This window comes from Parabacteroides sp. AF17-3 (genome assembly GCF_003635445.1).
GTDB classification, from domain to species: Bacteria; Bacteroidota; Bacteroidia; order Bacteroidales; family Tannerellaceae; genus Parabacteroides; species Parabacteroides goldsteinii.
Window position 1 is genome coordinate 173,356 of sequence record NZ_QTMM01000005.1, and the last position, 57,671, is coordinate 231,026.

The following is a 57,671-nucleotide window of genomic DNA, read 5'->3' on the forward strand; positions in this document are numbered from 1 at the left end:
GAACGAGTTTTCCTAATAAAAGTCCGGTTAATACAGGTTATTTCTCCTTTTATGCTGGAAAACAGCCGGATATATATGGTGACTTCAACAACTTCTTCATTTATTTATCTGTTATAAAATAGGAGTGAATACCACTAAATTATTTACCAGATGAAGATACACGAATATCAGGCGAAAAAATTCTTTTCAGACTATGCGATTCCAGTGGAACGGCACATTCTGTGTAACACGGCGCAAGAGGTTACGGCTGCTTTCAGTCAGCTGGGGAATGAAAAGGTTGCAATCAAGGCACAAGTATTGACCGGAGGAAGGGGAAAGGCAGGAGGTGTTAAACTGGCAGGCAATGCGGAAGAAGCATTGCAGCACGCCGAAGCGATTCTGGGCATGACGATTAAAGATTTCCCTGTCACCCGTGTGATTGTGAGCGAGGCGGTGAATATCCATCTTGAATATTATGTCAGTTTTGTTATCGACCGCAATTCCCGTTCAGTTGTCCTGATGATGAGTGCGGAAGGAGGGATGGATATTGAGGAAGTGGCTCGCCGGAGTCCCGAAAAGATATTTCATTTCCGGATCGACCCGCTTATCGGGATTCCGGATTATCTGGCACGCCGTTATGCCTTTACCTTGTTCGATAAGATAGCTCAGGTGAACCAGATGGCTGCGATTATCCGGAATATGTACCGGCTTTTTATCGAGAAAGATGCTTCTCTGGTTGAAATCAATCCGTTGGTTATGACGAAGGACGGGGTCTTGATGGCTATCGATGCCAAGATGACGTTCGATGACAACGCGTTATATCGTCAGCCTCGTGTTTTGGCCCTGTTTGAACCGACAGAGGAAGAAAGGACGGAGGCGCAGGCGAAGGAAAAAGGTTTTAGTTATGTGCATCTGGGTGGCGAGATTGGTTGCATGGTGAACGGTGCCGGACTGGCGATGGCTACGATGGATATGATTAAATTGTATGGCGGAAACCCGGCTAATTTTCTGGATATAGGAGGAAGTTCGAATCCGGCAAAAGTGATTGAGGCAATGAAGCTACTTTTAAAAGACCCACAGGTAAAGGTTGTGCTGATAAATATTTTCGGAGGTATTACGCGTTGCGATGATGTTGCCTACGGGCTGCTGAAGGCTTTTGAGCAAATTGATACCGATATCCCTGTCGTTGTCCGTTTGACAGGCACAAATGAGAAGGAGGGGCGCGATTTGTTGCGCAACACTCGTTTCAAAGTTGCCGAAACAATGGGAGAAGCCACCCTGATGGCTGTTGAAGCATCACATAAACAATAAAAGAAAAGTTACCATGAGCATATTGATAAATAAATCGACCCGGCTGGTCGTGCAGGGAATAACCGGACGCGACGGCCTCTTCCACGCACTGAAAATGAAAGAATACGGAACCAATGTCGTAGGTGGTACCTCACCGGGCAAAGGCGGTACGGAAATCGAGCATATCCCGGTTTTCAATACGATGTACGATGCCGTACAGCAAACACAGGCTAACACTTCGATAATATTCGTCCCTGCCCGTTTTGCGGCAGACGCCATTATGGAAGCGGCCGATGCCGGGATTGAGCTGATTATCTGTATCACTGAAGGAATCCCGACCGTCGATGTCATAAAAGCCTATCGCTTTGTCCAACTGAAAGGGGCAAAGTTGATTGGGCCAAACTGTCCCGGATTGATTTCTCCGGGTGAAAGTCTGGTCGGAATCCTGCCGGGAAGGGTTTTCACGAAAGGTCATACAGGTGTGCTCAGCCGTAGTGGGACATTGACCTATGAGGTCGTTTATCATTTGACGGCCAACGGTATGGGGCAGTCTACCGCAGTAGGAATGGGAGGCGACCCTGTTGTCGGCCTCTATTTCCGCGAACTGCTGGAGATGTTCGAGAAGGATTCGGAAACGCATTCAATCGTGATAATCGGAGAGATTGGAGGAAATGCCGAGGAACTGGCTGCCGATTATATCCGTAAGCATGTCACCAAGCCGGTGGTCGGCTTTATTGCCGGCCAGTCTGCACCGCCGGGTAAACAGATGGGACATGCCGGCGCTATTATTTCCGGAGGGGCCGGCACCGCAGTCGAAAAGATACGTGCTCTGGAAGAAGCAGGAATAAGGGTTGCCAGCGAACCAGCTGAAATACCGCAACTTTTACGTTACAAATGAAACTTTATCCTTATCTTTGCACCTTCGTAAGAATGAGTAAATGAATAAGGAAGATAATTTCGGCAGGTTGCTGATGCTGTTACTTATAACGCTTTGCATCTGCCTGGGACTATATTATCTGCCGGACAACATGTTCGGCCAGAAAATAAAAAAGGTTGACTTACTTTCGGATTTACGGGTGAAAACGCAATCGTTGTCGATGGACTCGCTGCGTAAACAGCTCGAACAACCGGATACGTTGGAAATAGATTCAGTAGCATTGCGCGATTCGATTATCCGTTCGACGGGGATTGATTCGACGGCATTGGTGTTACGCGATTCCCTGTATAATATAATGTATTCTGTCCAGGGGGCGGATTCGCTCGGTACGCATATCGAAGATTATTCGGTAGGCCATATCGGGTTGAAGCGTTTCTTTACAGCCTTGAAAAACCGGGAGACAATGAACCGACCGGTGCGTGTCGCTTTTCTGGGTGACTCGTTTATTGAGGGGGATATTGTCGTTGCCGACCTGCGTTCTGCCTTGCAGAAAGAGTTTGGCGGGCGTGGAGTGGGCTTTGTTCCTATTGCTTCCGTGGCAGCACAGTTCCGTCCGACTATCGAACAGCGCTCGGAAGGATGGCACACCTGGTCAATGCTGACCGACCATGAACATGGGTATACGCTTTCCGGAATGATGTTTGAACCGAAAGGTGAAAAGGTATCCGTATCTGTCAAGACAACAAACCGTTATCCGGAGTTACAATCGGCTTCTTCACTGAAATTCCTATATGAACAGAATGCCCGAACCCGGATGAAACTGCATTATAACAATCAGCCGGATACAATCAATGAGTTATTGCCTGTCGTTTCGAAAATAACACAATATGAGCGGAAAGGGACATTTACAGAAGCTACTTTCTCTTTTACGAAGACAGAAGGTTTCCGTGCGTTGGGTGTCGCCCTGGAGGATAATTCAGGTGTTGTCGTTGATAATTACTCCCTGCGTGGTAATTCCGGTATGATATTGAACCGTCTGGATAGTTCGCTTTGCCGGAATCTGACCGAAGTCCGGCCATACGACCTGATTATTCTTCAGTATGGTTTGAATGTGGTAAGCGACAGCGTTTTACATTACGGCTGGTATAGCAAACGCATGGAAGAAGCGGTTCGCCATGTACAGGTTTGTTTCCCGGAGGCGGATATCTTGCTGTTAGGTGTTTCAGACCGTAGCCATCAGGAAGAGGGTGAGTTTGAAACGATGCCTGCCGTGCTTGCCCTGCTTCATACACAAAGGCAGATTGCCCGTAAAACAGGTATTCCGTTCTGGAATACGTTCGGTGCGATGGGGGGCGAGAACAGCATGGTCCGTTATGTTGAGAACAATTGGGCAAGCAAAGATTATACACATCTGAGTTTCAGAGGCGGGCGCGAAATAGCGACGGCTCTTTTTAATGCATTATTATTGGAAAAGGAGTTTTATGATGAAGCAGACAAAGTGGTTAATTAATTTGTCGGTTTTGTTGGCATTGCTCGCGATTACCGTAGGGGCGAAGAATCTTTCGCCTTCCCGCTCATCGTTTCAGGATGCAGGGGATGTGTTGTCCGATACGTTGACTGTGCCGGATACGATTGCCTTGCCTTTTGCTTCTTATCTTATGGGAGCCGTTGTCGACTCGATTCAGTTGCCGGCCTCCGACAGTTGCGTAAATGAATATGCTCCGTTGCATCATTTCTTTGCTGGACTCGATTCCTTGCGTGCGGGAAAAGATACGGTTATCACGATTGTGCAGCTGGGCGATTCGCATATACAGGCAGGACATTATAGCGGGCGCATGATGCGTCTCCTTCAACAGCAGTTCGGCAATGCCGGGCGTGGTTGGATTGCTCCCTTCAAACTGAGCAAGACGAACGAACCGGACGATTATTTCATTTCATCCGTAGCGAAGGAATGGATTGCCGGACGTTGTATCCAGAACAACCGGAAATGTCCGATTGGGCCGGGTGGTATCGGTATCCAGTCCGCGTCGCCATCCATCAATTTCGATATCAGCATAGCACCTAATAACGGTGCCGGATATTCTTTTAACCAGGCAGTCATTTACCGTGGGGAGAAGTCCATGCCGATGCTGCCGGCCGGAAAAATGAAAGATTCTGTCAGGACGGTATTAAGTACGGCGCCGTGTGCGCCGGGAGTGATTGCCGATACGTTCCGCATCTCTTGTCTCGTCGATACGTTGCAGCTGCACAGTACGCGAAGGAAACAGGGGACGGATAACTTGCTTCCGGCTTCTTCTTTTAAGAACCTTTATTATGGTTTCAATCTGACCAACGAGCAACCGGGTATTTTGTATCATTCGATCGGTGTGAACGGTGCCATGTATGTAAATTATACAGACGAGAACTATGTCCGCCAGTTGGCTTTGCTGAATCCGTCACTGTTGATTATTTCTTTAGGAACGAACGAGACTTTCGGCCGGCGCTTTACCCGTAATGAATTTGCCGGGCAGATTGAAGATTTTATATCCTTAGTGAAAAAACAAATGCCGCATACGGCCATCTTGCTGACAACTCCTCCCGAATGTTATAAACGGGTGTATGTGAACAAGAAACGTACGTATGTGCGCAATGAAAATACAGAACGTGCAGCAAAGGCGATTGTCGAAGTGGCACGTCGCGAAGGTCTGGCATGCTGGGATTTGTTTGCTTCGACAGGAGGGAAAAACTCTTCTGCCAGATGGCGCAAGACTGGTTTAATGGGAAGAGACCGTGTTCATTTTACGAAAGAAGGCTATCAGGAGCAAGGCATTTTATTGTATCGTGCCCTGATGCAAACCTATAACCGATATATAGCAGATAACGATGTTCGATAATATAGATTTATCCAAGTTGGGAGAGGTGCTCACCTATCAACACCTGTCGCCGATACTGTTCAGTAGCGGGTTGTTCTTTTTCCTGTTTATAGGATTCCTGATTATTTATATGTCACTCAGGAAACATTTGCTGGCCCGTATTATATATGTAACGCTGTTTTCTATCTATTTTTATTATAAGAGTAGCGGACTCTGGTTTTTCCTGCTGTTATTTACTGCCACGTCAGATTTTTGTATTGCGCAGGGAATATTCCATACTACAACCCAATGGAAGCGTAAACTGTGGGTTGTTCTTAGTTTATGTATAAACCTCGGGATGCTGGGATATTTTAAGTATTTCAATTTCCTGTTGGATATGATTGCTTCGGTAACAAGGATGTTTGGTTACCAGTTTGGAAATACGGCCATGCAAAGCGTTACGTATCAGCCGATGGATATATTTCTGCCGGTCGGTATTTCTTTTTTCACGTTCCAGACAATCAGTTATGTCATTGATGTATACCGGGGGAAGATTACGCCGCTGACACGCTGGATAGATTATGTGTTTTATGTATCGTTCTTTCCGCAGTTAGTGGCAGGGCCTATCGTCCGTGCCCGTGACTTTATTCCGCAAATCTATAAGGAACCGACCGTCACCCGTTCCGAATTTGGCGAAGGATTGTTTCTGGTACTCTGTGGTTTGTTTAAGAAAACGGTGATTTCCGATTATATCAGCCTGAACTTTGTAGACCGTATTTTTGATGCGCCTTTGCTTTATACCGGTGTGGAAAATCTGCTGGGCGTTTATGGTTATGCTTTGCAGATTTATTGCGACTTTTCCGGTTATTCGGATATGGCGATTGGTATTGCTTTGCTTTTAGGTTTCCGGTTTAATGTAAACTTCGATTCACCTTACCAGTCGGCGACCATTACCGAATTCTGGCGGCGCTGGCATATATCTCTGTCTTCATGGCTGAAAGATTATCTGTATATTTCGTTGGGTGGGAACCGGAAAGGGAAAATCCGTACGTATATAAACCTGCTGATTACAATGTTGCTGGGTGGTCTCTGGCATGGTGCTTCGATGAGTTTTATCATTTGGGGAGCCATTCATGGAGTGGCGCTGGCGATTCATAAGTTTATAATGAGCCGGTTCAGCAGTTTCAAGCAACTAGGGTCTGAAATGAAGCCCTGGCGCAGGGTTTTGGGCATATTGATTACGTTTCATTTGGTTTGTTTCGGATGGATATTCTTCCGTGCCGATTCGATACAAACGGTGAAGGAGATGCTTTCGCAAATCTTTACAAACTTCCATCCGGAAGTATTTACACAATTTGTAGCGGGTTATAAAGGTGTTTTTATCCTGATGGTGATTGGTTATGTGCTTCACTTCATGCCTAAGTCGGCAGAGAATGCGGTGCAGGGAGTCGTAACCCGTTCTCCTTTGTTGGTGCAGGCTGTTATTCTGGCGGTTATGATTTTTGTTGTAGTGCAGTTCAAGAGTGCCGGTGTGCAGCCGTTTATTTATTTCCAGTTCTGATGTAAAGTAAATGTATGTGGTATGAAAGTTAGCCTGTTACAATTTTTACTTTTGTCTGTTTTCCTGCTGGGGAACATGGACGCGAAAGCACAACTGAATAATAATCTGACAGCAGATGAACTGCGTATAAAGCAGGAAGTGAAACCTTTTCTGGATAGCTTGATTATTGAGGAACCGAAGATTACCGATAAAGATATTTCCCTGTTCCGCCTGGAAGCTGTTTTTCCGGCAAAATCATTTACCCGTTTCGGTACGAATGAGGGTGAATTTACAGCCTTTACGCCTGATAATCCCAAAAGCCAGGGACTTGTAAGCGAGCCGATTCCTTTGCTGGGTGGTGCCCGAATCAGCCTTATCTATTCTTTTATAGATGATTACAAGAGCAACGTCCCTATTGCGGGGAAGTATCGTTTCGAGAGTATCAGGGAGAAAGATGCTTTAGGAGAAGAAATGGTTCGCCAGTCTTTGTATCTCCATGTTTTGAACGATTTGCGGTTTTCCAGGATAAAAGTCGGATTGATGGAGGTTGTGATGTTGCCTCCTGATAATGAGGGAAAAAATATCAATAACTTGCCATCGTTTGGATATCGTTCCATGAGTTTCAGCCGGATGGAGGACAATCAGTATATGTTGACGTATTTGTTGCGCAGCAGTGAAGGGGTTTATAGTCCTATCCTTCGTTCTGAAGGTTCTGACCGTACTTTCCCGGAATACACAGGTGGTTCGGCAGCACAGTTCTGGTTTATCCGGCAGAATATGCAATATCCCGAGAAGGCCGCCGAAGAGGAGGTGAGTGGGACGATCCTTGTTTCCTGCACGGTAGAGCCGGATGGCTCGGTTACCGAACCGCATGTCTTTTTAGGTTCGGAGCCGTTGCTGAATGATGAAGCGATTCGCCTGGTTGCCCTGACAAGCGGAAAATGGATACCCGCTACCCGTAACGGAGAGAATATCGCAGATGAAAAGGTAATCCCCATCACATTCAGGCTTGATGACGACATGCTGAAGACAATCCAAGTGGCGAAGAAACCGGGTAAGAAATTGCCGGTTAAGACTTATCTGTTCTTTTTCGCATTGGCAGTCATATTGATTTTCTATTTGCGAAACAAATTCTTTAAAAAAGACAGGCGTCCTGATCCGGCTTTGCGTCCGAATGTTTCCGTCAGTAACGACAAAATGGTGATTGTTGCAGGAGTTGATGAAACACAAATGGCTTTAATGTTGCGTACGTTTACGGAAATATATAATGCCCGCAGTTACGAAGCTATTATCCGGATGCATACGATGAGTACCCAGGTATTTGCCCTCACTTTTCCGTATGACATAAGCTGGGATATTTTCTTGGAATTGCTTGACCATCTGATATATTTTGACGAAAGTGAACATAAAGCACAAACTAGGGCATGGCTGACTTTGCCGGAACAATGCAAACCGGTCGCAGGCGAACATGCTATGTTCTTCACCAAAGAGGATGATAAGGATTTTGACCCTGTCCGGCTCACTACCCAGCATAACCATGGCTGGAAAGTCGATTATGAAACCGAACAGTTAGTAGCAACGGAGGTCCTGGAAGAATATGTTAAACCTCCGTTTGCTTATTATGAGGTGATACAAAAGAATTTTGTCGAATTTGATTGAGTCTGGATCAAATATCTTTTAAATTTGTTGATTCTATCCTCAAATGACGTAAGTCTGAACCTGATACGCCCTGGAACACCTGTAAACCGAATTCCGGAATGACAGCCAGGATATGGTCGAACACATCGGCCTGGATGTCTTCATATGGAATCCAGTCTGTGGTGGATGCGAAGAAGTATAGCTCCATGGGAATACCCTGTTCTGTCGGTTGCAGTTGGCGAACCATGCAGGTCATGTTCTGGCTTACATTGGGATTGCTTTTCAGATAATTCACCAGATAAGCGCGGAAGACACCTATATTTGTCTGGCGTCGTCCGTTTACCCAAATAGAAGCGTCGATGCTGTGTTCTTTATTATAGGCCTCCAACTCTTCCTGCTTCGTATCGATATAATCGGTGAGTAATGATATTTTACGGAATTTAGCCAACATTTCCGGTGTACAGAAATGTACGCTGTTCATGTCGATATTGATGGAACGCTTCACACGGCGCCCTCCCGATTCTTTCATCCCCCGCCAGTTCTGGAAAGAATCGCTGACCAGTGCATAAGGCGGTATGGTGGTAATTGTGTTATCGAAATTGCGAACTTTAATAGCATTCAGCGTCACTTCAATCACTGTTCCGTCAGCCCCGTATTTTGACATTGTTATCCAGTCGCCCGGACGTAGCATATCATTGGCTGATAGCTGAATACCGGCCACAAAGCCAAGTATCGTATCCTTGAACACCAGCATTAGGATGGCAGCCGAAGCACCCAGTCCGGCAAATAACGTAGCGGGCGATTTACCGATCAGGATACTGATAATGATTATTCCACCGACAAAGAACACAATTACCTGAATGATTTGTACAAACCCTTTCAACGGTTTGTTCTTCATCGATTCTTTCCGGTTGTATATCTCTAATAATAAGTTCAGTGAAGCGTTGATGAATCGTAGTACAACGGCCACAATGTAAACACTGCATACCATCTGAAGGACACCGAGCAAAGTAGGCATTTCCTCTTTGGGTAGTGCCAGCGGAAGCATGATATAAACCAGGATCGCGGGGATCAGGTGCATCAGCTTATTGATGATCTTCCGTTCTACGATCAGATCGTCCCACTGGTTTTTGGTTTTTTGAGCAAAACGCTTAAATAATTCGAGGAAGATATAGCGGCAAGTGTAATCGATACCGACAGTTATCACTATTAGAAGCAGCAATACGACCAGGTTGTCCCAAATATTTGCAGAGTCGTGTACTAATCCCCATTTAATCAGGTAACTGTTAATCCATTGTTGTAATTCACTCATATATTTGTATTTAAAGTTGTGAACACAAATGTAGGGAAAAAATCATTGCTGCCCAAGTTTACATTAATCAGAGTATTGATACACTTTTAGTTCAAACAGAGGGATCATCGCAAAGAAATGATCGAATATATCCGACTGGATGCGTTCGTATTCTTTCCATACTTTATTGCGGGAAAAGAAATAGATCTGGATAGGCACACCGTATTCTGTCGATTGCAACTGGCTGATGATCAGGTCGAGGTCGGTGTTTACAACCGGCAGACTGGTCAGGTAACGCTCTACATAGACACGAAACATCTGCGAGTTAGTCGGTGTCACACCTTCGTCCGGCTTATAGTCGGCCAGCAGGGGAATCTCTTTCCGCATGTTATCCAGCATTTCAGGTGTACAGAATTTGATTGTGTTCAGGTCGAGAAAGATGGATTTCATGACACGCCGCCCGCCCGATTCAACCATTCCCCGCCAGTTCTGGAAAGAGTTGTTGACCAGTGTATAGGGTGGGATAGTGGAGATTGTATTGTCGAAGTTCTGTATTTTAACGGTGTTCAAAGTGATTTCCTGTACAATCCCGTTTGCGTTGGACCCCGGGACTGTAATCCAGTCGCCCGGGCGTAACATATCATTGGCTGATAACTGTATGCCCGCAACGAATCCGAGTATCGTATCTTTGAATACCAACATCAGGATGGCGGCCGAAGCGCCCAGTCCGGCAAACAATGTGGCTGGTGATTTGTTGACAAGAATGGCAATAATCACAATCCCTCCAATGAAAAAAGCCAGCACCTGAAGTACCTGCACGAATCCTTTTATCGAACGGTTCTTACTGACCTCCCTATGATTATATATATCCATTGCCACCAGGATAAATCCGTTGATGGCCAGCAACAGAACAAATACAATATAAACGGCGCAAACTTTTTGCGAAATCAACAACAATTCTTTTCCCCGGATAAAAGCCATCGGCAATAAAGTATAGACCAAAATTCCGGGAATGGCATGCACCAGATTATGTATAACTCTCCTCTTAATCAACAAAGTATCCCAGAAATAATGACTTTTCTCCGATAACTTCCGTACACTGCCGACAAAAATGTACTGACATAAGTAATCGACTCCTACAGCTACCGCGATCAGTAGTACGGCAATAATCATTTCATCGAATGTATTTGCGATTTTCGCATCCACGCCCCAGCCGACGAGGATTTTGTTCATCCAGCTACCTAAATTTACCATGTTGTTATCTCTCTTTTATAATGATAACATTTACAACTGCATTTGGTTTAAATAATAAAAAAGTCTAATCAACCCCTGATAACAAAAAGGAATCCGGTATCTTTGTAGACCATAATACAAAGATGTATGGTAATATATCCATGAAAACATTATTAATGATGATGTTATTTGCAAGTTGTTCGAATCTGTTTGCGGCTCAGAATACAAAAGCGCTGGAAGTAAAAGAACATAAACTAAAAAACGGATTGACAGTCTGGCTGAATGAAGACCATAGCCAGCCGAAAGTATTCGGTGCCGTTGTCGTAAAGGCAGGAGCGAAGGATTGTCCGGATACCGGAATTGCCCATTATTTTGAACATATGATGTTCAAAGGAACCGACAAAATCGGAACCGTCGATTACGATGCGGAGAAAACGTTGCTGGATTCTATCGCACTGAAATATGACGAACTGGCGGCTACGGAAGATGAAGCGGCCCGCTCCCAGATACAGAAAGAGATAAACGAATTAAGCATCCGTTCTTCCGACTATGTAATTCCCAATGAGTTCAACCGTTTGATTTTCAAATATGGCGGTTCGGGTTTGAATGCCGCAACGTCTTATGATGCAACTATCTATTTCAATACCTTTTCCCCGCAATATATGTCCCAGTGGGCGGAAATCAACAGCGAACGCCTGCTGAATCCGGTCTTCCGCCTGTTCCAGAGCGAACTGGAAACTGTTTATGAAGAGAAAAACATGTATGGCGATTTCATCGGCGGGCCTGTTATGGACCGGTTGCTTGCCCGTTATTTTGCCCCGCATCCGTATGCTTATCCGATAATCGGCAGTACGAAGAACCTGAAGAACCCACGCCTGACAGAGATGCGGAAGTTCTTTGAAGAATATTATGTGGCCTCCAACATGGGGCTGATATTAAGCGGTGATTTTGATACGGAGGCTGTATTGCCGGTTCTGGAAAAAACTTTTTCCCGTATCCGTCCGGGAGAAGCTCCCAAACACGATATTGTGGCCCTTCCGCCCTTTAAAGGAAAGGAGAAAATGAAAATAAAATTCCCCGTACCTCTAGTGAAAGCGATGGGAATGGGGTTCCGTGGCGTTCCGGCCAATCATGAAGACCAGGTGGCGTTGGCTGTGGCGGTTAATATGCTGAACAATGCGAACGGGACCGGTTTTCTGGATAAACTGATGGTAGACCGGAAGATTATGGCGTCGATGGCTATGAATGAAAGTATGAATGAAGCCGGGATACTGGCCGTTGCCGTTATCCCCAAGTTGATGTTCCAGACTTATGGCGGAGCCGAAAAACTGGTTTGGAAAGAAATCAACCGGGTGAAAGAAGGGGATTTCAGTGACGAGATATTCAATAGCCTGAAGCAGGAACAACGCCGCCAATATGCCTCAAACCTGGAGAATATAGATTCGCGTGCCCGGATTATGATGTCTTTGTATTCGCAAGGTAAAAGCTGGGAAGATTATTTGCAGGAAGTTTCCGGTATCGATGCTTTGACAAAAGAAGACGTAGTCCGTGTGGCCCGTAAATATTTCAGTGAAAACTATTTATGCGTTACAAAGACGACAGGCAAATATCCGAAGGATAATTTGACGAAACCGGATTTCAGTCCGATTGTACCCAAAAACTCGGAAGCCTCTTCCGAATATGCAAAACAGTTGGAACAACTGCCGGTACAAGAGGTGAAGCCGCGTTTCATTGATTTTCAGAAAGATGTAGAAACGGTGAGTCTGACTCCGTTAGCCACTTTATATGCAACGGCAAATCCTGTTACGGATATATTTACCCTTAACCTGGTTTATCAGGTTGGAACGTTGGAGCAACCCAAACTGATGCATCTGGCTAATTACCTTCAGTTTTTGGGAACGGACTCTCTGTCGTTCCATGAATTCCGTACGCGGTTGCAGGTCCTGGGCAGTACGATTTCTTTCGATGCCACCGACAAGCAGTTTTTCATGCGGATTACCGGCTTCGACAAACATTTTAAGGAAACGGTTCAGCTGGCCGGCGATTTTATCAGGCACGTAAAAGCTGATGATAAACAAATCCGTCAGGTAATAAATGATGCGAAAGTCACCGAGAAGGCTTTCTTCGAATCGAGTGATAACATCGCAAATGCGTTGCTCGAGAAAGTGAAATATGGCGAACAATCCCGGTTTCTTACTAAGTTATCCCTCTCTGAAGTCAAGAAACTAAAAGGGAAGGAACTTTTGGATGCATTTGTTCAGGTCCGTCAGACGGAATGCGATTTGCTTTATTGCGGAACATTGCCCGTCGCCCAGGTCAGGGAAGAGATAGAAGCCTCCCTTCCGTTGAAAGAGATAACCGTAGCGGTTAATGCTCCCTATCATCGGGATGCAAAGAAATATGACAAGCCGACCGTTTACTTTATGGATATGCCGACAGCCTCGCAGAGTATTGTTTACGGCTATGCAAAAGGAGAGGTGACAGACGATGCATGGTCGCGCCATGCCGCCCGGTTATTCTCCGTTTATTTCGGAGGCGATATGTCATCGCTGATGTTTCAGGAAATAAGGGAATTTCGTTCGCTGGCTTACCGGGTGAGCGGCCGGTATATATTGCCGCCTCATAACCTGGAAGGAAAAGCCGGTGAGTTTGTCACTATGCTTTCCACACAGAGCGACAAGACGCTGGATGCTTTGGGGATAATGAATTCCCTGATTCACGAAATGCCGGAGAAAGAGGAAAGGATTTCTACCGTAAAGCAATCTATCGTTAACCAGGTCAATAATGATTTTCCTTCCTTCCGGGAAGTGCCGGAAAAGGTTGCCGGTTTTCGAAGGAATGGCTTTGACAACGACCCGAGCGAAGCCTTATTGTCTGGTATCTCGGATATGGATATGAAAGATATTATCCGTTTCTACCGGCATAATGTCCGCTTGAAACCGGTTGTTTATGTCATTGTAGGCAATTCCCGGCGTATCGATATGAAGCAACTGGAAACCTATGGCAATGTGATAAGATTGAGAAAGAAAGATATATATAAATAATGTATAGTAAAGACGAATTAAAGAACCTGAAACTGGAGTTTTGGGAGAGTTTCGCCGCTTATTGTGAAGTGCAGCCTTATTTGCGGGGACGTAAAAAGATGTGGACTTTGTATGATACCAAAGTGAAAGGAGTAGAATTGAAGTTCGATATCAGCCGCAACGGTGCTTATGTGATTCTTGAAGTGAATCACCGGAGTGAAGAGCTTCGGCTTGAAATGTACGAACGCCTGACCTGGTATAAGGAAATGCTGGAACAGGACTTTCCCGGAGGTCTGACCTGGGATATTTGTTTTGTAAGGGATACGGGGAAAGAAGTAGCCCGTATTTATACCGCCAGGGAAGGACTAGACTTTCACCGCCGGCAAGATTGGGGAGAGTTCTTTACTTTTATGGCGTCGCAGATGTATCTGTTGGAACGTAATTTTATGTCGATAGCTGAATATTTGAGAGAGTAAAAAAGATGGCACATTCAAATCATATGATTTATCAGGTGGCTGGCATTGCGGCGGTAAGTCTGTTGACAGCCTGTTCGACGCAACAGCAAGATGTTAACTTGCAGGAAGTCGGAGTCAGTCATGAATTGGCCCGTTTCAGAAAAGAGCATTTCGGTCAAGTCAGATATAACCTGTTTTTCTCCATTCCTGAATCCAGGCAGGAGCCGGTCAGGGGCAAGGCTGTCATACAACTGTCGCTGAAAGAAAAACTGCCGCTTATTATTGATTTCAGGGGAGATGCTTCACAGGTCGCTTCTGTCTTGCTGAATGGTGGGGAAGTGCCTTATGAGGTAAAAAATGAACATATCATCATCCCGGCAGAACGGAGCGTCGTCGGAGAGAATAAAGTATCTGTAGAATTTACTCCTGCCGACCAGTCTTTGAACAGGAGGGACGAGTTTCTTTATACTTTGCTGGTTCCTGACCGGGCGCGGACTGCGTTTCCCTGTTTCGACCAGCCGGATATGAAGTCGTTATTTACGCTGACGCTGGAAGTTCCGGAAGCATGGCAAGCCGTTACGAACGGTGCCATAGAGAAAACAGATACCCTATCCGTTCCCGGACGCAAGTTGATTTCATTCAGGGAAACAGAACCGCTGAGTACTTATTTGTTCGCCTTTACTGCCGGAAAATTTATTCGCGAAACATACACCCGGGATGGAAGGGAAATCTCCTTGTACCACAGGGAAACAGACCCGAAGAAAGTCGCCCAATGTCCCGAGATCGCATCGGAAGTCTTTGACGCTTTAACATGGCTGGAAGATTATACCGCCATTCCGTATCCTTTTGCCAAGTATGATTTGATAATCCTTCCCGGTTTCCAGTTCGGGGGAATGGAGCACACCGGGGCAACGTTCTATACCGACCGCCGTATGTTCCTGAATGAGAACCCGACATTGAACGAGCAGTTGAGCCGCAGTGCCCTGATTGCTCACGAAACGGCCCATATGTGGTTTGGCGATTATGTGACCATGCAATGGTTTGACGATGTCTGGACGAAGGAAGTGTTTGCCAATTATTTTGCTTCGCAGATTGTCGAACCGCTATATCCGGGTGTAAACCATGCTTTGAATTTCATGCAGGATTATATTCCTCCCGCTTATGCGGAAGACCGTACTGTCGGAGCAAATCCAATCAAACAGGAATTGGATAATCTTCGTAATGCCGGCCTGGTCTACGGTAACATCATCTATGATAAATCTCCCGTCGTCCTGGAAATGCTGATTAAAAAGATGGGTAAGGAATCTTTCCGGAAAGGCATTCAGGAATATCTGAAAACATATGCTTATGGAAATGCCTCTTGGGAGGGCCTGATTAGTATTCTGGATACATATACGGATGACGATTTGTCCGGCTGGAGTCATATTTGGGTAAATGAAAAAGGCATGCCTGAGATTGCCGCTTCCATTGTCGGCGATAGCTTGGTCGTTTCGCAGAAAGACCCTTTTGGTAGGGGATTGAACTGGCCGCAGGACCTCACTTATCTGATTGTTCCCAAAACAGGGGAACCGGAAGAAATTTCAGTTTCTTTCGGGAGAAATTCAAATTCCATCCGGAAGAAATTGAAAACGGTCCCGGAAGAGGGGAGTTTCATTATTCCGAATACGGATGGAAAAGGGTATGGCTTTTTCCGGTTGAACGAAGCGGATGCCAAGGCTTGTGCCGCCTATCTTTCGGTTTGTGAAAATGAATTGCTGAGAGGTTCCCTGTTAATCACATTGTATGAAAATCTGTTGAACCGGACGATTTCGCCCGAATCATATATGGAGGCTATGTTGAATTATCTGCCGAAAGAAGATAATTCGTTGTTATTCTCGGCCGCTTTAGGGTATATCGGTAATTGTCAGCGTTTATTTCCGGCGGATACAGCGCTTCTGGAAAAAACATTAGGACAGATTGTGGCGACCTCTTCCGTTCCTCAACATCGTTTGCAGGCGTTCCGTTCGTATCGTTCCATAGCAGAGTCGCCGGAAGCAATCGCCGCATTATATGACTTGTGGAAGAAGCAGCAAGCTCCCGCCGGCTGTTCGTTAAGTGAAAACGATTATATCAGCTTATCTTATACGTTGGCCCTTCATTTGCCGAAGCAGGCGGATGAGATTATAAACAGCCAGCAATCGCGTATAACTAATCCTGACCGGAAACGGGAGTATGCCTTTATTTCTCCTTCCGTCTCACCGCATAAAGAAGTGTGCGACAGTGTTTTTGCCTCTTTGCTGGTAGCTGAAAACCGTCGGGTAGAACCCTGGGCATCTGCTGCTTTGGCGAATCTGAATCATCCGTCACGGCAGAAAGAAGCGGTAGCCTATATCCGTCCGGCACTGGAAGCGATGCAGGAAGTGCAGCGGACAGGAGATATATTTTTCCCGACAGCCTGGGTTCGTGCCTTGCTGTCAGGCCATACGTCGCCGGAGGCAAGGGCAGAGGTTGATGCTTTTTTTGCCTCTCACCTGGATTATCCGCCGATGCTGGCAAACAAAATACGGCAACAGGCGAATCATTTATATATAATTGAACACTAAGCATAAAACAGTCGTGTAGAAAAAAAGTGTGCGTACCTGCTAATCTTTTGATAGTTTTATTTGCATTTTCAATTATTATTGTAACTTTGTGGCATCAATAAAATAACAAATGAGAAGAAAAGTATCACATCACCATCATCATCATTACAACGGGCAGTAGTTCGGTGGGCTGATTGGTGTGCAGATACGCATAATATAATTAGATAAGGCTTGCCGTTATACGGTAAGCCTTATTTTGTTTTCGGAAAGCATATAATTATTAAAACAAAAATAAACATGTTACGAATTGCAGTACAATCAAAAGGTCGTTTATACGATGAAACAATGCTATTATTAGAAGAAGCGGGTATCAAACTGAACAGAGGAAAGCGCATTTTGCTGTTATCGGCAAAAGGGTTTCCGGTAGAAGTTCTGTTCCTGCGTGATGATGATATTCCTCAGTCTGTCGCCAATGGCGTTGCCGATATAGGTATTGTCGGTGAGAATGAATACGTTGAAAAAGGGGGAGAAGCACGTTTGGTTAAACGATTGGGATTCAGTAAATGCCGTTTGTCACTGGCTATTCCTAAAGATGAAGACTACAAGGGAGTAGAATGGTTTGAAGGCAAAACAATCGCTACTTCTTATCCTGGCATCCTGAATACTTATCTGAAAGAAAAAGGTGTAAAAGCCGATATGCATGTCATCAGCGGTTCTGTTGAAATAGCTCCGGGTATTGGTCTGGCAGATGCAATTTTCGATATTGTTAGTTCCGGTAGTACGCTGGTCAGCAATCGCCTGAAAGAGGTGGAAGTGGTTATGCAAAGCGAAGCGCTTCTGATTGCGAACAACAATCTGTCGGAAGAAAAGCTGGCGATACTCGACGAACTGTTATTCCGCTTCGAAGCTATCCAGGTTGCTGAAGGCAAGAAATATGTATTGCTGAACGCACCGAAAGATAAGTTGGATGAAATCATAGAAGTATTACCCGGTATGAAGAGTCCGACGGTGACGCCTTTGGCTAACGGTGATTGGGTATCCGTCCAGTCTGTCATAGCCGAGAAACATTTCTGGGAAATTATAGGTAAACTGAAATCACTCGGGGCCGAAGGTATCCTCGTTATCCCGATTGAGAAAATGATACTTTAATGTCGAGTCAGTTTCCTGAGCACGGAATTACGAGGAAACTGTAATTAGCTGACAATTAATAAATAAGGTCTTTTTCGTTTGTTCCTGATAATTTGTATCTCACATGGTTATCCATGTCTCATTTCTGACAATAATATAAACAAAACAACAATATGGAAGTAATTAAATATCCCTCAAAAGCAGACTGGCCTTCTTTGGTGAAGCGTCCGGCTTTGGATGTTACTACTTTATTCGATACGGTCCGGACTGTATTGAATGAAGTGCGTAGTGAAGGGGATACCGCCGTTAAGCGTTACGAAGAGAAGTTTGACAAGGTCACGCTATCCGGTCTTCAGGTGTCGGAAGAAGAAATAAAAGAAGCTCGCGAACTTGTTTCCGAAGATTTAAAACAAGCTATTCGCACAGCAAAGGCAAATATTGAAAAGTTTCATGCCTCCCAGCGTTTTACCGGACAAAAGGTGGAAACGACCTCCGGAGTAACCTGCTGGCAGAAAGCAGTTGCCATAGAAAAGGTCGGCCTGTATATTCCGGGAGGAACGGCCCCTTTGTTCTCAACCGTATTAATGTTGGCGGTTCCTGCACATATCGCCGGATGTAAGGAGATTGTATTATGTACTCCTCCGAACCGGGAAGGAAAAGTGCATCCGGCCATCCTGTTTGCCGCAGAAACGGCAGGTGTCAGCAAGATATTCAAAGCCGGAGGAATACAGGCTATTGCGGCCATGGCATACGGCACGGAATCTGTCCCCAAAGTCTATAAGATATTCGGCCCCGGAAATCAGTACGTGACAGCAGCCAAACAGCTTGTCAGCTTGAAAGACGTTGCCATCGACATGCCCGCAGGCCCTTCCGAAGTGGAAGTCATTGCCGACGGAACAGCAAATCCGGACTTTATTGCCGCCGATTTCCTTTCACAGGCAGAGCATGGAGCAGATAGCCAGGCTATGCTGGTTACATCGGCAGAAAGTATCGTATCTCCTGTAGTTGATGCCATCCAACAGCAATTATCTGAACTGTCCCGTAAGGATATTACTGCAAAAGCATTGGAACATAGCCGTATAATCGTCCTGAAAGACGAACAGGAAGTAATCGCTTTCACGAATATGTATGCCCCGGAACATCTGATTATACAAACGGAGAACTACGCTCATATCGCTGAACAGATAGAGAATGCGGGAAGTGTCTTTATGGGACCCTACACTCCTGAAAGTGCCGGTGATTATGCTTCGGGCACGAATCATACGCTTCCGACCAATGGCTATGCCAAGGCTTACAGCGGTGTAAACCTGGACAGCTTTATCAAAAAGATAACCTTCCAGGAAATCACTGCCGAAGGTATTAAGAATTTAGGCGGCACAATCCAGACGATGGCCGGTAACGAGCAACTGGATGCACACCGCAATGCAGTAACAATAAGATTGAAAACAATATGATGGATTTAAAAGACCTGGTAAGACCTAATATTTGGGCGTTGAAACCCTATTCCTCTGCAAGAGACGAGTTTCACGGAAGTGCATCTGTTTTCCTGGATGCAAATGAGAATCCTTATAACGAGCCTTATAACCGTTATCCCGACCCCTTACAGTGGGAGTTGAAAGAACGGATTGCCGAACTGAAAGATGTTGACCGTAATTCCATCTTTCTGGGTAATGGCAGCGATGAGCCGATAGACCTTGTTATCCGTGCATTCTGTGACCCGGGAATCGATACGATTGTCAGTATCGCCCCTTCTTACGGTATGTATGAAGTTGCTTCCAACGTTAACAACGTGGAGTTCAGGAAAGTGACTTTAACTCCTGATTTCGAACTGGATGCAGAAGCATTACTGGAGGAAGTGGACGAATGGGTGAAAGTAATCTTTCTTTGCTCGCCGAACAACCCGACGGGAAACAGCCTGAACCGGGATGAAATATATAAGATACTGAAGAACTTTGAAGGAATAGTCGTACTGGACGAAGCCTATATCGACTTTTCGGCAGAACCTTCTTTCCTTCCCGAACTGAAGAAATTCCCGAATCTGATAGTTCTGCAAACATTATCCAAAGCATGGGGAGCCGCAGGCCTCCGGTTGGGCATGGCTTTTGCTTCTCCGGAAATTATTGCGATACTGAACAAGATTAAGTATCCTTACAACGTCAATGTGCTTACACAGAAACAGGCGTTGGACTTGTTGAATAATGAAGGCCAGATGTTGGAACAGTTGCGCCGTATCATGTCCGAACGTATCCGGTTGCAGGCTGCTTTGCCGGAACTGCCGATTGTCCATAAAATGTATCCGACCGATGCAAACTTTATCCTGGTAAATGTGGGTAAAGCTGATTCCGTATATAATAAACTGGTGAAGAAAGGCGTTATTGTACGTAACCGGAATAATGTGACATTGTGTAACGGCTGTCTGCGTATCACTGTCGGCACACCGGAAGAAAACGATGCCTTATTGAAGGCTTTAAAAAGTTTGTAAGCATGAAAAGAGCTCTCTTTATCGATAGAGACGGAACATTGGTGATAGAACCTCCTGTTGATTACCAGCTGGATAGCCTGGAGAAACTGGAGTTCTATCCTAAAGTATTCCGCAATTTATACTTCATACGTAAACAGCTTGATTTTGAGTTTGTCATGGTGACGAACCAGGACGGATTGGGTACCTCTTCTTTTCCGGAAGATACATTCTGGCCGGCCCATAACAAGATGCTGAAGACATTGGAAGGCGAGGAGATTGTCTTTGATGACATGCTGATCGACCGCTCTTTCCCGGAGGATAATTCTCCCAACCGCAAACCGCGTACCGGAATGCTGGGTAAATATCTGGCCGGTGAGTACGATCTGGCAAACAGTTACGTGATAGGAGACCGCCTGACAGATATGGAACTGGCTGCAAACCTGGGTGCAAAAGGCATATGGCTGCGTCCTTCGAATGAAGAGGCAGACAGGTTGCTGGTCGGGAATCCTTCTCTTTCCCCTGTACTTATTACGGATGATTGGGATAAAATTACCGAATATCTTTTTGCCGGCGAACGCCGTGCCGTTGTGCAGCGCACCACCAAGGAGACGGATATTTACGTAGAAGTAAATCTGGATGGAAACGGAAAGACAGCGGTTTCGACCGGATTAGGCTTTTTTGACCATATGCTGGACCAGATAGGAAAACATTCCGGTATGGATTTGGTTATACGTGTAAAGGGTGACCTCGACGTTGATGAGCATCATACAATTGAAGATACGGCGATTGCCCTGGGTGAAGCCTTGCTGAAAGCCTTAGGCGACAAGCGCGGCATCGAACGGTATGGCTATTCTTTGCCGATGGACGATTGCCTGTGCAGTGTGGCTCTCGACTTCGGCGGACGTCCCTGGCTGGTCTGGGATGCCGAGTTCCGTCGTGAAATGGTTGGAGACATGCCGACGGAGATGTTCCTTCATTTCTTTAAAAGCCTGAGTGATGCCGCCCGCATGAATCTGAATATTAAGGCAGAAGGGACGAATGAGCATCATAAGATAGAAGGTATTTTCAAGGCTTTGGCACGTTCTGTAAAAATGGCTATACGCCGTGATATTTATAAATATGAATTACCGAGTACAAAAGGTTTGTTATGATGAATAAAATGAAATACTGGATGATAGCCGCTGTCACAATTTTGATGGCTGCATGTAGTAATGATACGGAGCATAAGTTGGAAGGCAAATGGCAATTACAGCAAGTGGAAGCTAATGGCGATGTGATACAGGCTGATACGGTATTTTATAATTTCCAGAATATTTTATTTATGTATCAGGTGTACATCCCGGCTGAAGACAAATATGTTTTGCAATATGGTTTCAATACGATAAAGGATGAAGACCAGTTGGAATTGGAATTGGCAGACGACCCAGGTCCTGCGGCAAACTATTTGCACTACACCGACTGGAAGTCTAAAACACGTACATTCTCCATAGAGAAACTGAGCGGAAAGCAACTGATTTTAAACAGTGAAGGGAAAAGGTATATATTCCGGAAATTCTAAATTATAGAAATACGGTTTACCTAAATAAAAAGAGAATGCTGGCTTTTCCTGCATTCTCTTTTTATTTAGCTTTATTATTACAGTTCTTTCTCTGCAATCAAATCTGCAACTTCGGCCCTCACCTCACGAATTAAATCATCCGGAGCTATCTGAACCTGCAATCCTCGTTGTCCGGCACTGATATATATAGTATCATATTGCCCGGCAGACTGATGGATATAGGTCGGGAAATGTTTCTTCATTCCGATAGGGGAACATCCTCCCCGGATATACCCGGTTAAAGGCAATAATTCTTTCACCGGGATCATCTCACATTTTTTGTTGCCCGATACTTTGGCTGCCTTTTTCAAATCCACTTCATCAGCTCCGGGGATAACACAGACAAAATATCCGCTTTTATCTCCGTGAAGGATTAACGTTTTGAATACCTGTTCTACGTTTTCTCCCAATTGCTCTGCCACATGGGTGGCGCTTAAATCATTTTCATCGACTTCATAGGGAACCAACTGATAGGCTATTTTAGCTTTATCCAACAGTCTGGCCACATTCGTTTTGTTTATTTTCATACTACAATCCTTTCATAGATAATTGAACCCGTTTACGGACCAGGTCTACACTCAAAACTTTCACTTTAACATGCTGATGGATAGAAACCACCTGTGTCGGGTCGCTGATAAAACGATCGGCAAGTTCCGAGATGTGAACCAATCCGTTCTCTTTTATACCAACATCTACAAAGCAACCGAAGTTCGTAATATTGGTCACAATTCCCGGTAGGACCAGCCCTTCTTTCAGATCTTCTATCGTTTTAACGGTAGGGTCGAAAGAAAAGACCTGGATAGCCTGGCGCGGGTCGCGACCGGGTTTATCCAACTCTTCCATGATGTCAAGCAGAGTCGGCATACCGACTTTCTCTGTAATATATTTCTTAAGGTCGAGCTTCTTCTTTAATTCTTTATTGGTAATCAACTCTTCCACGGTACATTTTAAGTCCTTGGCCATTTGTTCCACAATCGGATAACTTTCCGGGTGAACGGCGGAATTGTCCAAAGGTGTTTTGCCACCTTGTATGCGAAGGAATCCGGCACTTTGCTCAAACGCTTTTTCACCCATACGCGGCACCTTTAACAATTCACGTCTGGATTGGAAAGGACCATGTTCGGCCCGGTAGTCAACAATATTCTGTGCCAGTGTCGGTCCTAAACCGGAGATATAAGTCAGCAGGTGCTTACTGGCCGTATTCACATTGACTCCCACCATATTTACGCAACTTTCCACAGTCTGGTCCAGGCTTTTCTTTAAAGCACTCTGGTCGACATCATGTTGATACTGGCCGACTCCGATACTTTTGGGATCGATTTTTACCAGTTCTGCCAGTGGGTCCATCAACCGGCGTCCGATACTGACGGCTCCCCGTACGGTTACATCATATTCAGGAAACTCATCCCGGGCAATCTTTGAGGCAGAATAGATGGAAGCTCCGTTCTCACTGACAACAAACACCTGTACTTTCCGGTCATAACGGAGATTAGTAATGAACTGTTCCGTTTCGCGGCTTGCAGTTCCGTTGCCGATAGCGATAGCATCGATGGCATAAGTCGATACCAATTGAGAGACTTTAGCTGCGGCTTTGCTCTTTTCATTCTGCGGCGGATGCGGATAGACGGCTTCGTTATGAAGCAGGTTACCCTGGGCATCCAGGCAAACTAATTTGCATCCGGTACGATATCCGGGGTCGACACCTAACACTCGCTTTTGTCCTAACGGCGGTGCCAGTAAAAGCTGCCGCAAGTTCTCTGCAAAAACACGGATGGCCTCTTCGTCGGCTTTCGTTTTGCTCAGATTGGCATATTCCGTTTCTATGGAAGGCTTTAGCAGACGTTTGAAAGAGTCGTCTACCGCATTGGCTACCTGGTCGGAAACTTCGCTGTTCCCTTTCACGAACCGTCTTTTCAAACGGTCGAGTGTAGTATCGACATCGGGTGATATGCTGACTCTGAGGATACCTTCCGCTTCTCCGCGGCGGAGGGCCAGCAAGCGATGGGAACTGCATCGGTTCAGCGGTTCACTGAAATCGAAATAGTCCCGGTATTTGGCTCCTTCTTCCTCTTTTCCTTTAATAACTTTAGAAGAAATAATCCCTGTATGGGCAAAAGAATTACGCACGGCGTTACGTGCCCCTTCATTTTCGTTTACCCATTCAGCGATAATATCTCGTGCTCCTTGCAAGGCTTCTGCTGCATTCTTTACTTCTCCTTTGATAAAACTCTTCACCCGGGCCAGCAAATCCGGTTCGTTTTGTATCATGATAATTTTGGCAAGCGGTTCCAGCCCTTTTTTACGTGCAATCTCGGCCTTAGTCACCCGTTTGGGTTTGTAGGGCAGATAAAGGTCTTCTATCTCGGTGCTATCCCAGGAATCTTCGATTCGTTTCTTGAGTTCAGAGGTTAGTTTCCCTTGTTCTTCGATAGAACTTAATATGGTATCTTTCCGTTTTTTGAGTTCAGTCAGCTTATCCAGTTGGTCTTTGATATTCCCGATCTGGACTTCATCCAGTCCTCCGGTAACTTCTTTCCGGTAACGGCTGATAAAAGGAATGGTCGCCCCTTCATTAAGCAACCCGATCGTTCTTTCGACCTGTCCAGCCGGAATGTTTAAAGAGTGGGAGATAAGTGAATGGAATAATGTTGTCATAATTGTTTTTGTTTTATGATTGGTACAGCTCCATCATGATTTCATCAACGATGTAAGCGTCACTAAAAATATAAAGTTCGGTTTCAGGGTCATGCAGTCGGTCGCAAACCTTTGACATATAGAATACATCCAGAGCGCGCAACGGTGAAACTTCCAATTTTTCAGAAAGCCGCATGACTATTCTTCCGATTTTATTCCACATTAATAAGTCGCTAAGCATATTTGTTATAGATTAATTTGTTCGACAGAAATAAATTGTAAGCATTGATCAATCAATTGCTGGTTTAACAAACAGAATTGATTATTGGGTTGGTGTTGTGATAATTGACCTAATGCCATTTCAACAGTCATCATACCATTCATATATGCTTCTACTGTATCAATGACACGGTCGTTTGCTACACCACCTTCTACAATGTCATATTTAGCCCACGGTTTTAGTCCCTTACGGCTTTTTACAATAAAGTCAAGCCATTCTTCGTCATACCTAGAAAATTTCAAATAGGAGAAATCAGTTATTACTTCATCTAAATCAAGTTGATAAATATTTAGAAGAGGAATTTCCTGTTGCTGTCTGCCTATACGAAAAGCCCATCTTTCAGCTTGTTCTTTAATGTCGGTTACGTAAAAACCTTGTCCAAAATCCAGATTTTCACGTCCGGCTTTAGCGATAGGTTGCTTCACGGTGATAACAGAGCCATGATAAACGGTTATCATAGTTTTCCTCCTTCTTCTTTTATTTGCTTCTTCTCCCAAATATCTAATGTTTTCAATACATCTTCAGTGACATATTCCCGACTTTGAGTGTGCAAAACATCATAAAACTCCCATATATAATCCTCTATTAGCCGGATACGTTTCATTCTCCGGTACATCTCTGAAGCCGAGCATCCTCTTGCCCGCGCTGCCGATTCGATACATGATGATACGAATATTGTTCGTAACTCTTCTTCTGTTTGCACTATTATCATATTATAATACCTGTTTATGCAAAAATAGGTATTAAATTTAAAAGGTTACTCCCCTTTAAGATGTTTTTGTGAATAGTACCTGAGCGGTAGTGCCTGATAGGGGAAATTTACTTAGTAAGTAGAGTTCTCCTGCTACATACTTTTTTGACACGGATTTCACAGATTGGCTATTAAAATGCTGATATTGTGAAGTTCGTGTTATTTATTTTGCTTCCCTCTTTGAATTCTTTCTTTATATTATTTGTTACTCTCGTTTATTTTCAAGACTTTTGTGAGAATATAAACATTAAGTCCTCAAAGCTGTATGATACCAGTAGATTCAAATGCTGATGCATTGGAGCAAAAATATAAAGATTTATCCGGGTTACTTTCGAACATAGTAGACTCAGTACCAATGTACTTCTTTGTTAAGGATACTGGAGATGACTTCCGTTATGTTTATTCCAGTCCGATGATGAATCAGATATATGGTCGTTTTCACAATGATGTTGTTGGGAAAACGGACTTTGATTTGTTTGTTGACCCTGTTGCAGCGCAGTCTTTCAGGGATATGGATGAGAAGGTACTTCAAACGGGAGAGATGCAACGCTTTGTTGAACAGATGCTCGACCCCAAAGGTGTAGTGCGTTCTATGGATACCATGAAATTGCTGGTACCCCGCGAAGGAAAAGCACCTTTTCTATTGGGTATGTCCTGGGACATCACCAAACAACGGCAGATAGAAGAAGAACTGCATGAAAATAATAAAAGACTGGCCTTATCCTGTATGGCAGGCCTTATCTATCCGTGGATATGGGATGTCGTGAATGAAACGGCGGAGCTTTCTCATGTAGAGAACGGTGAAATGATTCATGCTTATATTTCCCACGAAAGTTTTACTGAAAAAATCCATCCGGACGACCAGCAAATGTACCGGGATGTTGTGACGGCCTTTGCCCAGGGTGAGATAGAATCATTACGCCTGAGTTTCCGTTGCCGTTATTTCTCGGAAGAATATGTCTGGCTGGAGAAAATCGGTGAAGTATATGAATATGGTAAAGACGGTAAACCCCTGAAAGCTATTGGTATCTTGCGGGATATCACGGTGGATAAACGTCACGAAGCAGATGTACAGGCGAAGCGTCTTGCAGAGGAGAGTAACCGGATGAAATCAGCCTTTATCGCCAATATGAGCCATGAAATACGTACGCCTTTAAATGCGATTGTCGGTTTCTCTACTTTGATGGCCCAGGCGGAAACGGATGAAGAAAAACAGGAATATCTGAAGATTATTGAATCGAGCAATGAATTTCTGTTGCAATTGATTGATGATATTCTCGATATTTCAAAGATAGAATCGGGTAAGCTGGAGTTCATTTATTCAGACTTCAGTTTAAATAGTATCTTCAAACCGCAGGAGCCGGCTTTCTTACGGCGGGTAAATGCCGGGGTAAAGGTTGTTTTTGAAAATGACGGAAGCGACTACAGTATCATTTCTGAAAAGACAAGACTTACACAGGTGTTGACTAACTTTTTATCTAATGCGGTCAAATTTACATCGACAGGAACGATACGGTATGGTTATCGTTTGACTGATAATGGCATTTATGCTTATGTCAGCGATACCGGTACCGGCATAAAGAAAGAGGACCAGGTTACCATTTTTGACCGGTTTGTCAAACTGGATAGGTTTAAACAAGGGACAGGACTTGGATTGTCTATCTGTAAGACAATTATAACGATGTTGAACGGAGAGATAGGTGTCGATTCAGAGGAAGGCGTAGGTTCTACATTCTGGTTCTCAATCCCCTGTAATCCCGTAAAAGTTAATTGATTATCGGTAGCCGGATAATAACGGAAGCAAAGCGCTCTATCTCTTCCTGATTGTGTGATGTGAAGATGACAGTGCGTTTATATTCTGTTTGTCGTTCAATTATGCGGTCGATGATGCGGATTGCGAGTGGCTTGTCCAATCCTTTGAAAGGCTCGTCAAGAAGCATAACAGTAGATGGATATGCCAATGCCCGGGCAAGGGCTACGCGCTGTTGCTGGCCGTAACTCAGTTCGTTAGGATAACGTTCCGTGAAAGTTTCCATCTCGACTATTCTCAATGCTGTTAATGCTTCCTGTTCCGCATAAGTTTGTTTATAGAGCGATGCTAACGGTAGGCAAATGTTTTGCAGGACAGTTAAATGGGACAGTAGTTCCGGCTCCTGGAATACAACAGCAAACTTTTCTTCCCGATGAGATATAATCTTTCCCTCGATTGGTTTCAATGTTCCGTCCAGCAGATTCAGTAAAGTTGTTTTTCCGCTTCCTGACGGAGCCTTTATACCATAAATGATGTCGGGTTCAAAAGTATATGAGAAATTCGATAGTACTTTGGTATCATCATATTGAAATGTAACGTCTGCTGCTTCTATGGGACAAGGGTGGGGAAGTTCTTCCTTTTCCGGTTTTCCATTGCTATACTGTATGTTCCATGTAACCAGTGTCAACCGGCTGATTCCTTTGTCAAACAGGAAACTAATCAAGACGGCAATAACAGTCCATGCAATCAATTCGGGAACCGATATGAACAACTGTGCACGTTTCATTTCCCCGCCGATACCGAAGGCGCATTGTGAAAGTACCTCGCCCATAATAATAGCACGCCAGCCGAATCCGGTAGCAGACGCCAGCCCACTGAATAAAAAAGGTTTCAGTTGGGGATAATATATATGTATCAGTTTATTCTTGCGATTGATTTTGAACTGAGCCGCCATTAGGGAAAGTCCGGGCCGCAGACTGATGATTCCTTTCGTCAGGTTTTCCGTTAATAAAGGAAACATGGTCAGAAAAGCAATTATTAACGGTATTCCTTCCGGGTCAAGAAAGATTAAAGCCAATAAGATAAAAGAGATGACCGGAACGGAACGCATGATTGTCAGCAGGGGACGGAATAACTCATAAAGCAATTCGTAACGGGCAAATAAGAAAGCTGTCATCACCGCGGCTCCCAATGATAGAATGATACCGGAAATACCGCGCAGGATGGTAGCCGATATGCTTTTATAAAAAGTATCGGTACCGAATAGCTGAAATAAGGCTTTTATCAGTTCAGGAACGGACGGAATCAATTCCGGCTGGTCCATTGAAGAGGCTATTAACTGCCAGATAAGCAGCAGCAAGCAGACTGATACACATGAAATTAATCCTTTTTTCATTGTTCTCCTGAAATAAAGCCATTGTCCGGAAGTTTTCCTCCTATGGCTTTCGGTTCATATTGCTCTATCAGCCGAAGGAAATCGAGAATGCTTTCTTTGGCTTCTCCGGTTGATAAATAGTTAATACGGCATCTCTCTATGCTTTCCGGAGTGAGTGTTCCCGGGGCAAATATATTGCGGCTCTCCAGAATATCTATTGCTTTTTGAGGTTGACTGACGGCAAACTGGCAGGACTCGTTCAACAAGCTATCCAGCAATGTTCTTTTATCGTTTAACGAAGGTGCATAGACAATCGCAGTCTGGGCAAATCCCGGAGAGGTACTGTTCGGATTGTTAAGACTCGTTTTTATCGATAAAGTACTGTCTTTCCGAAGTATCACGCTTAGAAACGGTTCTGCCAGGACAGCTGTTTGGATCTGTCCGGCTAGCAATCCCTGGCTTATTTCACCGGGAGTAGTAAGCGAATAATTCAATGAATAAGACAATCCTTTTTGATATAAATAGTAGCGGGTCAGGATATCGGGAGTTGTGCCTGCACCGAAGACATATAAAGTCTCCGTTTCCAGTGATTGATTCCGTATCCCTTGCTTTTCGACAAGATACAGATTTCCCCAGACAGGGCATCCGAGTAAAGAATATTTCAATCCTTTATTATAAAGATTGGCTGCATTAATCATAGGAAGGGCAGCCAGGTCCGCTTTCCCTTTTATTAATAATGCCTGCATCAGTTCCGGAGAGTCGACTATATCTACAGACAACCGTTTTCCTTCTATCTCCGGCGAATCCTCCATCATCTTTGCAAACGCAATAACGGAAGGTCCGCGAAGAACAGCCACATGAAGCACATCATTCTCCTTTTTCCCATTATTGCAGCTGCATAGAATCAGCAGAAGTAAACAAAAGTATTTGATCATCTTTTTTGTTGCAAAGGTAGGAAATTAGGATTAATAGTCATGTAAAATAAGAGGTCGATTAAAAAAAGTATGGAATAGGAGAGGTCTATAAAAAATTAAAGCCTGTCTCACGACAAGCCCTAACCAACTTTGTTAACCTTAAATCTAATACTATTATGAAAAAACCACAGTACAAAAGTACGGATCTTTTCATAAGTAGCAATAGTTAAAATGCTAATATATGTTTTCTAACATGCAATAAATACTAATGTATTCCATATTATATCTTATTAGTCTTTTCCTGCGTCATCAGGCTGACAACGACGATAGCAATAACAGACAACGGGAGAGCAAATAGAATAGGATCTATCGCAAACCAGGGATATACATCGATCAGCACATCTTTTCCTGTCAATGTTTTGCACAGACCAACCGCGCTGGCTTCTGCCTTATGGAGAAACAACATGGTAAACATACTTGCCAATGCTCCCGTCCAGAGACTGGCTAAAGCACCTTGTTTTGTCGCCTTTTTCCAATACAATGAACAGAAATAGGCGGGGAGGAATGTCACTGCACAAACACCCATAAATAAGGCTGTCCCTCTGGCTATAATACCGGCACTCAACGTATAGCAGATAATATAACTCAACAGGATAGAACATAAAACTCCGATACGGACTCCCATCGTTGAGTTTGTATTTTTACGGCGTCCCAGGTTCGGAAATGCATCTGCCCCGAATGCAGCTCCCATCGTATGGAACTGTGCACTCAATGTGGACATACTGGCCGACAGGATACACAGCATAAATACGGCACTAAACCATTCCGGCATAGCACGGTCAATAAACAACGGGATAATTTTATCCATGTCTTTGATGGCTTCCGAAGCGACAACTCCTTCTGTCTTCATAAAAAACAGATTCGACAATGCTCCTACATGGTAAATAGCTCCTACAGTTACAATCAGGAACACGCAACCGATAAGTACTCCGCGATTCAGCTGTTTGGTACTTTCCACCATCATGAAGCGTACAACTAACTGAGGCTGTGCCAGACAACCTATCCCGACACCTAAGATAAGCGATGTAACCAAAGTATACCATTGGGGAGAACCGGTGACCGGCATCGCCGTCCACCCCTGGTGTCCCAACTCTTTGAAACGGTCGGGGACAAGCGGTGCAATCTCCGTCAGTTTCTGGTTCGCTTCAATGAAGCCCATATCCATGACTTTGTAAAACCAGAATAAAAGAAATAACATACAGCCGAACATAATCACAGCCTGTAAGGCATCTGTATATAAAACACCTTTTATACCACCGGTAATTACATAAGCAGCTACAATCAAAGTAAATATCAATAAAGCCAGATGCAGGTCGATATGGAACATCTGTTCGATGAAAACAGCGCCTCCTTTCATGACAACGGCCGCATACAATGGCATTCCTATAAAAATGATAGTAGCTATAAATATCTGTATACTACGCGATTTATAGTGCATCCCCAATAATTGTGGAAATGTACGCGCATTATGCTGTTCTCCTAATTTACGGGTTCTTCTACCAAAGAAGATAAAGGCTACAACCACTCCCATAAACATATTCAGCAGACATAGCCACTGGATACCCATACCGAAAGTAGCTGCGACACCACCAAAACCTACGATAGCCGATGCAGAAATAAATGTAGCTCCATAGGAGAGGGCCATGATAATAGGATTGACCTTTCTTCCTCCTAGCAGATAATCACTGGCATTTTTAGTCTGTTTATATCCGATATAGCCTAACCAGGCAATGACAAACATGTAAAGGATAACAACAATTCCAAGGGTAAGGGTACTCATTTATCAGGTTGTTTAGGGTTATCACTCTCTTTATCTCCTTTATTCCAATTGGTAATTCCGAACCATAAAGAAAAAATTAAACACGCGAAGGCTAACAGGTAGGCTAACCAGATACCGGGATCTTCTATTCCGAACATTTGTTATTTGTTTTTAGGGTGGAGAGGCTGTTGTAAACCTCCCCACGATAAATAATATTATAATTTCATCAAGTCGCTTTCGCAAATGCATTCCAGATTCTGACGACGGATTACTTCACGGGCTGCTTCCCGGTTATTGGTACGAAGAATAAGGATCGATTTGTCATTCAGTGAAAAACAATACATATATTCTATGCTCAGACCGGCTTTTGTAAAATGTGTCAATGCCTGTGCAAAACTTCCGGCACAAGAGTTGGTCACGATAGCCAGTACGTCCGTCAGATTCGCACTTACATTGTTGCTTTTCAATATCTTGTATGCTTTCTGCGGATCGCTTACAATAATACGCAGAATACCATATTCAGACGTATCCGCAACAGTAGCAGCAATGATCCGTATATTTTCTTCAGCAAGCAGAGCCAGGATTTCACTTAGCTTTCCATATTTATTCTCCAGGAAAATAGAAATTTGATTTACTGTCATAGCTGTATCTTTTATTTGTTGAACAATTGTTTTAACAGAACTTACGCAAGTCTTTTACCCTTACGGCTTTACCTTCCTGAACGGGCAATGAGCCTTTGGCTACCAGTTTCAGGCGCGGAGTCAGCAGCAACTCATCTTTCAGCTGTCGGGTAATGTCTTTTGCAAGACGTTGCAAGACGCTGTAATCGTCGGTAAACAGGTCGCTCAGTTCTACTTCGATCAACATTTCGTCACTGTTGTTCACCGTTTCGAGTGTGATCAGATAGTTGCTTCCCAGTTCTTTGAACTGCATCAGAATCTTTTCGATCTGGATCGGGAAGAGATTCACACCTTTCAGGATGATCATATCGTCGCTACGTCCTTTGAAGCGGGCCAGACGTTTATGCGTTCTTCCGCAAGGACATTCGCCCGGGATAATGCAGGTCAGGTCACGGGTACGGTAACGTAACAGCGGCATGGCTTCACGATTGATTGTCGTTAATACCAGTTCGCCTACTTCCCCTTCCGGAACAGGCTGTAATGTCTGGGGATCTACTATCTCCACAATCGTATAGTCTTCCCAGATATGCAATCCGTTTTGCTCCGTACATTCGAAAGCAACACCGGGACCATTCATTTCAGACATACCGAAACAGTTATATGCTTTTACACCTAATAGTTGTTCGATGCGTTTGCGTTGTTCTTCCGAATGAGGCTCGGCACCGATACAAACCGTGTGCAGTTTGGTGTCTTTGCGTGGATCCAGTCCCATTTCATACATTACTTCAGCCAGGCGGGTGGCGTAGCTGGGAATGATATGCAGGCAAGTCGTTCCAAAATCGGTAATAAATTTGATCTGACGTTTGGAATTACCGGCGGCGGCAGGAACGGTTAATGCTCCGAGTTTTTCTGCGCCATATTGAAATCCCAAACCACCGGTGAACATACCATATCCGGAGGTATTCTGGAAAACGTCTGTATCACGTAAACCGACCATATACATGCAGCGTGCCACCTGATTGGCCCATTGGTCCAGGTCCTTTGCCGAATGTAATACGACGGTAGGATTTCCGGTTGTACCGCTGGAAGAATGTACTCTTACGCAATCCTTGATAGGAATAGCTGCCATTCCGAACGGATAATTATTACGCAGGTCGTCTTTCGTTGTGAAAGGGATTTTTTGCAGATCATCCAATGACTGGATGCTGTCTGCCGTTATACCGTTGTCTTTAAGAACTTTGCTGTAGAAAGGGGAGTGTCCGGCTAATTCTATTGTTTGTTTCAGTCGTTCCAACTGTAGTTTATTCAGTTCTTCACGACTCATCGTCTCAATATCTTTCTGCCAATACATCATAGCTTTTTCGTATTATATTGTGTTTAATTCATGAAATTAGACTGCAAATGTATCTTTTATTTTGATTAGATGCAGCATTTTTGCTCAAAATTATAAAAACAGGTAAATTAAATGTTGATTTTCTAAGGTTCCTGAAAAAATATCTTTACATTTGCCTTCAGCAGTAAGTTACAATTATAAACCTTGATTTCTAATATATGAACATGTACGAAAACCTTTCAAAAGAAGAACTGATCCAGCGCATTAAAGTGTTGGAAACGGATTTGGCAGCATCAGTCATGAAGAATGCTGAGATAGAGAAAATGAGCGAAAATCTTCTGAATCAGCGCAAAATTAATTTCCTGAATATCTTAATGAATACTATTCTGTCAAATATCTTTGTCGTTATAGCCGTAAAAGATGTTTTCGACAGTTTTAAATATATTTACTTCAATCAGGCGGCCGAAGATTTTATGGGGGCTAAATCTTCCGAGGTGTTAGGTAAGACAGACTTTGATCTGTTTTCTGATCCGCGAAGGGCGCATGAAATCCGTACGGAAGATTATTCAACGATCAACCACGGACGAATCCATAAATCGGTGGTTGAATATGAGAAACCGAACGGTGAAATCCGTATTGTGAACATCATCCGTTTATTGATAACCAACCCGGACCCGGGAGCTTCTCCTTTGTTATTGGCTATGCTTTGGGATATTACGGAACAGCGGCAAAATGAGCTGGATCTGATCAAGGCCCAGGAGGCGGATAAAATGAAGAATGCCTTTATTGCTAATATGAGCCATGAGATCCGTACGCCATTGAACGCGATAGTAGGTTTCTCCCGGTTGATTACCGAAACGGATAATGCCAGTGAACAACAGGAGTATCTTACAATTATCAATAACAACAGCGACCTGTTGCTCCAATTGATCAACGATATTCTGGATTTTGCAAAGATAGAATCCGGAACGTTGAATTATAACCTGTCGTGGGTGGATCTGAAAGATGTCTGCCAGGAAGTTTATATTTCGCAATCATTGAAAATGACTTCGGATGTGGCATTGCTGTATAATGGAGATATGTTGCCTTCTGTCAGGTTACGGACAGATACACAGCGTATTGAACAGGTATTGCTGAATCTTTTATCCAATGCTATAAAATGTACAAATCAGGGATTTGTCTCTTTGTCGTATGAGGTGGAAGGAGATTTTGTACGGGTTTCTGTCACTGATACCGGTATTGGCATCGATAAGGAGAAGCAGGCATCTGTATTCGAGCGGTTCGTAAAATTGGATGATTTCAGGCAAGGGACCGGCTTGGGACTGTCTATCTGTAAGATGATCATAGAAAAGTTAGGCGGAGAAATAGGCCTTCGGTCGGAATTGGGCAAAGGGTCGACATTCTGGTTTACGCTGCCATTAGCAGTTCCGGAAGAGTCTGAAAAGAAAGAAGCAGGCAATGAAATTCCTATGGAGATCATTCCGGATGCTTTGCCAGGGCAATATACAATCTTGATTGCAGAAGATGTGTTGGAAAATTATCTTTTGCTGCAAGCAGTCTTAAAGCAACATTATCGTCTGATTTATGCGGAAAACGGACAGATTGCCGTACAGCAGTTTAAGGATTACAAGCCGGATATTGTTTTGATGGATATAAAAATGCCGGTGATGGACGGTTATGCCGCCACGTGTAAAATACGTGAATTATCTTCAGATGTTCCTATTCTGGCTCTTTCTGCATTTGCATTTGATGAAGAAAAAGAGAAAGCGAAGTGTTGCCGGTTTAATGATTATCTGGTCAAACCCGTAGATATTCCTTTGTTGAAATATAAGATCAAGTATTATCTCAATAAAAAATAATATAATATGAAGCAAGCGTTTATATTCCTGGCTACAGGATTTGAAGAAATAGAGGCGTTAGGCACAGCCGATATTTTACGTAGGGGAGGTGTCAGAGTCTCTACCATCTCGATTAACGGTGAAACCCGGGTAATGGGGGCGCATAATATCCCGGTGATAGCAGATTACCTGTTTGAAGAGGCCGATTTTAGTGCGGCAGATGCTTTAATTCTTCCGGGAGGTATTCCGGGAAGCAATCATCTGAATACTTGTACCCGCCTGAAAGAACTTATACTGGAAAAGAATAAAGAAAATATAATTCTGGGAGCAATCTGTGCAGGACCTATGGTTTTAGGCGGCTTAGGATTATTGAAAGGACGTAAGGCCACTTGTTTCCCGAACTTCGAACCGACTATGATAGGAGCCATCTCTACCGGTAATGGTGTTGAGCAAGATGGAAATATCATAACCTGCCAGGGGCCCGGTTTTGTATTCGAATTTGGATTATCCTTATTGAAGGTTTTACGGGATGATGAAATAGCGGGAGAAGTGGCGGATGCTTTGTTGGTAAGAAACTGAAAATAAAAGTAACGGGAGTTATTAATAACAATAGCTCCCGTTATGTAACCATCATAATTAGAGTTACTTGACTATTACAGGTTTATTGACTAGCTTTAACAATCCCCCCGGCCTCCTCTCCAGATTGGAACTTCATAATAATGTTTCATCAAATGCACTGTCATACTATCATATTTTTATATAATGCACATATAATCAATATGTTATATAAAAATATGATAGTATGATAGTTCTTTTATGTTTATGATAGTTATGAAAAACGCTCTCCATTTTTTTTATGGCTGTGTTCATAAGTATCTCCATATTACAGCAGCATAGATAACACGTATATCCGGTAAAGGGTTGCGGGGCCTTCTTTGTGCATTGAAGACTTGAGAAAATTTAGCCGATTTTCACTTAATCGCACAAATATCACACGCAACGCAAGGCTTCAAATCAAAAGCCTTTTCAGTTGCAAATATACATATTAATAATATTTCAACCAATGATAATCCATCTCTTATTTTAGTTTATCCTTATTAATTCTCATCAAGGGCAAAGAGTTGATTTATTATTTTTAATGTAGTTGTTTCTGCTTTTAGTCGGATTCTAACAATTTTCTTACCTTTGATGTTACATTGTTATATTATCTGTTGATTTGATAAAGGTAAGGAATGAAGATGGATGAAACGGTATATTTGTATAAAGGTGAAGTCTTTTATTTTAAGGATTCTCCCCTGAAGTTTGATGAATCTTATAGTTATTATCCTGACGGAGCATTGGTGGTTTGTCGAGGAAAAATCATAGAAGCCGGAGCTTATGAAAATATAAAAGAGCGTTATCCGGAGGCATTCGTTACTGATTATTCCGGGAAACTTCTGATGCCCGGCCTGATCGATTCACATATCCATTATCCTCAGTCGGAAATGATAGGTATGTATGGCAAACAGCTGCTCGATTGGCTGAACGAATATACGTATCCCACGGAAGAGGCTTTTGGAGATTCTGAATATGCCGGACGGGTAGCCCGTTTCTTTGTAAATGAACTTTTTCGCAACGGCACTACGACCTGTATGGCTTATGCAACGGTTCATAAAGAATCTGTTAATGCTCTCTTTTCGGTTGCTTCCGAATATAACATGCAAATGCTGACCGGCAAGGTCTTGATGAACCGTAACGCACCGCAGTCTTTGATGGATACTGAAGAAAGCGGGGAGGCTGATAGTCGGGAGCTGATCGAAGCCTGGCATAAAAAAGGACGTAATCTTTATGTGATTACTCCCCGTTTTTCTATTACTTCCACTCACGGTCAATTGATTAGTGCCGCCCGTTTGCATGAAGAATATCCCGATACTTACATTCAAACGCATTTGTCGGAAAACCGGAATGAAATAGATTCAGCCCTTGAATTGTCTCCGGAATGTTCTGACTATCTGGAAGTTTATGAACGGGCAGGATTAGTTACCGAACGTTCCGTATTCGGCCATTGCATTCATCTATCCGATTCGGAATGTCGCCGAATGGCCGAGGCTGGAGCGATAATAGCCCATTGCCCCACGTCAAACTTGTTTTTGGGAAGCGGTCTGTTCGATATGCAACAGGCAAACCGGATCAATATCCAAACGACACTGGCTACAGACGTTGGTGCCGGCACATCTTTCTCTTTATTCCGGACCATGGGAGAGTCCTATAAAGTACAACAACTGAACGGGTATCCCATGTCTGTATTCGAATCATTATATAAATGTACGCGCGGTACGGCTAAAGCCTTGAAACTGGATGATAAGATAGGCAGTTTCGACCAGGGCAGGGATGCTGATTTTATTGTAGTTGATTGTACGGCCACTCCTTCCCAGCAAATGCGGAAAGATTATCTTGAACGTAAGGGGAAATGGAATCTTGAAAATAAATTGTTCGGCATCCAGACGTTAGGGGATGACCGTAATATAGTTGCCACTTATGTGGCGGGGAATCCTGTTTACCAGTCAGATACGTGCAATCATCAGAAAACAGGTATGTAAAACGACTGTAATAATAATCCAAAGGCGTTCGGCAGTAGCCGGACGCAATTTGAAAAAACGATATTCCAGTCCTCCATGTTTACATGTGGAGAGGCAGTCGCCGCAATAAGTACAGGTGTAACCGATTTTTCCTTTTTCTATATTTTCTTTGTGCAACGCATCATATTTGCATGATTTCAGACAAGCCATGCAGTGTGTACAGTCTGTATTGAGTTTTATCCGGAAAGGAGAGAGGTACTTCATAAAAGACACCAGTGTTCCTATCGGACAATAACTACTGCAATGGATCATCTTTTTCTTCCGGCGTGATAGTATCAACATGATACCCAGTCCAATAATCCCGACAATCAGTCCGGCAACCGTTGCCATCCATCCGCTTGCCCCGGATAACCGTAATGCAATAGCCCCTGCTATTACCAGAAAAAATACACTGTAACGTAATTGCTTATGATAGCGAAAAATATTCTTTTCTGTCTTCTCTTTTGCGCTCCATGCATCAAATGCCCCGAAATAACAAAGCTGGCTGCACCAGGCAGGTCCCGAAAGCAGCAACGTACTCAGGAAAAGTATCGGCATAAACAATCCCTCCAACCGGTAAATCGGGCCGGCCAGTATGATTGCCGGAACGGGTAAATGCAGCTTTCCGGTCATCAGAAAGACAGAATCGACAGTTACGCCTAAAAGTAACTGCCCGAAGAAAACAATAGAAAAAAGCAACCACGCCCGGACTCGCCATTTGGGACGTTCTTTCCGATCCTGCATTTTATAACTGAGCAGTGCCCCGTAAATAATGGCGATACCAACCTGTATCCATCCTGCGGATGGCATAAGCCGTTCCGATAGCAGCAATGGTTTTTCAGGAACGACCTGTACGATCGTCAATAAAATAGCAATCAGTATCGCCGTTATAGCTGAAGTACAAAGAAACTGTTTATTCATCACCCACAAGTTCCGGAAATCCATTCTTTAAGACTTCTTTCGCTTTTTCGTAATCACTCTCAAAAACATAGATCTCGATCTGGAATCCCGGAATATTTCCGAATACCGTAGAAAGATGTTCGTTCTTGAGAAAAGATTCTATACCTTCATTTCTTAACGCGCTTTGTAACAGGCTAGCCTGAACATTATTATCCGCTGTTGATAAAAGAATCGTTTCCATACTATTGAGTTTTATGTATTACTACTTCTACAAAGATACTTTTTTTATCCCTAAAACATATTGTATGGATGAAATAATAAAGAATCGGATGATGTTATTTTTCCGTGATTCTCCGCGTGTTCTGTGTTGTCCGTGTACCATTAAAATGGCTATTCCGCAAAAAATATACATTGATGTATTATACATTGATGTATATTTTGTATATTTGTCTTATCTATTAATTGAATTACAGATTGTGAGTTCACCTTTTCAATATTGAATACAATAATAATATGAAACTCCTGAAAGTGTTGTTACTATGCCTTTTCTCTTTTGTAACGCTGCAAATCATTGCAGAGAAGAAGGCTTCGTATGTTCAAAACCCTCAGGAGGTTAATCTTTCAGATTTTCGGGGACAAGCAATTCAGCCTGCTGTTTTTCTGATTCGTGATATCCAACCGGTCCCCGTATTATTTAATAGTCTTGACTGGTTCATTCTGTTGTTGATCCCAGTAGTATTATTAATTGTCAGTCTTTCAAGCAGACTGTACCTGCACAAACTTTTTGATCAGGAAAAAGTCTTCTTACGATATAAAATATTCCTTTGGCAGAAGCGGTATTCCTGCTTCACCCTTTGCTGCATGCTTAATTAAATCTGTTTCAGGAAAAATTTGAATCCCTGCTGTCGTCTGGCAGGGGAAACGTTTGGTGTATCCGGTGGATACATCTAGTTGCTTTATTACCTGAAATACAAACTAAAACAAATTATTATGCATGCCATATACAGGAATTTTATTTCCGCACTACGATTCAATAAAACAGCAGCCATACTGAATATTATGGGATTGGCGATTGCCTATATCGTTTTTGCAACGATTTATGCACAGGTTGATTTTGCCAATAAATTTGACCGGTTCCATCCACAAGTGGATCATATTTACAGGGTAGACTGTAAAACCCCTGCATCTGTATGGTCCGTACATTCCAGATTGCTGATTGATGCTTTTGTGTCTACTTCTCCTTATATACAGAAAAGTACGTTGATCAATCCCTTTATCGGAGAATGTTATTTTACGACCGATGTCAACGGTAACCAGACAGGTTTCAAAGAAACGGTACAAACTTGTTCTCCGGATATCACCGGGATATTTGATTTTGTTTTCCGCGAGGGGACTCCCGATTGTTTGAAGCAGCCGGAGATGTGCCTGATACCCGAAAGTCTGGCCCGCAGGATATTCGGGAGTATTTCGGTTGTCGGAAAACAATTGACGGCAGAAGGAAATATCTGGACGAAAGACAGGAAATCATTGACCGTAGGAGGTGTCTATAAAGATTTTCCGGAAAATAGTCAGCTGGCAAATGCTGTTTATACGGCAGTTAGTCCCTCTTACCAGTATGAATCATGGGATGATTATACCTATGTCTGTTATATCCTTGTCACTCCGGGAGCGGATAAGAATGAGATATGTTCCGCTTTTGCCCGTTGTTTCAATGTGGAAGATGCACCGGACTATAAAGAAGCGGAAGTCAAGTTGACGAACCTGGCGGATATCTATTATGAGCCGGTCACTTCCCAGATGAAGTTTATCAAATCAGGAAAGAAAGAAAACATGAACCGGATGCTGATGGTGGCTTTTCTGGTGGCGTTGATTGCGATGATCAATTATATCAACTATTCGGTGGCCCTTATACCTTACCGGATTAAAAGCATCAATATCCGGAAGATTGCCGGGGCATCGGTTGCCAGGCTGCGTTGTGCCCAACTGTTTGAATCCGTTGTGATTTCGCTGGTGGCTTGCCTGCCAGCCGTATTGTTGAACTTGTCTCTTGATATACCGGTTCTCTTACGGCTGGTTTCTTTGTCTTTGGCGGTAGGATTCATTGCGGGTATCTATCCGGCCGTTAGCGCCACTTCCATTTCCATGCAGATGGCATTGAAAGGTTCTTATGGATTGTCTCCCAAAGGTTTGGCATTAAGGAAAATGCTTATAGGTATCCAATATATAATTTCTTTTACTTTGGTTATTCTGGCATTTGTGATCTATCAGCAGAACAGATATATGGAATCCCGTTCATTCGGATATGGTAAAAACCGTATTGCAGTAGTTGTGCTGAATGGGAAAACGGTCGGGAAGATCGACCTGTTCACGAATGAATTGAAGAAATATTCCGGTATTGAAGATGTCGCTTTCTCTTCCGCAAAGGTCGGTGCAGAAGAGTTATACCGGGGCGGCGGAGCAGAAAAGAATAACGAAATGATGTATTTTCATTATTTGAATGTTTCGCCCAACTTCCTGTCAGTGATGGATATCCCGGTAATGGAAGGAAGGTGTCCCCGCCAGGAAGACCGGCAGTCAAAGGATTTATTATTCGTCTTTAACCGGAAAGCGAAAGAAGAATACGGACTGGAGGTCGGGGACAGGCTCATTACCTACTGGAAGGATAAAGGAATGGTTATCGGGATCACGGATGAATTGAAAATAAATTCTTTGCGGACCGGTGCTTACCCGTTGGCTTTCGTCATTAATGAAAAGAATGCCGGCATGCCGGTTGCCTGTATAAAGATAAGGCAAGGGGCGGATATGGAAAAGGCGACAGAGCATATACGGCAAACATTTAAAGAGATCGATCCTGCTTATCCTGTTGAAATAGAGTATTATGAAACGATTATCAGGCAACTTTACCGGGATGAAATACGTACCGGACGGATTGTTTCCGCCTCATGTCTTGCCTCTGTCCTGATCTCTTTGTCGGGTATTTTGGGATTGGTATTATTTGAAACCCAATATCGGCGTAGGGAGATTGCGATACGGAAAGTACTCGGTGCGACCGTAAAAGATGTTTTATACCGGTTTAACAGGACGTATCTGATGGTATTGATCGTGAGTTTTGTTATCTCTGTACCTGTATCCATCTATTTTGCAGGTGAATGGTTGAAGAATTTTGCATATAAAGTTCCGCTAGACTGGATGGTTTATGTGGTATCGTTCTTCTCCATCCTGCTGCTAACTGTTTTTGTTGTTACCCTGCAAACCTGGAGGACGGCAAACGAAAATCCAGTGAATTCCTTGTCTGTCAATTAAGTGTGGTATTTATTTGTTTCTTGTTGGCAGAGGACGTAAAATATAGTACTTTCGTGCTGATTTTATTAAGGTATAAAAAGGATAGAATGAGCCAAAAAGCATCTATATGGAATCCCTGGCATGGCTGTCACAAATTGAGTGAAGGATGCCGGCATTGCTATGTTTATCGTACCGACGGTAAATATGGTAAAGACAGTTCTGTCGTCGCAAAGACGGAAAAGTTTGATCTGCCTTTGCAGCAGAAAAAGAATAAGACCTATAAGATTCCTTCGGGAAACCTAGTTTATACTTGCTTCACTTCCGATTTTCTGGTTGAAGATGCGGATGAATGGCGTGCCGAAGCCTGGGAAATGATGCGGACGCGGCGGGATCTTGATTTTCTGTTTATTACCAAACGGATCGACCGGTTGCATGAATGTCTTCCGGATGACTGGGGAGATGGCTATGACCATGTAACTATATGTTGTACCATGGAAAATCAGGACCGGATAGATTATCGCCTGCCTATCTATAAAGCAGCTCCGATAAAACATAAAATTATTATTTGCGAACCGCTTCTCGGTCCCATTGATTTCAGGGGTGAACTGGGAGATTGGGTGGAACAGGTGGTGGCCGGCGGGGAATCCGGTAAAGAGGCCCGTATATGCAATTATGACTGGGTGTTGGATATCCGCCGGCAATGTATGGAGGCAGATGTCGGTTTCTGGTTTAAGCAAACCGGTTCATATTTGCTGAAAGAAGGTTGCGAATATAAAATTGCCCGTCAGTTTCAACACTCACAGGCAAGGAAAGCTGGGATAAACTATGAACGGAAGAAGGAAAAATAAGAATGCAATGCAGGTTTTAAAATACCTGCATTGCGTTTTTAACACTTGTGACTCCGATTAAACGGTCATATTGCGTTCCCATCGGACGGTAATAGACGTAAATGGTGTATTCGTTTTCCGCCTGGTAATAATTGCCTTCTATCGGGCCGGTTTCTCCGACTGTGCTGCCGTTGGGGACGAATAGGTATTGATAATTATAACTTCCTTGTTTCAGGAGTACTGCTTTTTCGTACTGGTGGGTTTCAAAGTTATATCCCATTTTACTCTTTTCATCGAGGACATTGTGGAACAGTTCGCCGTTCAGATAGACATTTCCGTCAAGGAACGGATCGCAAGCCAAAGCGAAATGCACGATACAGTAATCCGCTTCCGTATCCGGGTCGTCACAACTGCTGCAACGGATAAAGAAACGGCCGTCCTGGTCCTGATCGTACTGATAGGTCTGGTCGCTGCGCTTATGATCGGTCATCAGTTCTACATTATAATAAGGATTGTGGTACGAAATGCTTTCTATGTGCATCCCGTTATATTTCGTGCTCAAAAATTCCATGCGGCGGTATTCGTTTCCGGCAGAGAAGATCAGACTGCGGTTGTTTGTGTAACCAATCTGATTTTCAAGAATAGTCGTCGGTTGAAGTCCTGATACGGCATTATCGCGTCGGTTATCCTGATAGACATGTATTTTCAGGTCTGTTTGCGGATAAGGTATCGGGAAGTTTTTGTTATTGACCGTGAAACTTACCTGTTGGTGAGTCTGGTTCGTATCGATATCCGTATTTCCGCTAACGGAGGCCGAAATGCCGACCATCGGTTCCACAACCGAAAAACAAGCGGTAAGGACTATCTGGTCGGGGATGTCTTCGTTGTAGATCTGCACGGCATAATTTCCCGAAACTTTGAACTGGATGTCTTCATTCGGAAGCAGCAGGTTGTAGTTTGTGTACTGCGTTGTGGTGTTAATGGAATTGGCAAAGTCATCTATCGTTAATCCTTGAAAACCACTCATATATTGAATGGGAGAGAGGATGGACCTCTGCCAGTTGGCATCACAATGAATGATAGAATAGGAATAGCGCACGCCTCCCTGTTCCAACGCATCGAAGTTGATCTGGATCTGTTGATCTCCGTTCAGTTCGATATAAGGCTCGGAAATAAACTCTCCGGCCACCTTCACCTGAAGGGTTTTTATCAGCTTGCTGTTAACGTCGGTAAAGTACGTTTGCTGAGCATTGGCCTGCATTGTAGCGGCACAAAACAACAAAAATAGTAAACAATACACTCTCATTTTCATATATCTTTCTTTGACGGTACAAAATTATGGAATTATTTCTCTAATTATTTCTTTAATCCTGCTTTAAAGCATAAAAATTTATGTACTTTTGCGGGAAAATTACATATAAACAATTTTAGTTGTATCATGGCAAATGTGATTAAGATTAAAAAGGGTTTAGACATTAATCTGAAGGGTAAAGCTTCGGAAGTACTGCTAAACGCCGGGAAAAGTGATAGCTATGCTATCGTTCCCGACTATTATAACGGTATTACCCCCAAAGTTGTTGCCAAAGTAGGAGAAAAAGTCAAAGCCGGTTCTGTATTGATGATCGATAAGAACCGCCCGGAGATCAAGTTTGTTTCGCCCGTGAGTGGCGAAGTAACTGCCGTAAACCGAGGAGAGAAGCGTAAAGTGCTTAGCATCGTTGTTAAGCCGGATACGCAGATCGAATATGAAGATTTCGGCAAGAAAAATGTGTCTTCACTGAAGAGTGAAGAGGTAAAAGAAGCCCTGCTCAATGGTGGTATGTGGCCTTTTATCAAACAGCGTCCGTACGATATCGTAGCTACGCCGTCAGATGAACCGCGCGACATTTTTGTGTCGGCTTTCTATTCTGCACCGTTGGCTCCGAATTTCGATTTCATCCTGAAAGGACAGGAAGCTGATTTCCAGACCGGGTTGGATGCATTGGCAAAACTTACCAAAGGTAAAGTGTATGTCGGTGTCAGAAATGGTTCTACCGTGAATGTGAAAGGAGTTGAAACAGTTGAGTTTGAAGGTCCGCATCCTGCAGGAAACGTAGGTGTGCAGATCAATCATATCAAGCCTGTCAACAAGTCGGAAGTTGTTTGGGTAGTAAACCCGGCAGATGTGATCGTTATCGGTCGCCTGTTCAATAAAGGCGTGGCTGATTTCAGCCGTTTAGTCGTATTAACCGGTTCTGAAACAACAGAAAGAGGTTATATCAAGACTGTTTCCGGTTGTACGATCAACAGTCTTGTTTCAGGAAAGATCCTGGAAGGCAAGGAAGACCTCCGTATTATCAGCGGTAACGTGCTGACCGGTACTAAAGTTCGTAAGGACGATTATCTGGGTGCTTATGATAACCAGATCACTGTGATTCCGGAAGGAGACAAAACTTACGACTTCTTTGGTTGGGCAACTCCCGGGTTTGGAAAATACAGTGTAAGTCACTCTTTCTTTACATGGCTGGCTCCTAAAAGCAAAGAGTATGTAATTGATGCCCGTATCAAGGGTGGCAAACGTGCCATGATCATGTCGAATGAATATGAAAAAGTGTTCCCGATGAGCATTTATCCTGAATACCTGTTGAAAGCTATTATCGCTTTCGATATTGATAAAATGGAAAATCTGGGTATTTATGAAGTTGCTCCGGAAGATTTTGCACTTTGCGAATTTGTTGACACATCCAAGATCGAGATCCAGAAGATCGTACGTCAGGGATTGGATCTGTTATACAAGGAAATGAATTAATAACATAAAAAATTAGAATACATTGAAAGCGTTAAGGAATTACCTCGACAAGATTAAGCCTAACTTTGAGGAAGGCGGAAAGCTGGCGATGTTCCGTTCTGTATTCGAAGGTGTTGAAACATTCTTATTTGTTCCGAGCACCACTTCGAAATCAGGCGTGCATATTCACGACTATATCGATTCTAAGCGTACTATGACTGTGGTTATTATCGCTTTGTTGCCTGCTTTGCTTTTTGGTATGTACAACGTCGGCTATCAACACAATCTGGCTGTTGGTGCTGATCCGGGATTTTTGATGACCTTCATCTTCGGTTTTCTGGCCGTACTACCTAAGATTATTGTTTCGTATGTAGTTGGTCTGGGTATCGAGTTTGCTGTTGCCCAGGTGAAAAAAGAAGAAATTCAGGAAGGTTTCCTGGTTTCCGGTATATTGATTCCGATGATTGTTCCCATCGATACTCCGCTGTGGATGATTGCTGTGGCTACGGCTTTTGCAGTTGTTTTTGCCAAGGAAGTATTTGGTGGTACAGGTTACAACGTGTTTAACGTTGCATTGGTTACCCGTGCCTTCTTGTTCTTTGCATATCCGGCTGCCATGTCTGGCGACCAGGTATTCGTTCGCACTGCCGATACATTCGGTATGGGTGCCGGACAGGTAGTTGACGGTTTCTCTGGTGCAACACCGCTGGGACAGGTTGCTATCGCCGGTAAAGAAATGATCGGTTCGTTCCAGGCAGTTGACGTATTAGGTCAGCCGATTTCAACCTGGGATATGTTCCTGGGATTGATTCCGGGTTCTATTGGTGAAACTTCCGTACTGGCTATCCTGATCGGTGCTGTGATATTGCTGTACACTGGTATTGCCAGCTGGAAGACAATGGTTTCCGTATTTGTAGGTGGTGCGTTTATGGCCGCTATCTTCAATATGATCGGAACAACGGTTGCTATGTGTGTATCTCCTCTGGATCATTTGTTCTTAGGTGGTTTTGCCTTCGGTGCCGTATTTATGGCTACAGACCCTGTAACATCTGCTCGTACTGAAACAGGTAAATATATCTATGGTTTCCTTGTAGGTGCTATGGCTATCATTATCCGTGCGTTGAACCCGGGTTATCCTGAAGGTATGATGCTTGCTATCCTGTTGATGAACGTATTTGCTCCGCTGATTGACTATTATGTAGTTGAAGCAAACATTAACAGAAGAATCAATCGTGTAAAACTGAATAAATAAGAAGGAGTATGGCAACTAAAAAATATAAATGTAAAGTTTGCGGTTATATCCACGAAGGAGACAAAGCTCCGGATGTATGCCCTTTATGTGCAGCCCCTTCTTCAGATTTTGAAGAGATCAAACCAGAAAAGAAAGGTGGTATGAACAGAGATAGTAATGCATATACTATAATATATGCATCTGTAATGGTTCTTCTGGTAGCGGTTGTGTTGGCTTTCACTTCACAGTCACTGAGAAGTTTCCAGAAAGAAAATGAAGATAATGATAAGAGACAGCAGATATTGCGTTCTATCAATGTTTCGGTTCCGGCCAATGAGGCTAAAGCGAAATATGGAGAATTGATCAAGGAAGCTTTCCTTGTTAATGAAAACGGAGAGAAAGTTGAAGGGGATGCTTTTACTGCAACAGCCGATCAACACCCAGTATATGTGGCAAATGTTAATGGTGAAACAAAATATATCATGGCTTTGTCCGGAGCGGGTCTTTGGGGTCCGTTATGGGGGTATATTTCTGTAGATTCGGATAAGAATACTGTTTTTGGTGCAGACTTCAGCCATCAGGGGGAAACTCCAGGTTTGGGTGCTGAGATCGCAAAACCTGCATTTAGTAACGAGTTTAAAGGTAAGAAGCTGTTTATGGACGGATCTTTCAAATCCATAGCTGTAGTTAAGCCGGGTAAAAGCGTTGCCGGACAGGATTATGTGGACGGTATTTCAGGTGGTACGATCACTAGTCAGGGGGTTGACCATATGTTATTTAATAGCCTGAGTGGTTATGTTAAGTTTTTAACCTCGCAAAATCAGTAAAAGATGGGATTAATGTCAAGTAAAAATAAAGAAGTACTGTTAGGCCCGTTGAGCAAAAACAACCCTGTTATCGTTCAGATGTTGGGTATTTGTTCTGCACTGGCTGTAACATCTAAACTTGAGCCGTCTATTGTTATGGGTATTTCCGTGACGGCTGTTGTGGCTTTTGCCAACGTGATTATTTCGTTACTGCGTAATACAATTCCTAACCGTATCCGTATTATCGTACAGTTGGTTGTTGTTGCTGCGCTGGTAACTATCGTAAGTGAAGTCTTGAAAGCGTTTGCCTATGATGTGAACAAACAGCTTTCTGTGTTCGTTGGTCTGATTATTACTAACTGTATCCTGATGGGACGTCTGGAAGCATTCGCCCTGGGTAACGGTCCGTGGGAGTCTTTCCTGGACGGTATCGGTAATGGTCTTGGATATGGTTTGATTCTGGTGATCGTAGGTTTCTTCCGTGAATTGCTTGGTTCAGGTACGTTGCTTGGATTCCAGGTGATTCCGCAGGCATTCTACGACTTCGGCTATGTAAACAACGGTTTGATGATTCTGCCTCCGATGGCTTTGATCGTAATTGCCGTGATTATATGGGTTCACCGTTCAAAGAACAAAGAACTTCAAGAAAATTAATGCAAACTATTAAACGAATAATAGAATGGAAGAATATTTAAGCACGTTTGTCCGCTCGATCTTCGTAGACAACATGATTTTCGCATACTATCTGGGTATGTGTTCTTTCCTGGCTGTTTCCAAGAACGTAAAGACTGCTTTAGGATTGGGTATGGCTGTAACGTTCATCCTGGTATGTACGTTACCGATTAACTATATGCTCGAAAATTATATTTTGAAAGAAGGCGCCATGAGCTGGTTGGGCGCTGAATATGCAGGTGTGAACCTGAGTTTCCTTTCACTGATCATTTTCATTGCCATCATCGCTTCATTTACGCAGTTGGTTGAAATGGTTGTAGAAAAGTTTGCTCCGGCCCTGTATGCTTCTCTGGGTATCTTTTTGCCGCTGATCGCTGTAAACTGTGCTATCCTGGGTGGATCTCTGTTTATGCAACAAAGAGCATTTCCTAATGTGGGAGTTGCTACTGTATACGGTTTAGGTTCTGGTATCGGTTGGATGCTGGCTATCGTTGGTATGGCTGCAATCCGCGAAAAATTAGCTTATTCAGATATTCCAAAGCCTTTGAAAGGGCTGGGTATCACCTTTATCATTACCGGTCTGATGGGTATGGCATTTATGTGCTTCTCCGGACTTAAGATCTAAGTATTAACGCATTAAACAAAAATAAAGATGATTATATTAATGTCGGGCGGACTTACCATTGCAGTGGGAGCGGTTGTATTCCTGGTGATTACACTGATCCTTGTAGGTGCGCTTTTATTTGCGAAAGCAAAATTAATACCATCGGGCAATGTGAGGATGGTTGTTAACGGAGAGAAGGAATACGACGTTCCTATCGGGGGAACCGTATTGAATACACTTCAGAGCGAAGGTATTTTCCTGTCATCTGCTTGTGGTGGTAGCGGTAGCTGCGGACAGTGTCGTTGCCAGGTGCCGGAAGGTGGCGGAAACATTCTTCCTACGGAAGTTGGTTTCTTTTCCCGTAAGCAGATCAAGGATCATTGGAGACTGGGATGTCAGACGAAGATAAAAGAAGATATCAAAATCAAAGTTCCTGATGAAGTATTCGGTGTAAAAGAATGGGAATGCGAAGTGATCAGCAACAAGAACGTGGCTACTTTTATCAAGGAGTTTATCGTGGCATTGCCTAAGGGTGAACACATGGATTTCGTTCCGGGTTCTTATGCCCAGATCAAGATCCCTGCATATACGATGGATTATGACAAGGATATCGATAAAGATCTGATCGGTGAAGGTTACCTGCCAGCATGGAAGAACTTCGGTTTGTTCGGCTTGAAGTGCCAGAACACTGAACCGACTATCCGTGCTTATTCAATGGCTAACTATCCTGCTGAAGGCGACCGTATCATGTTGACTGTACGTATCGCTACTCCTCCTTTCAAACCGAGAGAACAGGGTCCTGGATTCCAGGATGTAATGCCGGGTATCGCTTCTTCTTATATCTTTACCCTGAAACCGGGTGACAAGGTAACAATGAGCGGTCCTTACGGTGATTTCCATCCGATCTTCGACTCTAAGAGAGAAATGATGTGGGTCGGCGGTGGTGCCGGTATGGCTCCGTTGCGTGCTCAGATTATGCACATGACTAAGACACTGAAGACTACAGATCGCAAGATGTCTTATTTCTATGGTGCACGTGCTTTGAACGAAGTATTCTATCTGGAGGACTTCCTGGAAATAGAAAAGGAATTCCCGAATTTCACATTCCACCTGGCGCTTGACCGTCCTGATCCAGCTGCTGATGCAGCCGGAGTAAAATATACAGCCGGTTTCGTTCATCAGGTAATTTACGATACTTATCTGAAGGATCACGAAGCTCCGGAAGATATCGAATACTACATGTGTGGTCCGGGCCCGATGTCGAAAGCAGTAGAAAATATGCTTGACAATCTGGGTGTACCTCGTGAAATGTTACATTTCGATGACTTCGGTGCATAATTGAAAGGTCGATTATAGATCTACATAACGGAAAGGGAGGAAAATTAAAGTTTTCTTCCCTTTTTTCTTTTCTGTTCTATTTATTAAAAAGCCATATAAAATACATATACCCAATTTATTATATAGTTCTGAAACCTGAATTTCAACAAATTTTCTATAGAAAAACGAATAAAATGTACTTTCCTATGTAATATCATGCAGCATTTTTCGTTCTTATTACATCTTAGCTAATAGAGACATAAAAATTGAGCAAGATTATGAAGCCGTTGATTTTATCTTTTTTTGCAGTCATACTGGGTTACTCTCTTCTTTTTAATGAAAAAGAAGAAATCAGCCAGCCGATCCATGGGATTGATAATTCAGTGTATATCCATAAAGCGGATACGCCGAGAATCGATTCTATCGCTATCTATCATAACAGAACCGCTTCTGTTTTATAAAAAATACTCCTAATAGCAATATTTATTCTGTAAATGTTTGTTTATTAAATAAATATTGCTATGTTTGTTCCGTATAATTGTTAACATACGGAAATGCTATACCAGTTTATTACTATATATACTTCTGACTTTTGGATGACAATGCTCTTGGGAGTGTTGGCTTTTTTGTGTTTGCCTGTTGTCACAGGTGAAATAAGCCAGTTTTTTCAAACTGATAATGCGACCCGATTAATTCCGGTTGCTTCCGATTCTGTTTTTGCGGGGGAACAGGAAGGAACAACTGAATATAAGGTCTGCGTTACACCTCATATATTTCAAACTAAATTTTTGATAAGGAATTACAGTCACTGGTTGGGCTGACGAACCCTTGTCCGGCAACCATACGTTGAAGGATAAGGGGAGATGCTTTGTGTAAAAAATGTAATACTTGTTTATCTGTCTGTTTTCAGGTAAATAAGAATAAAGCTATTGTCTCTTCTTATCTGTTTTTCTCATTCCAGCTCTTTATATTCAGGGATACCTTCCAGAAAAGAATAAGTGAGATTTTCGTAGTCTATTTTACAGCAGAAATGGCTGATGCCGTTGCTGACTGCGAGGTAACGTACATGCAGCACCATGTTGTAACGTACTATCTGATCGAATACAGCACTCGTTATCTCAATGGAGGGGGCTTTGTACTCAACGATCATTAAAGGGGCTAAAAAGCGGTTGTATGCGACTGAATCGCATCGTTTGGATGTTCCGTTTAATTTTAATGGAACTTCATTTGCTAATAGTTCTTTGGGATATCCTTTATGCGTAATCAGATAATTTACAAAGTGTTGGCGGACCCATTCTTCAGGAGTCAGTGCAACATATTTGCGGCGTACGGGATCGAATATAGTGTGCTTCCCGTCTTTTTCCTTTACTTTCGCAGCGAATGTTGGTAAGTTTAATGACAGCATTTATTATATTTGTCGTTTATATTATACACAATAATTATACCCTCAAAGGTAATGATTTATGAAAACAAAACAAGAAATCGTTGAAAATTGGCTACCTCGTTATACGGAACGTAAGCTGGAAGATTTTGATAAGTATATACTACTCACGAACTTTACCAAATACGTAGAACTATTTGCCGAGAATTTTAATGTTCCTATACTCGGACTGAAAAGCTCGATGCCGAATGCTTCGGCCGAAGGTATTACTATCATTAATTTCGGGATGGGAAGTGCAAATGCTGCAACGATCATGGATCTTTTATCGGCTGTAACCCCCAAGGCTGTGCTGTTTCTGGGAAAATGCGGAGGATTGAAAACAGCTAATAATTTGGGAGACTATGTTCTTCCGATTGCAGCGATCCGTGGAGAAGGAACTTCCAATGAATATCTGCCGCCGGAGGTACCTTCGCTTCCCGCTTTTTCCATGTTGCGTGCCATCTCTTCTGCTGTCCGCGACCAGGGAAAAGATTACTGGACCGGGACGATTTATACAACCAACCGGCGTGTCTGGGAATATGATACGGCATTCAAAGATTATTTGAAGCGGACACATGCGACCGGCATAGATATGGAGACCGCCACATTACTCACTGCCGGCTTTGCAAACAAGATTCCGACCGGTGCTTTACTGATGATCTCGGATAAGCCGATGGAGGAAGACGGTGTGAAAACAGAAGCCAGCGACCGTATCGTTACCCGTAGCTTTGCTCCGGAACATGTGAAATTGGGTATTGAAGCACTCCATCAGATCATAGATGAGAAGAAAACGGTACGCCACATCCGTTTTAGTTGGTAATAATTAAGTCTTTATTATGGCAAAAAAAGAAAATACGTTTGAAGAAATATGCCGGGATATCGTGGCCAAGAAGTTCCAGCCCGTTTATATATTAATGGGTGAAGAACCTTTCTTTATGGACCGGATAACAGACCTGCTTATTGAAAATGTGCTTGCCGAATCCGAGCGCGACTTTAATCAGATGATTATGTATGGGGCGGATACGGATGCGGCTATGATTATAAATGCAGCCCGCCGGTTTCCGATGATGTCGGAATATCAGTTGGTGGTTGTGCGGGAAGCCCAGTTGGTCCGTGATATAGAATTGCTGACCAACTATGTGAAAAATCCGCTTAAGTCGACTGTGCTGGTTGTTAACTATAAGTATAAGAATCTGGACAGGCGGAAAACATTGGCCGCTGCAACCGAAAAGAACGGGATTCTATTCGAATCGAAAAAGATTCCGGATTATAAAATGCCGGGGTTTATCGTCTCATTTATGCAGCAACGTTCCATAGGAATCGATCAGAAGGCCGCTCAAATGCTCTCAGACTTCCTTGGAAACGATTTAAGCCGTCTAAGTAAGGAATTGGACAAGCTGGTATTGATCTTGCCTGAAAAGGCTCCAAAACGCGTCACTCCGGAACTGATAGAACAGAATATAGGAATCAGTAAAGAATACAATAACTTTGAGTTAATAAAAGCACTTGCTGTAAAGGATGTTTTAAAAGCAAACCGGATTGCCCAGTACTTTGAAAAGAACCCCAAGAGTAATCCTATACAGATGACCCTTCCTGTAATTTTTAATTATTTCTCCAACCTGTTGATTTGTTATTATACGAAAGACAGATCGGAAACCGGATTGATGACAGCTTTAGGATTAAGAGGAACTTTTCAGGTAAAAGATTATATGACCGGATTGAGAAATTATCCGGCTATGAAAGTTTTTAATCTGATAAGTGATATCCGGACTACCGATGCCAGATCGAAAGGGGTAGATAATTCTTCCGCATCTGATGCTGATCTGCTCAAGGAATTATTATATAAAATTCTTCATTAGCATAAAATGTACTTAACAATAGAAAAACTGTATGTGTCACTAAAAATTTGAATTAGTGCACATGCAGTTTTTGTTTTTTATCGTTATTTCTCTGGAATGCTCGGATTTATGAACCTTCAAAATGACCTTCTTTATTTTGTTTTTCAATAGCTTAGTTTACATTTTACCCCTCTGAGAATTCAATATTTCTTTCTTCCCGTATAATTGTTCACAAATATCACGAAAAAATCAAGTTTTAGAGTGAAGGATACAAAAGTATCCACTTTCTTCCTGAATTATTCACATAGGATAGGACAAATTGTCAGAAACATTTTTCAACAGTGTATTGCTTATTTACAATAATAACAAATATGTCTGCTGTAACATTTGTGTCGGATCAGATATGTTTACGTAAATAAAACAAGTGCGTTACTTATGTATCTATAGTGGTGCAAATACAAATGTAACCAATATACATTACTAATATAAATCAATAAAAATAGGTTTAAATACTGTTATTGCAAATATGTATGATAAAATATCAAAACCCAGCCTGTTATCTAATTAAATTAATCGTTTACATTAATTTATGGCAATATTCTCGTATATAAATGTGAAATAGAAGTCATTTTAGCTAAAATAATAATCTTTAATCACCTATACAACAGGTTTTTATTTAATAAAATCATCAATGCTACTTTAATCTCTTTTAGAGGCTTGTTATAGGGGTTTACAAAAGTATGCGTTATATTATTATACTGTGTGTTACAAATATATCCGTATATGATTATAAAAATAAATTGCACAATTGGAGATAATGATTTATATTTGTATCAGTATATAATTCTATACTATATTCATGTAAACAGACAGATTGGCAGTGATTTTTGGTCAATAAATCGTATTTTGGTAATGAAAGAACGTATTTTAGCAGTAATGGAACACGAAGGATTGACTCCTTCTAAATTTGCCGAAGCAATCGGTATCCAACGTTCGGCTATGTCGCATATTATATCCGGCAGAAATAATCCGAGCCTGGATGTACTAATTAAAATATTGGAACGGTTTACATACGTAGACTCCGACTGGCTTTTATTTGGTAAAGGCACTATGATGCGTGAACATGTGTTAACTGAGCCCAATTTGTTTACAAATACGACGATAATTCCGTCCAACGTACAAGATTCTCCCGAATATCGCAAGGAAATTAGGGTTGAAACACCTGTAAACACTACTAAACAGCCTGTTATTGAACAGATTGTATGCCAGGATAAGCCTTCCAGAAATGTGAGCAAAATAATGATATTCTATTCAGATAATACGTTTGAGACTTTTACCCCCGAAAAAAACAAGAAAGACTAACCCAACATTGTTATATACATCTTATTCATGTATCTTTGTATAGAAATTGAGTAATCATATTATATGAAGAAGTACATGTTAGATATGAAGGTAACTGAAAACAACCGCCTTCATAAAAATTATTGCCTGCTAAAGTTAACCTGCGACGACACTTTGCCGGAAATGCTTCCCGGCCAGTTCGTTCAGGTGCTCGTGGATAACTCTCCTACAACATTTCTTCGCCGGCCTATTTCAATCAACTTTGTAGATAGAACAACCAACGAATTGTGGTTGCTTATCCAATTGGTTGGCGATGGTACACGTTGTATGGCGGAATACCGTCCCGGAGATATTGTAAATATCATGTTGCCATTGGGTAACAGTTTTACAATTCCTGCCAGTGAAGATAAAAATCAGAAATTACTGCTTATTGGCGGTGGTGTCGGTACTGCTCCGATGTTATGCCTGGGATCAGCCTTGAAGAACGCCGGTTTTGAACCGGTATTTCTGTTGGGAGCCCGTTCAAAGGATGATGTGTTGCAGTTGGATGAGTTTGCGAAGATAGGAACTGTTCACATAACTACCGAAGACGGCACTTTGGGTGAAAAAGGCTATGTAACAAATCATTCCGTATTGAAAAATGTTCATTTTGACCGGATTTACACATGTGGACCGAAGCCGATGATGGTAGCTGTTGCCAAATATGCCGCCGCTGAATCGATCACATGCGAAGTCTCATTGGAAAATACAATGGCTTGTGGTATAGGTGCTTGCCTATGCTGTGTGGAAAATACCCAAGAAGGTCATGTATGTGTTTGTACTGAAGGTCCCGTATTTAATATAGAGAAATTGAGATGGCTGAATTAAATGTAAACATAGGAAATTTGCAGTTAAAAAACCCGGTAATGACTGCTTCGGGTACATTTGGATACGGAGTCGAATATTCAGACTTTATGGATATTTCAAGACTGGGTGGTATTTTTGTAAAAGGAACAACCATCCAACCACGTGAAGGAAATCTGTATCCCCGCATGGCGGAAACTCCTTCCGGAATGTTAAATGCGGTAGGCCTGCAAAATAAAGGAGCACAATATTTCGTAGATCATATCTATCCTGCTATTAAGGATATCGATACGCATATGATCGTAAATGTGAGCGGTTCGTCGGTGGAAACATACGTGGAATGTGCAGAAAAAATAGCTGAACTGGATAAAATTCCGGCTATCGAACTTAATATTTCCTGCCCGAATGTGAAGCAAGGTGGTATGGCTTTCGGGGTTACAACCTGTGGTGCTGCCGAGGTTGTGAAGGCTGTCCGTAAGGTTTATCCCAAGACCCTTATTGTAAAACTTTCTCCTAATGTAACCGACATTACCGAGATAGCCAAAGCGGTCGAAGCCGAAGGTGCCGACTCTGTTTCACTTATCAATACCATGCTTGGCATGGCCATTGACGCAGAGAAACGTAAACCTATATTATCTACAATAACCGGTGGCCTTTCCGGTCCTTGTGTAAAGCCGGTTGCCCTGCGTATGGTATGGCAAACTTACAAAGCAGTTAAGATTCCTATCATCGGTTTGGGAGGTATTTCCAACTGGAAAGATGCCGTCGAGTTTATGTTGGCCGGAGCTACTGCCATACAGATTGGAACCTATAATTTTATAGATCCGACTGTCTCTGTAAAAGTGATCGATGGCATGAATGAATACCTGGACAGACATGGATTCAAATCTGCCAAAGAGCTTATAGGGGCTTTGGATGTATAAACCTATTGATTAAATAGAAAGACTTACTTGTTTTATTTGACAAGAAAAGGGACTTATTATTTATCCAATCCGGGTGTTACCGATAGATACACCCGGGTGTAACCATAGTCGACATCCGGGTCTCAAAGTACCTGACACCCGGGTGTCAATTTGTTTTAATACTTACCTTTGTCAAAAAAGACAGTAGGTTTCATGAAAAATACAAGTATCATCGGATAACTGACTACACTATTGATCTCACTGGTTATATCCTGAAAAGCATGACAGTTGTATGATAGTATAATGATAGTTTTATGATAGTTGAAGGATGTTTTTTAGCTGTGTAAACCTTTAGTAAACAGTAAGATGCAGGAAAATTATGATAGTATGATAGTTGTTTTCAATTTTCAAGTAGAGTAAATACGTATTGTAAACCAAGTAAAATAATGAAATGAAAAACAAATTATTTCTTTTAATCTGCCTGATTGTTATATCTATATCGTTGAAAGCCAACGATAAAACAATTATTCCTATTACAACAGACAATATCAGTCTGATTTATAAAGTAGGTAATAACGGGCGTTTGTATCAATCATATGTAGGGCAAAAACTCCGTTTTGATAGTGATATCGACCAGTTGCCTATGCTTGGCGAGGCTTATATCACACATGGTATGGAAGATTATTTCGAACCGGCTATCCGGATATTGCACAATGACGGCAATCCTTCCCTGTTGCTGAAGTATGTATCTTATAAAACCAGCGATTTGCAACCGGGTGTTACGGAAACCGTTATTAAACTGAAAGACGACGTTTATCCCGTAACGGTTGATCTTCATTTTATTGCTTATGCCGAAGAAAATATAATCAAAACATATACCGAGATATCTCATCAGGAGAAGAAGCCGGTTGTGCTTTATAATTATGCTTCTTCTTTGCTTCATTTGAATGCTGGTAAATATTTTCTGACAGAATTTGCCGGAGACTGGGCACATGAAGTCAACATGACGGAACAACAGCTTTCATTTGGTAAAAAAGTATTGGATACCAAGTTGGGAAGCCGTGCCAATATGTTCAATTCGCCTTTCTTTTTGCTTGCACTGAATG

At 42.9% G+C, this 57,671-nt stretch carries 50 protein-coding genes (1 of these 50 running past the window's edge); 33 read left to right on the forward strand and 17 right to left on the reverse strand.

Features of this window, described 5'->3' with window-relative positions:
* Window positions 1-150: 150 nt before the first annotated feature.
* The 6 genes from sucC to DWW91_RS08370 are packed head-to-tail and all read left to right on the forward strand — an operon-like array spanning window position 151 to window position 8,176.
* Window positions 151-1,290: an ADP-forming succinate--CoA ligase subunit beta gene (sucC, locus tag DWW91_RS08345; RefSeq protein WP_122327453.1), complete on the forward strand. Its 1,140-nt coding sequence runs from the start codon at window positions 151-153 to the stop codon at window positions 1,288-1,290.
* Between the two features lie 13 nt (window positions 1,291-1,303).
* The gene (gene sucD / locus DWW91_RS08350; RefSeq protein ID WP_122327454.1) at window positions 1,304-2,167 is read left to right on the forward strand and encodes a succinate--CoA ligase subunit alpha; all 864 of its coding nucleotides are present in this window, start codon (window positions 1,304-1,306) and stop codon (window positions 2,165-2,167) included.
* A gap of 40 nt (window positions 2,168-2,207) precedes the next feature.
* Entirely contained in the window at window positions 2,208-3,656 is a 1,449-nt protein-coding gene (locus DWW91_RS08355; protein WP_122327455.1) for a hypothetical protein, read from the forward strand.
* The gene (locus DWW91_RS08360) at window positions 3,631-5,019 is read left to right on the forward strand and encodes a GDSL-type esterase/lipase family protein (protein WP_010803055.1); all 1,389 of its coding nucleotides are present in this window, start codon (window positions 3,631-3,633) and stop codon (window positions 5,017-5,019) included. The genes DWW91_RS08355 and DWW91_RS08360 overlap by 26 nt, the downstream gene beginning before the upstream one ends.
* Window positions 5,009-6,538, forward strand: a complete 1,530-nt coding sequence (locus DWW91_RS08365; protein WP_122327456.1) for an MBOAT family protein — start codon at window positions 5,009-5,011, stop codon at window positions 6,536-6,538. Before DWW91_RS08360 ends, DWW91_RS08365 begins: the two co-directional genes overlap by 11 nt.
* Window positions 6,539-6,559: 21 nt before the next feature.
* A complete protein-coding gene (locus DWW91_RS08370) occupies window positions 6,560-8,176 on the forward strand; it encodes an energy transducer TonB (protein WP_046147135.1) in 1,617 nt (538 codons plus the stop codon).
* Window positions 8,177-8,183: 7 nt separating this feature from the next.
* Here the strand turns inward: DWW91_RS08370 and DWW91_RS08375 are convergent, their stop codons facing one another.
* Together DWW91_RS08375 and DWW91_RS08380 are read right to left on the reverse strand one after the other, a co-directional pair.
* Window positions 8,184-9,467: a mechanosensitive ion channel family protein gene (locus DWW91_RS08375; protein WP_046147134.1), complete on the reverse strand. Its 1,284-nt coding sequence runs from the start codon at window positions 9,465-9,467 to the stop codon at window positions 8,184-8,186.
* Between the two features lie 63 nt (window positions 9,468-9,530).
* The gene (locus tag DWW91_RS08380) at window positions 9,531-10,700 is read right to left on the reverse strand and encodes a mechanosensitive ion channel family protein (protein WP_007656908.1); all 1,170 of its coding nucleotides are present in this window, start codon (window positions 10,698-10,700) and stop codon (window positions 9,531-9,533) included.
* Between the two features lie 158 nt (window positions 10,701-10,858).
* Here DWW91_RS08380 and DWW91_RS08385 point away from each other — a divergent pair, with 158 nt between their 5' ends.
* The 8 genes from DWW91_RS08385 (at window position 10,859) to DWW91_RS08420 (ending at window position 21,865) form a co-directional block, all read left to right on the forward strand.
* The gene (locus DWW91_RS08385; RefSeq protein WP_122327528.1) at window positions 10,859-13,723 is read left to right on the forward strand and encodes a pitrilysin family protein; all 2,865 of its coding nucleotides are present in this window, start codon (window positions 10,859-10,861) and stop codon (window positions 13,721-13,723) included.
* A complete protein-coding gene (locus tag DWW91_RS08390; protein WP_007656906.1) occupies window positions 13,723-14,178 on the forward strand; it encodes a DUF4268 domain-containing protein in 456 nt (151 codons plus the stop codon). Before DWW91_RS08385 ends, DWW91_RS08390 begins: the two co-directional genes overlap by 1 nt.
* A gap of 5 nt (window positions 14,179-14,183) precedes the next feature.
* Window positions 14,184-16,739: a M1 family aminopeptidase gene (locus DWW91_RS08395; RefSeq protein ID WP_122327457.1), complete on the forward strand. Its 2,556-nt coding sequence runs from the start codon at window positions 14,184-14,186 to the stop codon at window positions 16,737-16,739.
* A gap of 276 nt (window positions 16,740-17,015) precedes the next feature.
* A complete protein-coding gene (gene hisG / locus DWW91_RS08400; protein WP_007656904.1) occupies window positions 17,016-17,867 on the forward strand; it encodes an ATP phosphoribosyltransferase in 852 nt (283 codons plus the stop codon).
* Window positions 17,868-18,019: 152 nt separating this feature from the next.
* Window positions 18,020-19,300: a histidinol dehydrogenase gene (hisD, locus tag DWW91_RS08405; protein ID WP_122327458.1), complete on the forward strand. Its 1,281-nt coding sequence runs from the start codon at window positions 18,020-18,022 to the stop codon at window positions 19,298-19,300.
* Complete coding sequence (gene hisC / locus DWW91_RS08410) at window positions 19,297-20,328, forward strand: histidinol-phosphate transaminase (protein ID WP_122327459.1); 1,032 nt, start codon at window positions 19,297-19,299, stop codon at window positions 20,326-20,328. The genes hisD and hisC overlap by 4 nt, the downstream gene beginning before the upstream one ends.
* Before the next feature lie 2 nt (window positions 20,329-20,330).
* Complete coding sequence (hisB, locus tag DWW91_RS08415; protein WP_122327460.1) at window positions 20,331-21,458, forward strand: bifunctional histidinol-phosphatase/imidazoleglycerol-phosphate dehydratase HisB; 1,128 nt, start codon at window positions 20,331-20,333, stop codon at window positions 21,456-21,458.
* Window positions 21,455-21,865 carry a lipocalin-like domain-containing protein gene (locus DWW91_RS08420; protein ID WP_224265259.1) on the forward strand — a complete coding sequence of 137 codons (411 nt, stop codon included), beginning with the start codon at window positions 21,455-21,457 and terminating at the stop codon, window positions 21,863-21,865. The genes hisB and DWW91_RS08420 overlap by 4 nt, the downstream gene beginning before the upstream one ends.
* Before the next feature lie 77 nt (window positions 21,866-21,942).
* Here the strand turns inward: DWW91_RS08420 and ybaK are convergent, their stop codons facing one another.
* From ybaK to DWW91_RS08445, 5 genes are read right to left on the reverse strand one after another with little or no spacing between them, the layout of a single operon-like run.
* Complete coding sequence (gene ybaK / locus DWW91_RS08425; RefSeq protein WP_122327461.1) at window positions 21,943-22,431, reverse strand: Cys-tRNA(Pro) deacylase; 489 nt, start codon at window positions 22,429-22,431, stop codon at window positions 21,943-21,945.
* A gap of 1 nt (window position 22,432) precedes the next feature.
* Window positions 22,433-24,559 (reverse strand): Tex family protein, encoded by a 2,127-nt coding sequence (locus DWW91_RS08430; RefSeq protein WP_122327462.1) that lies wholly within the window; start codon window positions 24,557-24,559, stop codon window positions 22,433-22,435.
* Between the two features lie 13 nt (window positions 24,560-24,572).
* Complete coding sequence (locus DWW91_RS08435) at window positions 24,573-24,779, reverse strand: hypothetical protein (protein WP_007656891.1); 207 nt, start codon at window positions 24,777-24,779, stop codon at window positions 24,573-24,575.
* 5 nt (window positions 24,780-24,784) lie between these two features.
* Window positions 24,785-25,276 (reverse strand): DUF3990 domain-containing protein, encoded by a 492-nt coding sequence (locus tag DWW91_RS08440; RefSeq protein WP_122327463.1) that lies wholly within the window; start codon window positions 25,274-25,276, stop codon window positions 24,785-24,787.
* A complete protein-coding gene (locus tag DWW91_RS08445; RefSeq protein ID WP_007656888.1) occupies window positions 25,273-25,530 on the reverse strand; it encodes a DUF3791 domain-containing protein in 258 nt (85 codons plus the stop codon). The genes DWW91_RS08440 and DWW91_RS08445 overlap by 4 nt, the downstream gene beginning before the upstream one ends.
* Before the next feature lie 304 nt (window positions 25,531-25,834).
* Between DWW91_RS08445 and DWW91_RS08450 the strand changes: the two genes are divergently transcribed.
* Window positions 25,835-27,343, forward strand: coding sequence for a PAS domain-containing sensor histidine kinase (locus DWW91_RS08450; RefSeq protein ID WP_122327464.1), 1,509 nt, complete (start codon window positions 25,835-25,837; stop codon window positions 27,341-27,343).
* Here the strand turns inward: DWW91_RS08450 and DWW91_RS08455 are convergent.
* From DWW91_RS08455 to DWW91_RS08475, 6 genes are all read right to left on the reverse strand, one after another.
* Window positions 27,336-28,715 carry an ATP-binding cassette domain-containing protein gene (locus DWW91_RS08455; RefSeq protein ID WP_122327465.1) on the reverse strand — a complete coding sequence of 460 codons (1,380 nt, stop codon included), beginning with the start codon at window positions 28,713-28,715 and terminating at the stop codon, window positions 27,336-27,338. The two genes, DWW91_RS08450 and DWW91_RS08455, sit on opposite strands and share 8 nt — an antisense overlap.
* On the reverse strand, window positions 28,712-29,629 hold the full coding sequence (locus DWW91_RS08460; protein WP_122327466.1) for an ABC transporter substrate-binding protein: 918 nt from the start codon (window positions 29,627-29,629) through the stop codon (window positions 28,712-28,714). Before DWW91_RS08460 ends, DWW91_RS08455 begins: the two co-directional genes overlap by 4 nt.
* Window positions 29,630-29,888: 259 nt before the next feature.
* A complete protein-coding gene (locus DWW91_RS08465; protein WP_122327467.1) occupies window positions 29,889-31,448 on the reverse strand; it encodes a sodium:solute symporter in 1,560 nt (519 codons plus the stop codon).
* Window positions 31,445-31,585, reverse strand: coding sequence for a symporter small accessory protein (locus tag DWW91_RS28365; RefSeq protein WP_007656880.1), 141 nt, complete (start codon window positions 31,583-31,585; stop codon window positions 31,445-31,447). The genes DWW91_RS08465 and DWW91_RS28365 overlap by 4 nt, the downstream gene beginning before the upstream one ends.
* Window positions 31,586-31,642: 57 nt before the next feature.
* Window positions 31,643-32,068, reverse strand: coding sequence for a hypothetical protein (locus DWW91_RS08470; RefSeq protein ID WP_007656879.1), 426 nt, complete (start codon window positions 32,066-32,068; stop codon window positions 31,643-31,645).
* A 31-nt stretch (window positions 32,069-32,099) separates the two neighbouring features.
* A complete protein-coding gene (locus tag DWW91_RS08475) occupies window positions 32,100-33,401 on the reverse strand; it encodes a phenylacetate--CoA ligase family protein (RefSeq protein ID WP_007656878.1) in 1,302 nt (433 codons plus the stop codon).
* Between the two features lie 197 nt (window positions 33,402-33,598).
* Between DWW91_RS08475 and DWW91_RS08480 the strand changes: the two genes are divergently transcribed.
* From DWW91_RS08480 to guaD, 3 genes are all read left to right on the forward strand, one after another.
* Window positions 33,599-35,239, forward strand: coding sequence for a PAS domain-containing hybrid sensor histidine kinase/response regulator (locus DWW91_RS08480; protein WP_007656877.1), 1,641 nt, complete (start codon window positions 33,599-33,601; stop codon window positions 35,237-35,239).
* 6 nt (window positions 35,240-35,245) lie between these two features.
* Window positions 35,246-35,797 (forward strand): DJ-1 family glyoxalase III, encoded by a 552-nt coding sequence (locus DWW91_RS08485; protein ID WP_010803071.1) that lies wholly within the window; start codon window positions 35,246-35,248, stop codon window positions 35,795-35,797.
* 659 nt (window positions 35,798-36,456) lie between these two features.
* Window positions 36,457-37,797 (forward strand): guanine deaminase, encoded by a 1,341-nt coding sequence (gene guaD, locus DWW91_RS08490; protein WP_122327530.1) that lies wholly within the window; start codon window positions 36,457-36,459, stop codon window positions 37,795-37,797.
* Here guaD and DWW91_RS08495 read toward each other — a convergent pair.
* Both DWW91_RS08495 and DWW91_RS08500 read right to left on the reverse strand, forming a co-directional pair.
* A complete protein-coding gene (locus DWW91_RS08495; RefSeq protein WP_122327468.1) occupies window positions 37,762-38,760 on the reverse strand; it encodes a 4Fe-4S binding protein in 999 nt (332 codons plus the stop codon). The genes guaD and DWW91_RS08495 overlap by 36 nt on opposite strands.
* Entirely contained in the window at window positions 38,729-38,956 is a 228-nt protein-coding gene (locus tag DWW91_RS08500) for a DUF2007 domain-containing protein (protein WP_007656861.1), read from the reverse strand. The genes DWW91_RS08495 and DWW91_RS08500 overlap by 32 nt, the downstream gene beginning before the upstream one ends.
* Before the next feature lie 749 nt (window positions 38,957-39,705).
* Between DWW91_RS08500 and DWW91_RS08515 the strand changes: the two genes are divergently transcribed.
* Together DWW91_RS08515 and DWW91_RS08520 are read left to right on the forward strand one after the other, a co-directional pair.
* Window positions 39,706-42,018: an ABC transporter permease gene (locus DWW91_RS08515; protein ID WP_122327469.1), complete on the forward strand. Its 2,313-nt coding sequence runs from the start codon at window positions 39,706-39,708 to the stop codon at window positions 42,016-42,018.
* Between the two features lie 86 nt (window positions 42,019-42,104).
* The gene (locus DWW91_RS08520; RefSeq protein WP_122327470.1) at window positions 42,105-42,845 is read left to right on the forward strand and encodes a DUF5131 family protein; all 741 of its coding nucleotides are present in this window, start codon (window positions 42,105-42,107) and stop codon (window positions 42,843-42,845) included.
* Between the two features lie 16 nt (window positions 42,846-42,861).
* On the opposite strand, the gene DWW91_RS08525 is transcribed toward DWW91_RS08520, so the two are convergent.
* Window positions 42,862-44,130, reverse strand: coding sequence for a DUF5103 domain-containing protein (locus DWW91_RS08525; protein ID WP_010803080.1), 1,269 nt, complete (start codon window positions 44,128-44,130; stop codon window positions 42,862-42,864).
* A gap of 132 nt (window positions 44,131-44,262) precedes the next feature.
* Between DWW91_RS08525 and DWW91_RS08530 the strand changes: the two genes are divergently transcribed.
* The 7 genes from DWW91_RS08530 (at window position 44,263) to DWW91_RS08560 (ending at window position 50,682) form a co-directional block, all read left to right on the forward strand.
* Window positions 44,263-45,612 (forward strand): Na(+)-translocating NADH-quinone reductase subunit A, encoded by a 1,350-nt coding sequence (locus DWW91_RS08530; protein ID WP_122327471.1) that lies wholly within the window; start codon window positions 44,263-44,265, stop codon window positions 45,610-45,612.
* A 22-nt stretch (window positions 45,613-45,634) separates the two neighbouring features.
* A complete protein-coding gene (locus tag DWW91_RS08535) occupies window positions 45,635-46,843 on the forward strand; it encodes an NADH:ubiquinone reductase (Na(+)-transporting) subunit B (protein ID WP_007656844.1) in 1,209 nt (402 codons plus the stop codon).
* 8 nt (window positions 46,844-46,851) lie between these two features.
* Window positions 46,852-47,649 carry an NADH:ubiquinone reductase (Na(+)-transporting) subunit C gene (gene nqrC / locus DWW91_RS08540; RefSeq protein ID WP_010803082.1) on the forward strand — a complete coding sequence of 266 codons (798 nt, stop codon included), beginning with the start codon at window positions 46,852-46,854 and terminating at the stop codon, window positions 47,647-47,649.
* Between the two features lie 3 nt (window positions 47,650-47,652).
* Window positions 47,653-48,282, forward strand: coding sequence for an NADH:ubiquinone reductase (Na(+)-transporting) subunit D (locus DWW91_RS08545; RefSeq protein WP_044214429.1), 630 nt, complete (start codon window positions 47,653-47,655; stop codon window positions 48,280-48,282).
* A gap of 25 nt (window positions 48,283-48,307) precedes the next feature.
* Window positions 48,308-48,925, forward strand: a complete 618-nt coding sequence (gene nqrE / locus DWW91_RS08550; protein WP_007656841.1) for an NADH:ubiquinone reductase (Na(+)-transporting) subunit E — start codon at window positions 48,308-48,310, stop codon at window positions 48,923-48,925.
* Between the two features lie 27 nt (window positions 48,926-48,952).
* A complete protein-coding gene (nqrF, locus tag DWW91_RS08555; protein WP_007656840.1) occupies window positions 48,953-50,242 on the forward strand; it encodes an NADH:ubiquinone reductase (Na(+)-transporting) subunit F in 1,290 nt (429 codons plus the stop codon).
* Between the two features lie 257 nt (window positions 50,243-50,499).
* Window positions 50,500-50,682, forward strand: coding sequence for a hypothetical protein (locus tag DWW91_RS08560; RefSeq protein WP_007656839.1), 183 nt, complete (start codon window positions 50,500-50,502; stop codon window positions 50,680-50,682).
* Window positions 50,683-51,173: 491 nt separating this feature from the next.
* Here the strand turns inward: DWW91_RS08560 and DWW91_RS08570 are convergent, their stop codons facing one another.
* Window positions 51,174-51,626 carry a type I restriction enzyme HsdR N-terminal domain-containing protein gene (locus DWW91_RS08570; protein WP_048315716.1) on the reverse strand — a complete coding sequence of 151 codons (453 nt, stop codon included), beginning with the start codon at window positions 51,624-51,626 and terminating at the stop codon, window positions 51,174-51,176.
* A gap of 58 nt (window positions 51,627-51,684) precedes the next feature.
* On the opposite strand from DWW91_RS08570, the gene DWW91_RS08575 reads away from it, so the two are divergent.
* The 6 genes from DWW91_RS08575 to DWW91_RS08600 form a co-directional block, all read left to right on the forward strand.
* Complete coding sequence (locus DWW91_RS08575; RefSeq protein ID WP_007656836.1) at window positions 51,685-52,461, forward strand: AMP nucleosidase; 777 nt, start codon at window positions 51,685-51,687, stop codon at window positions 52,459-52,461.
* 16 nt (window positions 52,462-52,477) lie between these two features.
* Complete coding sequence (holA, locus tag DWW91_RS08580; RefSeq protein WP_007656834.1) at window positions 52,478-53,500, forward strand: DNA polymerase III subunit delta; 1,023 nt, start codon at window positions 52,478-52,480, stop codon at window positions 53,498-53,500.
* A gap of 891 nt (window positions 53,501-54,391) precedes the next feature.
* Complete coding sequence (locus DWW91_RS08585) at window positions 54,392-54,841, forward strand: helix-turn-helix domain-containing protein (RefSeq protein ID WP_007656833.1); 450 nt, start codon at window positions 54,392-54,394, stop codon at window positions 54,839-54,841.
* Window positions 54,842-54,904: 63 nt separating this feature from the next.
* Window positions 54,905-55,687: a dihydroorotate dehydrogenase electron transfer subunit gene (locus DWW91_RS08590; RefSeq protein ID WP_010803086.1), complete on the forward strand. Its 783-nt coding sequence runs from the start codon at window positions 54,905-54,907 to the stop codon at window positions 55,685-55,687.
* Window positions 55,675-56,586, forward strand: coding sequence for a dihydroorotate dehydrogenase (locus DWW91_RS08595; protein ID WP_007656831.1), 912 nt, complete (start codon window positions 55,675-55,677; stop codon window positions 56,584-56,586). The genes DWW91_RS08590 and DWW91_RS08595 overlap by 13 nt, the downstream gene beginning before the upstream one ends.
* 430 nt (window positions 56,587-57,016) lie before the next feature.
* Window positions 57,017-57,671, forward strand: the beginning of a protein-coding gene (locus DWW91_RS08600) for an alpha-galactosidase (protein ID WP_122327473.1). The gene runs 1,502 nt beyond the window's last position; 655 of the gene's 2,157 nt are visible here — the first part of the coding sequence; the start codon lies at window positions 57,017-57,019; the stop codon falls past the right edge of the window.

Excerpts from the sequence above, each read along its gene's own strand:
- DWW91_RS08530 (WP_122327471.1), top strand. The coding sequence starts at position 44,263 with ATGGCAAATGTGATTAAGATTAAAAAGGGTTTAGACATTAATCTGAAG.
- hisG (WP_007656904.1), top strand. The coding sequence starts at position 17,016 with ATGTTACGAATTGCAGTACAATCAAAAGGTCGTTTATACGATGAAACA.
- sucC (WP_122327453.1), top strand. The coding sequence starts at position 151 with ATGAAGATACACGAATATCAGGCGAAAAAATTCTTTTCAGACTATGCG.
- nqrF (WP_007656840.1), top strand. The coding sequence starts at position 48,953 with ATGATTATATTAATGTCGGGCGGACTTACCATTGCAGTGGGAGCGGTT.
- DWW91_RS08440 (WP_122327463.1), bottom strand. The coding sequence starts at position 25,276 with ATGATAACCGTTTATCATGGCTCTGTTATCACCGTGAAGCAACCTATC.
- DWW91_RS08355 (WP_122327455.1), top strand. The coding sequence starts at position 2,208 with ATGAATAAGGAAGATAATTTCGGCAGGTTGCTGATGCTGTTACTTATA.
- DWW91_RS08570 (WP_048315716.1), bottom strand. The coding sequence starts at position 51,626 with ATGCTGTCATTAAACTTACCAACATTCGCTGCGAAAGTAAAGGAAAAA.
- DWW91_RS08380 (WP_007656908.1), bottom strand. The coding sequence starts at position 10,700 with ATGGTAAATTTAGGTAGCTGGATGAACAAAATCCTCGTCGGCTGGGGC.
- DWW91_RS08585 (WP_007656833.1), top strand. The coding sequence starts at position 54,392 with ATGAAAGAACGTATTTTAGCAGTAATGGAACACGAAGGATTGACTCCT.
- DWW91_RS08560 (WP_007656839.1), top strand. The coding sequence starts at position 50,500 with ATGAAGCCGTTGATTTTATCTTTTTTTGCAGTCATACTGGGTTACTCT.
- DWW91_RS08375 (WP_046147134.1), bottom strand. The coding sequence starts at position 9,467 with ATGAGTGAATTACAACAATGGATTAACAGTTACCTGATTAAATGGGGA.
- nqrC (WP_010803082.1), top strand. The coding sequence starts at position 46,852 with ATGGCAACTAAAAAATATAAATGTAAAGTTTGCGGTTATATCCACGAA.
- holA (WP_007656834.1), top strand. The coding sequence starts at position 52,478 with ATGGCAAAAAAAGAAAATACGTTTGAAGAAATATGCCGGGATATCGTG.
- DWW91_RS08455 (WP_122327465.1), bottom strand. The coding sequence starts at position 28,715 with ATGAAAAAAGGATTAATTTCATGTGTATCAGTCTGCTTGCTGCTGCTT.
- nqrE (WP_007656841.1), top strand. The coding sequence starts at position 48,308 with ATGGAAGAATATTTAAGCACGTTTGTCCGCTCGATCTTCGTAGACAAC.
- DWW91_RS08575 (WP_007656836.1), top strand. The coding sequence starts at position 51,685 with ATGAAAACAAAACAAGAAATCGTTGAAAATTGGCTACCTCGTTATACG.
- DWW91_RS08590 (WP_010803086.1), top strand. The coding sequence starts at position 54,905 with ATGAAGAAGTACATGTTAGATATGAAGGTAACTGAAAACAACCGCCTT.
- DWW91_RS08385 (WP_122327528.1), top strand. The coding sequence starts at position 10,859 with ATGATGTTATTTGCAAGTTGTTCGAATCTGTTTGCGGCTCAGAATACA.
- DWW91_RS08365 (WP_122327456.1), top strand. The coding sequence starts at position 5,009 with ATGTTCGATAATATAGATTTATCCAAGTTGGGAGAGGTGCTCACCTAT.
- DWW91_RS08545 (WP_044214429.1), top strand. The coding sequence starts at position 47,653 with ATGGGATTAATGTCAAGTAAAAATAAAGAAGTACTGTTAGGCCCGTTG.
- DWW91_RS08435 (WP_007656891.1), bottom strand. The coding sequence starts at position 24,779 with ATGCTTAGCGACTTATTAATGTGGAATAAAATCGGAAGAATAGTCATG.
- DWW91_RS08470 (WP_007656879.1), bottom strand. The coding sequence starts at position 32,068 with ATGACAGTAAATCAAATTTCTATTTTCCTGGAGAATAAATATGGAAAG.
- hisB (WP_122327460.1), top strand. The coding sequence starts at position 20,331 with ATGAAAAGAGCTCTCTTTATCGATAGAGACGGAACATTGGTGATAGAA.
- ybaK (WP_122327461.1), bottom strand. The coding sequence starts at position 22,431 with ATGAAAATAAACAAAACGAATGTGGCCAGACTGTTGGATAAAGCTAAA.
- DWW91_RS08485 (WP_010803071.1), top strand. The coding sequence starts at position 35,246 with ATGAAGCAAGCGTTTATATTCCTGGCTACAGGATTTGAAGAAATAGAG.
- DWW91_RS08475 (WP_007656878.1), bottom strand. The coding sequence starts at position 33,401 with ATGATGTATTGGCAGAAAGATATTGAGACGATGAGTCGTGAAGAACTG.
- DWW91_RS08595 (WP_007656831.1), top strand. The coding sequence starts at position 55,675 with ATGGCTGAATTAAATGTAAACATAGGAAATTTGCAGTTAAAAAACCCG.
- DWW91_RS08370 (WP_046147135.1), top strand. The coding sequence starts at position 6,560 with ATGAAAGTTAGCCTGTTACAATTTTTACTTTTGTCTGTTTTCCTGCTG.
- DWW91_RS08525 (WP_010803080.1), bottom strand. The coding sequence starts at position 44,130 with ATGAGAGTGTATTGTTTACTATTTTTGTTGTTTTGTGCCGCTACAATG.
- DWW91_RS08515 (WP_122327469.1), top strand. The coding sequence starts at position 39,706 with ATGCATGCCATATACAGGAATTTTATTTCCGCACTACGATTCAATAAA.
- DWW91_RS08520 (WP_122327470.1), top strand. The coding sequence starts at position 42,105 with ATGAGCCAAAAAGCATCTATATGGAATCCCTGGCATGGCTGTCACAAA.
- guaD (WP_122327530.1), top strand. The coding sequence starts at position 36,457 with ATGGATGAAACGGTATATTTGTATAAAGGTGAAGTCTTTTATTTTAAG.
- DWW91_RS08495 (WP_122327468.1), bottom strand. The coding sequence starts at position 38,760 with ATGGATTTCCGGAACTTGTGGGTGATGAATAAACAGTTTCTTTGTACT.
- hisC (WP_122327459.1), top strand. The coding sequence starts at position 19,297 with ATGATGGATTTAAAAGACCTGGTAAGACCTAATATTTGGGCGTTGAAA.
- DWW91_RS08395 (WP_122327457.1), top strand. The coding sequence starts at position 14,184 with ATGGCACATTCAAATCATATGATTTATCAGGTGGCTGGCATTGCGGCG.
- DWW91_RS28365 (WP_007656880.1), bottom strand. The coding sequence starts at position 31,585 with ATGTTCGGAATAGAAGATCCCGGTATCTGGTTAGCCTACCTGTTAGCC.
- DWW91_RS08420 (WP_224265259.1), top strand. The coding sequence starts at position 21,455 with ATGATGAATAAAATGAAATACTGGATGATAGCCGCTGTCACAATTTTG.
- DWW91_RS08445 (WP_007656888.1), bottom strand. The coding sequence starts at position 25,530 with ATGATAATAGTGCAAACAGAAGAAGAGTTACGAACAATATTCGTATCA.
- DWW91_RS08460 (WP_122327466.1), bottom strand. The coding sequence starts at position 29,629 with ATGATCAAATACTTTTGTTTACTTCTGCTGATTCTATGCAGCTGCAAT.
- DWW91_RS08390 (WP_007656906.1), top strand. The coding sequence starts at position 13,723 with ATGTATAGTAAAGACGAATTAAAGAACCTGAAACTGGAGTTTTGGGAG.
- DWW91_RS08480 (WP_007656877.1), top strand. The coding sequence starts at position 33,599 with ATGAACATGTACGAAAACCTTTCAAAAGAAGAACTGATCCAGCGCATT.
- DWW91_RS08500 (WP_007656861.1), bottom strand. The coding sequence starts at position 38,956 with ATGGAAACGATTCTTTTATCAACAGCGGATAATAATGTTCAGGCTAGC.
- DWW91_RS08430 (WP_122327462.1), bottom strand. The coding sequence starts at position 24,559 with ATGACAACATTATTCCATTCACTTATCTCCCACTCTTTAAACATTCCG.
- hisD (WP_122327458.1), top strand. The coding sequence starts at position 18,020 with ATGGAAGTAATTAAATATCCCTCAAAAGCAGACTGGCCTTCTTTGGTG.
- sucD (WP_122327454.1), top strand. The coding sequence starts at position 1,304 with ATGAGCATATTGATAAATAAATCGACCCGGCTGGTCGTGCAGGGAATA.
- DWW91_RS08450 (WP_122327464.1), top strand. The coding sequence starts at position 25,835 with ATGATACCAGTAGATTCAAATGCTGATGCATTGGAGCAAAAATATAAA.
- DWW91_RS08360 (WP_010803055.1), top strand. The coding sequence starts at position 3,631 with ATGAAGCAGACAAAGTGGTTAATTAATTTGTCGGTTTTGTTGGCATTG.
- DWW91_RS08465 (WP_122327467.1), bottom strand. The coding sequence starts at position 31,448 with ATGAGTACCCTTACCCTTGGAATTGTTGTTATCCTTTACATGTTTGTC.